58 protein-coding genes (2 of these 58 running past the window's edge) are annotated in these 54489 nt (G+C 71.6%); 28 read left to right on the forward strand and 30 right to left on the reverse strand.

Features of this window, described 5'->3' with window-relative positions; translation table 11 throughout:
- A protein-coding gene (ruvC, locus tag DFI_RS11440; RefSeq protein ID WP_022801184.1) for a crossover junction endodeoxyribonuclease RuvC crosses the window boundary here: on the reverse strand, positions 1 to 209 show its 5' portion. It extends 292 nt beyond the left edge of the window; the window shows 209 of its 501 coding nt (coding positions 1-209); it begins with the start codon at positions 207 to 209; its stop codon lies beyond the left edge, outside the window.
- An 82-nt stretch (positions 210 to 291) separates the two neighbouring features.
- Complete coding sequence (locus DFI_RS11445; RefSeq protein ID WP_027463389.1) at positions 292 to 714, reverse strand: HesB/IscA family protein; 423 nt, start codon at positions 712 to 714, stop codon at positions 292 to 294.
- Positions 715 to 875: 161 nt separating this feature from the next.
- On the opposite strand from DFI_RS11445, the gene DFI_RS11450 reads away from it, so the two are divergent.
- Entirely contained in the window at positions 876 to 1124 is a 249-nt protein-coding gene (locus DFI_RS11450; RefSeq protein ID WP_027463390.1) for a hypothetical protein, read from the forward strand.
- Positions 1125 to 1184: 60 nt separating this feature from the next.
- On the opposite strand, the gene DFI_RS11455 is transcribed toward DFI_RS11450, so the two are convergent.
- From DFI_RS11455 to DFI_RS11485, 7 genes are all read right to left on the reverse strand, one after another.
- Positions 1185 to 1379 carry a hypothetical protein gene (locus DFI_RS11455; protein WP_027463391.1) on the reverse strand — a complete coding sequence of 65 codons (195 nt, stop codon included), beginning with the start codon at positions 1377 to 1379 and terminating at the stop codon, positions 1185 to 1187.
- 73 nt (positions 1380 to 1452) lie between these two features.
- A complete protein-coding gene (locus DFI_RS11460; protein ID WP_022801180.1) occupies positions 1453 to 2769 on the reverse strand; it encodes a cytochrome b in 1317 nt (438 codons plus the stop codon).
- On the reverse strand, positions 2766 to 3437 hold the full coding sequence (locus tag DFI_RS11465) for a Rieske (2Fe-2S) protein (protein WP_022801179.1): 672 nt from the start codon (positions 3435 to 3437) through the stop codon (positions 2766 to 2768). The genes DFI_RS11460 and DFI_RS11465 overlap by 4 nt, the downstream gene beginning before the upstream one ends.
- A gap of 42 nt (positions 3438 to 3479) precedes the next feature.
- The gene (locus DFI_RS11470) at positions 3480 to 4337 is read right to left on the reverse strand and encodes a c-type cytochrome (RefSeq protein WP_022801178.1); all 858 of its coding nucleotides are present in this window, start codon (positions 4335 to 4337) and stop codon (positions 3480 to 3482) included.
- Between the two features lie 236 nt (positions 4338 to 4573).
- On the reverse strand, positions 4574 to 5410 hold the full coding sequence (locus tag DFI_RS11475; RefSeq protein ID WP_051307945.1) for a serine hydrolase: 837 nt from the start codon (positions 5408 to 5410) through the stop codon (positions 4574 to 4576).
- Positions 5411 to 5466: 56 nt separating this feature from the next.
- Positions 5467 to 5730, reverse strand: coding sequence for a hypothetical protein (locus tag DFI_RS11480; protein WP_244940269.1), 264 nt, complete (start codon positions 5728 to 5730; stop codon positions 5467 to 5469).
- Complete coding sequence (locus tag DFI_RS11485; RefSeq protein WP_022801175.1) at positions 5723 to 6367, reverse strand: response regulator transcription factor; 645 nt, start codon at positions 6365 to 6367, stop codon at positions 5723 to 5725. Before DFI_RS11485 ends, DFI_RS11480 begins: the two co-directional genes overlap by 8 nt.
- Before the next feature lie 133 nt (positions 6368 to 6500).
- Here DFI_RS11485 and DFI_RS11490 point away from each other — a divergent pair, with 133 nt between their 5' ends.
- Positions 6501 to 6995: a hypothetical protein gene (locus DFI_RS11490; protein WP_043778563.1), complete on the forward strand. Its 495-nt coding sequence runs from the start codon at positions 6501 to 6503 to the stop codon at positions 6993 to 6995.
- A 10-nt stretch (positions 6996 to 7005) separates the two neighbouring features.
- On the opposite strand, the gene DFI_RS11495 is transcribed toward DFI_RS11490, so the two are convergent.
- A complete protein-coding gene (locus DFI_RS11495) occupies positions 7006 to 7935 on the reverse strand; it encodes a DMT family transporter (protein WP_043778566.1) in 930 nt (309 codons plus the stop codon).
- Between the two features lie 46 nt (positions 7936 to 7981).
- Positions 7982 to 8779, reverse strand: coding sequence for a DeoR/GlpR family DNA-binding transcription regulator (locus DFI_RS11500; RefSeq protein ID WP_027463395.1), 798 nt, complete (start codon positions 8777 to 8779; stop codon positions 7982 to 7984).
- A gap of 310 nt (positions 8780 to 9089) precedes the next feature.
- On the opposite strand from DFI_RS11500, the gene ptsP reads away from it, so the two are divergent.
- The 3 genes from ptsP to DFI_RS11515 are packed head-to-tail and all read left to right on the forward strand — an operon-like array spanning position 9090 to position 14357.
- Positions 9090 to 11576, forward strand: coding sequence for a phosphoenolpyruvate--protein phosphotransferase (gene ptsP, locus DFI_RS11505; RefSeq protein WP_027463396.1), 2487 nt, complete (start codon positions 9090 to 9092; stop codon positions 11574 to 11576).
- Positions 11573 to 12553: a 1-phosphofructokinase gene (pfkB, locus tag DFI_RS11510; protein WP_027463397.1), complete on the forward strand. Its 981-nt coding sequence runs from the start codon at positions 11573 to 11575 to the stop codon at positions 12551 to 12553. Before ptsP ends, pfkB begins: the two co-directional genes overlap by 4 nt.
- Complete coding sequence (locus DFI_RS11515) at positions 12546 to 14357, forward strand: PTS fructose-like transporter subunit IIB (protein WP_027463398.1); 1812 nt, start codon at positions 12546 to 12548, stop codon at positions 14355 to 14357. The genes pfkB and DFI_RS11515 overlap by 8 nt, the downstream gene beginning before the upstream one ends.
- A 43-nt stretch (positions 14358 to 14400) precedes the next feature.
- On the opposite strand, the gene DFI_RS11520 is transcribed toward DFI_RS11515, so the two are convergent.
- The gene (locus DFI_RS11520; RefSeq protein ID WP_027463399.1) at positions 14401 to 16893 is read right to left on the reverse strand and encodes a G8 domain-containing protein; all 2493 of its coding nucleotides are present in this window, start codon (positions 16891 to 16893) and stop codon (positions 14401 to 14403) included.
- Positions 16894 to 17005: 112 nt separating this feature from the next.
- Here DFI_RS11520 and DFI_RS11525 point away from each other — a divergent pair, with 112 nt between their 5' ends.
- The 5 genes from DFI_RS11525 to DFI_RS11545 are packed head-to-tail and all read left to right on the forward strand — an operon-like array spanning position 17006 to position 21195.
- Complete coding sequence (locus DFI_RS11525; protein ID WP_027463400.1) at positions 17006 to 17563, forward strand: cyclin-dependent kinase inhibitor 3 family protein; 558 nt, start codon at positions 17006 to 17008, stop codon at positions 17561 to 17563.
- Between the two features lie 13 nt (positions 17564 to 17576).
- Positions 17577 to 18965: a nicotinate phosphoribosyltransferase gene (locus DFI_RS11530; protein WP_027463401.1), complete on the forward strand. Its 1389-nt coding sequence runs from the start codon at positions 17577 to 17579 to the stop codon at positions 18963 to 18965.
- 1 nt (position 18966) lies between these two features.
- Positions 18967 to 19620, forward strand: coding sequence for a hypothetical protein (locus tag DFI_RS11535; RefSeq protein WP_027463402.1), 654 nt, complete (start codon positions 18967 to 18969; stop codon positions 19618 to 19620).
- Positions 19620 to 20210: a nicotinamide mononucleotide transporter family protein gene (locus DFI_RS11540; RefSeq protein WP_043778571.1), complete on the forward strand. Its 591-nt coding sequence runs from the start codon at positions 19620 to 19622 to the stop codon at positions 20208 to 20210. Before DFI_RS11535 ends, DFI_RS11540 begins: the two co-directional genes overlap by 1 nt.
- Positions 20203 to 21195, forward strand: coding sequence for an AAA family ATPase (locus tag DFI_RS11545; RefSeq protein ID WP_027463404.1), 993 nt, complete (start codon positions 20203 to 20205; stop codon positions 21193 to 21195). The genes DFI_RS11540 and DFI_RS11545 overlap by 8 nt, the downstream gene beginning before the upstream one ends.
- Before the next feature lie 12 nt (positions 21196 to 21207).
- Here the strand turns inward: DFI_RS11545 and DFI_RS11550 are convergent, their stop codons facing one another.
- A complete protein-coding gene (locus tag DFI_RS11550; protein WP_043778574.1) occupies positions 21208 to 22551 on the reverse strand; it encodes a lasso peptide biosynthesis B2 protein in 1344 nt (447 codons plus the stop codon).
- Positions 22552 to 22818: 267 nt separating this feature from the next.
- On the opposite strand from DFI_RS11550, the gene DFI_RS11555 reads away from it, so the two are divergent.
- Entirely contained in the window at positions 22819 to 23379 is a 561-nt protein-coding gene (locus DFI_RS11555; protein ID WP_027463405.1) for a hypothetical protein, read from the forward strand.
- 54 nt (positions 23380 to 23433) lie between these two features.
- On the opposite strand, the gene paaZ is transcribed toward DFI_RS11555, so the two are convergent.
- The 6 genes from paaZ to paaA are packed head-to-tail and all read right to left on the reverse strand — an operon-like array spanning position 23434 to position 29053.
- Positions 23434 to 25545: a phenylacetic acid degradation bifunctional protein PaaZ gene (paaZ, locus tag DFI_RS11560; protein WP_027463406.1), complete on the reverse strand. Its 2112-nt coding sequence runs from the start codon at positions 25543 to 25545 to the stop codon at positions 23434 to 23436.
- A gap of 57 nt (positions 25546 to 25602) precedes the next feature.
- Positions 25603 to 26112 carry a gluconokinase gene (locus tag DFI_RS11565; RefSeq protein WP_244940270.1) on the reverse strand — a complete coding sequence of 170 codons (510 nt, stop codon included), beginning with the start codon at positions 26110 to 26112 and terminating at the stop codon, positions 25603 to 25605.
- A 5-nt stretch (positions 26113 to 26117) separates the two neighbouring features.
- Positions 26118 to 26624, reverse strand: a complete 507-nt coding sequence (gene paaD / locus DFI_RS11570; protein ID WP_027463408.1) for a 1,2-phenylacetyl-CoA epoxidase subunit PaaD — start codon at positions 26622 to 26624, stop codon at positions 26118 to 26120.
- Between the two features lie 22 nt (positions 26625 to 26646).
- Positions 26647 to 27450, reverse strand: a complete 804-nt coding sequence (gene paaC, locus DFI_RS11575; RefSeq protein ID WP_051307949.1) for a 1,2-phenylacetyl-CoA epoxidase subunit PaaC — start codon at positions 27448 to 27450, stop codon at positions 26647 to 26649.
- Positions 27447 to 28094: a phenylacetic acid degradation protein gene (locus DFI_RS11580; protein WP_081425889.1), complete on the reverse strand. Its 648-nt coding sequence runs from the start codon at positions 28092 to 28094 to the stop codon at positions 27447 to 27449. The genes paaC and DFI_RS11580 overlap by 4 nt, the downstream gene beginning before the upstream one ends.
- Positions 28094 to 29053 carry a 1,2-phenylacetyl-CoA epoxidase subunit PaaA gene (gene paaA / locus DFI_RS11585; protein ID WP_051307951.1) on the reverse strand — a complete coding sequence of 320 codons (960 nt, stop codon included), beginning with the start codon at positions 29051 to 29053 and terminating at the stop codon, positions 28094 to 28096. The genes DFI_RS11580 and paaA overlap by 1 nt, the downstream gene beginning before the upstream one ends.
- Positions 29054 to 29238: 185 nt before the next feature.
- Here paaA and DFI_RS11590 point away from each other — a divergent pair, with 185 nt between their 5' ends.
- From DFI_RS11590 to DFI_RS11610, 5 genes are read left to right on the forward strand one after another with little or no spacing between them, the layout of a single operon-like run.
- Positions 29239 to 29649, forward strand: a complete 411-nt coding sequence (locus DFI_RS11590; RefSeq protein WP_022801154.1) for a ketosteroid isomerase-related protein — start codon at positions 29239 to 29241, stop codon at positions 29647 to 29649.
- Positions 29650 to 29653: 4 nt separating this feature from the next.
- Entirely contained in the window at positions 29654 to 30247 is a 594-nt protein-coding gene (locus DFI_RS11595) for a GNAT family N-acetyltransferase (RefSeq protein ID WP_027463411.1), read from the forward strand.
- Positions 30244 to 31110, forward strand: a complete 867-nt coding sequence (locus DFI_RS11600) for a hypothetical protein (protein WP_027463412.1) — start codon at positions 30244 to 30246, stop codon at positions 31108 to 31110. Before DFI_RS11595 ends, DFI_RS11600 begins: the two co-directional genes overlap by 4 nt.
- A gap of 23 nt (positions 31111 to 31133) precedes the next feature.
- Positions 31134 to 31514: a RidA family protein gene (locus DFI_RS11605; protein ID WP_027463413.1), complete on the forward strand. Its 381-nt coding sequence runs from the start codon at positions 31134 to 31136 to the stop codon at positions 31512 to 31514.
- A gap of 46 nt (positions 31515 to 31560) precedes the next feature.
- Positions 31561 to 32475 carry an EamA family transporter gene (locus DFI_RS11610; protein ID WP_027463414.1) on the forward strand — a complete coding sequence of 305 codons (915 nt, stop codon included), beginning with the start codon at positions 31561 to 31563 and terminating at the stop codon, positions 32473 to 32475.
- On the opposite strand, the gene DFI_RS11615 is transcribed toward DFI_RS11610, so the two are convergent.
- A complete protein-coding gene (locus tag DFI_RS11615; RefSeq protein ID WP_027463415.1) occupies positions 32472 to 34376 on the reverse strand; it encodes an acetate--CoA ligase in 1905 nt (634 codons plus the stop codon). The two genes, DFI_RS11610 and DFI_RS11615, sit on opposite strands and share 4 nt — an antisense overlap.
- Before the next feature lie 204 nt (positions 34377 to 34580).
- Here DFI_RS11615 and DFI_RS20230 point away from each other — a divergent pair, with 204 nt between their 5' ends.
- The 3 genes from DFI_RS20230 to DFI_RS11625 all read left to right on the forward strand — a co-directional run bounded on the left by DFI_RS20230 (position 34581) and on the right by DFI_RS11625 (position 36313).
- Complete coding sequence (locus tag DFI_RS20230) at positions 34581 to 34787, forward strand: hypothetical protein (protein WP_043778582.1); 207 nt, start codon at positions 34581 to 34583, stop codon at positions 34785 to 34787.
- 104 nt (positions 34788 to 34891) lie between these two features.
- Positions 34892 to 35563, forward strand: coding sequence for a monofunctional DNA glycosylase (locus DFI_RS11620; protein WP_081425897.1), 672 nt, complete (start codon positions 34892 to 34894; stop codon positions 35561 to 35563).
- Positions 35564 to 35569: 6 nt separating this feature from the next.
- Positions 35570 to 36313, forward strand: a complete 744-nt coding sequence (locus tag DFI_RS11625; protein ID WP_027463417.1) for a metallophosphoesterase family protein — start codon at positions 35570 to 35572, stop codon at positions 36311 to 36313.
- On the opposite strand, the gene DFI_RS11630 is transcribed toward DFI_RS11625, so the two are convergent.
- From DFI_RS11630 to def, 3 genes are read right to left on the reverse strand one after another with little or no spacing between them, the layout of a single operon-like run.
- Complete coding sequence (locus DFI_RS11630; protein ID WP_043778586.1) at positions 36310 to 36939, reverse strand: hypothetical protein; 630 nt, start codon at positions 36937 to 36939, stop codon at positions 36310 to 36312. The two genes, DFI_RS11625 and DFI_RS11630, sit on opposite strands and share 4 nt — an antisense overlap.
- 16 nt (positions 36940 to 36955) lie before the next feature.
- Positions 36956 to 37909 (reverse strand): methionyl-tRNA formyltransferase, encoded by a 954-nt coding sequence (gene fmt / locus DFI_RS11635; RefSeq protein WP_027463419.1) that lies wholly within the window; start codon positions 37907 to 37909, stop codon positions 36956 to 36958.
- Positions 37910 to 37911: 2 nt separating this feature from the next.
- Complete coding sequence (def, locus tag DFI_RS11640; RefSeq protein WP_051307955.1) at positions 37912 to 38601, reverse strand: peptide deformylase; 690 nt, start codon at positions 38599 to 38601, stop codon at positions 37912 to 37914.
- A gap of 192 nt (positions 38602 to 38793) precedes the next feature.
- Here def and DFI_RS11645 point away from each other — a divergent pair, with 192 nt between their 5' ends.
- Complete coding sequence (locus DFI_RS11645) at positions 38794 to 39948, forward strand: tetratricopeptide repeat protein (RefSeq protein WP_027463421.1); 1155 nt, start codon at positions 38794 to 38796, stop codon at positions 39946 to 39948.
- 299 nt (positions 39949 to 40247) lie between these two features.
- Here DFI_RS11645 and der read toward each other — a convergent pair whose 3' ends face one another.
- On the reverse strand, positions 40248 to 41570 hold the full coding sequence (gene der / locus DFI_RS11650; RefSeq protein WP_022801141.1) for a ribosome biogenesis GTPase Der: 1323 nt from the start codon (positions 41568 to 41570) through the stop codon (positions 40248 to 40250).
- A 231-nt stretch (positions 41571 to 41801) separates the two neighbouring features.
- On the opposite strand from der, the gene DFI_RS11655 reads away from it, so the two are divergent.
- A complete protein-coding gene (locus DFI_RS11655; RefSeq protein WP_051307957.1) occupies positions 41802 to 42692 on the forward strand; it encodes a peptidase associated/transthyretin-like domain-containing protein in 891 nt (296 codons plus the stop codon).
- Positions 42693 to 42705: 13 nt separating this feature from the next.
- Here DFI_RS11655 and DFI_RS11660 read toward each other — a convergent pair whose 3' ends face one another.
- Positions 42706 to 43563: a metallophosphoesterase gene (locus DFI_RS11660; RefSeq protein ID WP_043778591.1), complete on the reverse strand. Its 858-nt coding sequence runs from the start codon at positions 43561 to 43563 to the stop codon at positions 42706 to 42708.
- A gap of 93 nt (positions 43564 to 43656) precedes the next feature.
- On the opposite strand from DFI_RS11660, the gene DFI_RS11665 reads away from it, so the two are divergent.
- Together DFI_RS11665 and DFI_RS11670 are read left to right on the forward strand one after the other, a co-directional pair.
- The gene (locus tag DFI_RS11665; RefSeq protein WP_022801138.1) at positions 43657 to 43992 is read left to right on the forward strand and encodes a hypothetical protein; all 336 of its coding nucleotides are present in this window, start codon (positions 43657 to 43659) and stop codon (positions 43990 to 43992) included.
- Positions 43989 to 44813, forward strand: a complete 825-nt coding sequence (locus tag DFI_RS11670) for a metallophosphoesterase (protein ID WP_043778594.1) — start codon at positions 43989 to 43991, stop codon at positions 44811 to 44813. The genes DFI_RS11665 and DFI_RS11670 overlap by 4 nt, the downstream gene beginning before the upstream one ends.
- Here the strand turns inward: DFI_RS11670 and DFI_RS11675 are convergent.
- Positions 44779 to 45456: a nucleotidyltransferase family protein gene (locus DFI_RS11675; protein WP_081425890.1), complete on the reverse strand. Its 678-nt coding sequence runs from the start codon at positions 45454 to 45456 to the stop codon at positions 44779 to 44781. The two genes, DFI_RS11670 and DFI_RS11675, sit on opposite strands and share 35 nt — an antisense overlap.
- Before the next feature lie 116 nt (positions 45457 to 45572).
- On the opposite strand from DFI_RS11675, the gene DFI_RS11680 reads away from it, so the two are divergent.
- A complete protein-coding gene (locus DFI_RS11680) occupies positions 45573 to 46046 on the forward strand; it encodes an SRPBCC family protein (RefSeq protein ID WP_027463425.1) in 474 nt (157 codons plus the stop codon).
- A gap of 6 nt (positions 46047 to 46052) precedes the next feature.
- Here the strand turns inward: DFI_RS11680 and DFI_RS11685 are convergent, their stop codons facing one another.
- Positions 46053 to 46712 (reverse strand): hypothetical protein, encoded by a 660-nt coding sequence (locus DFI_RS11685; protein WP_043778596.1) that lies wholly within the window; start codon positions 46710 to 46712, stop codon positions 46053 to 46055.
- Positions 46713 to 46838: 126 nt separating this feature from the next.
- On the opposite strand from DFI_RS11685, the gene DFI_RS11690 reads away from it, so the two are divergent.
- Both DFI_RS11690 and DFI_RS20950 read left to right on the forward strand, forming a co-directional pair.
- A complete protein-coding gene (locus DFI_RS11690; protein ID WP_051307959.1) occupies positions 46839 to 47732 on the forward strand; it encodes an AAA family ATPase in 894 nt (297 codons plus the stop codon).
- Position 47733: 1 nt separating this feature from the next.
- On the forward strand, positions 47734 to 48960 hold the full coding sequence (locus DFI_RS20950) for a vWA domain-containing protein (RefSeq protein WP_027463428.1): 1227 nt from the start codon (positions 47734 to 47736) through the stop codon (positions 48958 to 48960).
- Here DFI_RS20950 and DFI_RS11700 read toward each other — a convergent pair.
- On the reverse strand, positions 48941 to 49813 hold the full coding sequence (locus tag DFI_RS11700) for an ABC transporter permease (RefSeq protein WP_027463429.1): 873 nt from the start codon (positions 49811 to 49813) through the stop codon (positions 48941 to 48943). The two genes, DFI_RS20950 and DFI_RS11700, sit on opposite strands and share 20 nt — an antisense overlap.
- On the reverse strand, positions 49806 to 50765 hold the full coding sequence (locus DFI_RS11705; protein ID WP_027463430.1) for an ABC transporter ATP-binding protein: 960 nt from the start codon (positions 50763 to 50765) through the stop codon (positions 49806 to 49808). The genes DFI_RS11700 and DFI_RS11705 overlap by 8 nt, the downstream gene beginning before the upstream one ends.
- 86 nt (positions 50766 to 50851) lie before the next feature.
- Here DFI_RS11705 and pabB point away from each other — a divergent pair, with 86 nt between their 5' ends.
- The gene (gene pabB / locus DFI_RS20770) at positions 50852 to 52633 is read left to right on the forward strand and encodes an aminodeoxychorismate synthase component I (protein WP_051307961.1); all 1782 of its coding nucleotides are present in this window, start codon (positions 50852 to 50854) and stop codon (positions 52631 to 52633) included.
- A 14-nt stretch (positions 52634 to 52647) separates the two neighbouring features.
- Here pabB and DFI_RS11715 read toward each other — a convergent pair whose 3' ends face one another.
- On the reverse strand, positions 52648 to 53595 hold the full coding sequence (locus tag DFI_RS11715) for an aldo/keto reductase family protein (protein WP_027463431.1): 948 nt from the start codon (positions 53593 to 53595) through the stop codon (positions 52648 to 52650).
- A gap of 120 nt (positions 53596 to 53715) precedes the next feature.
- Here DFI_RS11715 and DFI_RS11720 point away from each other — a divergent pair, with 120 nt between their 5' ends.
- On the forward strand, positions 53716 to 54489 hold the 5' portion of the coding sequence (locus DFI_RS11720) for a M48 family metalloprotease (RefSeq protein ID WP_081425891.1). 387 nt of this gene lie beyond the right edge of the window; only the first 774 of its 1161 coding nucleotides appear in the window; it begins with the start codon at positions 53716 to 53718; the stop codon falls past the right edge of the window.

Genomic DNA, 54489 nt, shown 5'->3' on the forward strand with positions numbered 1-54489 from the left:
ATCTGGTCCTCGATGGCCACGGCGTCCGGCTGGTACTCGGCGATCAGGCGGCTGACTTCCTCGTGGATGTACTGCAGGCGGCGGGGCATCAGCCAGGCGCTCTCGGTGGTCAGGCAGACGTGGTGCAGGTGACGGGCCTTGCGGACGTCGCCTTCGACGAGTCCGATGCCCAGGTTTGCCAGGCCAGGGTCGATGCCCAGAACGATCATGCCGCCCAGCATACGCCACCCAAAGGGCCGGGCCGGCGTGTTCGCGCCGGCCCAGTCGGGGTTCTTCGGGTGGGTTGGGGGGTCAGGCGCTGCCGCAGCCGCCGCTGCCTTCCCCGTCGGGGGACTGGGCGCCGTCGGTGCGGAAGGAGTGGCCGCAGCCGCAGTTGGAGGTGGCGTTGGGGTTGTGCACGGTAAAGCCGCCACCCATCATGTTCTCCACGAAGTCCACTTCGCTGCCGCGCAGCAGGGGCAGGCTCATGGGGTCCACGAGGAGTTTCACGCCGCGGTGGTGGACGATCAGGTCGCCGTCGAGTTCGCGGTCGTCGATGGCCATGCCGTACTGGTAGCCGCTGCAGCCGCCGCTCTTGATGAACACGCGCACGCCGGCGTTGTCCTTGCCGCTCTGTTCCAGGATGCCCAGGGCCTTCTGGGCGCCGAATTCGCTGATGGTGATCTCAGGGGTGGGGGTCACGCCCTGGGGTTCGGGAGTGGTGATCGCGGTCATGCGTGAAGCGTAACACCATTCGGGTAACAGAAAAGTGTCTACGGTTGTCTCTGCACGGGTTCTTCACCGCGGTTGTGCCGGGCGGCCAGGGCATGATTTCCGGACTCCCAGGGCGCAGCGGGTATTACATTCCTTGAGTGCCGTGCTGTTAAGATTGAGGCATGACGAACGCGTACGCCGAATGGTTCGAGCAGCTCCGGGCGGAGTACGGCGAGCAGCTCAAGGCCATGCCGCTGCCCGACGGTCTGCCCGAGCACCTGCAGAAGCTGATGGACCAGGGCGACCGCGAGGCCATCCTGTTCATGCTGAAAATCGCCTGGCAGCTCGGCGCGCAGGTCGGCTACGCCGCCGGCAGCCGCCAGGGCAGCCCCGAGGTGTCCTTCCTGCGCCCCACCACCGTCCAGGCCTGAGCCACTTCACACGGATCGCCGCCCCGCCCGGGTGCGGCGGTCCTTTTCTGCTGATGAATCTCAATGCGCGCCGGATCGTGGCGCGGCATGGCAGCCGACCTCTTCCTCGCCGGGCAGCAGGCCCCGAGCGGCCAGTTCGGTCAGGACCACGTGGGCCAGCCTGTGCAGAGCGTCCGGGTCGGCGGTGTCCAGGTCCAGCGCCGTGAGGTTCAGGCGCCGGGCCTCCCGGGCCAGGGCGAGTGCCAGGTCATCCATCCGCCCAGCGTACCCGGAGCACAAAGAGCGGTGCCCCAAGCCAGAAGGCCGGGGCACCGTAAGAAAGGAAAGCTCAGTCGTGCGAGTGCGTCACCTGGGGGGCGCCGACGGTGCGCTCCCGGGTGTTCATGCGGGCAATGCCGCGCACGATGGCCTTGGTCACGAAGAACGCGACGGCAGGCAGCACGAACACCAGGATCCACAGCACCGCGTTGGCGTTCCCGCTGGTGAGCATGCCGGAAGCGATCAGTTCGGGCTTGTAGCCGGCAAGCGACAGGACCAGCATGAACACCAGGAAGGCGACGCCCCAGGCGAGCCGGCGGGGGTGATCGGTGGGGTTTTCCGCGTAGTACATGTACTCGCGGGTGCGGTCCAGCAGCGGCACCAGGAACAGCAGGCCGATCGGGATGGCCGGGAAGACCATGGCGCCCACGAACTCGGCGGTGATGTGCCCGCCCAGCAGCTCGAACTCGAAGCCGGGAATGATCGCCAGGGCGCCGAAGATCCACAGCAGGTACCAGTCGGGCTTGATGTTGGCGATCGGGGTGGGGTCAGGCGGCCCGAAGAACTCCACCGGGTGTACGGGCACGAAGGCGCTGAAGAACAGCACGATGCCGGCGAACAGCAGAGCCAGCAGGATCATGATCGGGGTCTGCTGGGTGCTGAGCGGCACGCCCACGATCTTCTTGTACGCGAGGCGCTTGGCGTAGCCGGGCTGGGTGTGCTTCTGCTTGACCATGATCAGCATGTGCGCGCCGGTGGTGGCGAGCAGGATCATGGGGAGCAGCATGATGTGGTAACCGTAGATGCGGGGGATGACCTGCTCACCGGGGTAGTTCCCGGCGAAGGCGGCCTGCGCCAGCCAGTCGCCGACCCAGGGGACGGACTTGGTGATGGCGTACACGACGCCCAGGGTCTGGTAGGCGTAGTTGTCGTAGGGGAGGATGTAGCCGGTCACGGCGGTCAGGGCGCTGAAGATCAGCAGCAGCAGCCCGATCCACCAGTTGATCTCGCGGGGTTTCTTGAACGCGCCCGTGAAGTACACGCGCATCATGTGAATGATCGCGGACGCGACCATGATGTTCGCGCACCAGTGGTGCACGCGGCGCAGCATGTCCCCGAAGGGCATCGCGTTGATTTTCAGCGCGCTGTGGTAGGCGGCCGGGATCAGGTTGGGTTTGTCCGCGGTGCCCGGATCGAAGGAGTTCAGCACCAGGCTGTTGCTGGGCTCGTAGGAGAGCGCCAGCAGGATGCCGGTCAGGATCAGGATGATCAGGCTGAACAGGGTGATCTCACCCAGGAAGAAGCTGTGGTGAACAGGAAAGGCCTTGCGCAGGAACTTGTCGTTCAGGCGGCTGATGTGCAGGCGTTCGTCGAGCCACTGGTTCATGACAACAGCTCCTTCACCTTCTCGGTGTAATGCTGCCATTCCTCGTCACTGGGGTACCCGAACGGGCGGGTGAGGAAGAACCCGGTGGCGACCAGCTGGCCGCCCTCGATCTTCACGGGCAGCTGGGGCAGGGGGGCGGGGGGCGGTCCGCCGATGACCTTGCAGCCTTCGCGGGGCTCGTACTGCCCGGAGTGGCACGGGCAGTTCATGATGCTCTTGCCGCTGGGGGCCGTGCCGTTGTCCACGTTACAGCCGGCGTGCGTGCAGCGGTCGCCGTACGCCACGATCTGGCCGTTCACGGTGGCGTCCAGGTTGGTAGGGGCCTTCAGTTCACCTTCCGGGAACTTGAAGATTGCCAGGATGCTGGTGGGGTCGCCGTCCCGGATGACGGGCGCGCCGGTGGCGTCCTTGCCCATCGGCCAGGCGCGGGTGACCTGATCGCTCAGGTCGGCTTCGGTGACGGGCTGCCCGGCCTTCTCGCCGGCAGCGTGCACCAGGACGTCCCCGGGCATCGGGGGGGCTTTCTTGGGCGTGAGGCGGAACACGGGGTTCGCGCCGCCCAGGGTGCTCAGCAGGCTGACGGTGCCGACGGCGGCACTGGCGCCCAGCGCCACGTTGATGAACTTGCGGCGCGTCAGTTCCGGATCTTCGCGTTTGTAACGGGTCACTTCACTCTCTCCCTAAATTCTGTGCGGTGGGGCGGGGGCCGCTTACCAGGGGAACTCGCCGCTGGCGTCCTCGACGAGCACTTCGCCGTCCATGAAGAACTTCTTGTACAGCGCCAGCGACCCGGCGATGCCGAAGATGATCATGGCGGCGTAGAAGCCCTCGCGGGCAACGTCGGGCATGACCTGTTCCTTGGCGGCCCAGCCCTGGAAGTCGATGTTCATCTGGCGGACGAACAGGAAGCTGTAGATCAGGGTCACGGCAGTCGTGACGGCCATGCCGAGCATCGCGAGCGGGGTGGCGCGGACCTTGTGCACGCCGGGGTGCAGTTCCTTGCCTTCGGCCCAGACGCTGTACAGGCCGATGATGCCGTAGGTGAGCAGGACCATCAGGAAGCTGCCCAGCCAGATTTCCGGGAGTTTGAGGTCCTCGGGCACGAAGCGGCTGCGGTTTTTCAGGGCTTCGGGGTCGGCCTTGCCCTGGCCTTCGGCGACCTGGGCGGGCGTCAGGGGTTCTTCGATGTCGTTGCCCCAGGAGTGCAGCACGTAGTTCGCCACGGCGTACACCTCGTTGTCCTTGAGGTTGGGGAAGGCCGGCATGCCGCCCTTGCCGTTGGTAACGATGGTGTGCACGTACACCGGGTCCTTGACGATCTTCTCGTTGCCGGCGAGTTTGGGGCCCGCGCCGCCCTGGCCTTCGGCGCCGTGGCACCCGGCGCAGTTCGCGGTGAACACGGCCTTCCCGACCGTGGGGTACTCCTTGCTGATGTTGGCGACCACGGCCGGGTCAATCACCACGGGTTCCGGCGCCGTTTCCTTGTTGAACAGGAACAGCATGATCGTCCCCATGATGGCGGCCACCAGTAGGGCGACCAGAGGCATGACTGCGTCGTTTCTTTCCACGTTACCTATTCTCCCTCACGCGTGAAGTGGCCTTCCTTCGCCCGGTTGCGCATCGGACCAACCCGGGAAATTCTTCTTGAGAGCGGCCGAATCAGGGCCAGCATAGCACGGCCAGGACCGCGCCCAGAGGCCAATTCCTCCCGGAATGGTCACACTCTGGCAGTCTCTATCCTGCACCCTGACCGAGCGGTTAAATGTCCCTGGACCCCGGACTGCGTCCAGCAGAGGCCGGGGGTCTAGCGGGTGCGGCCGCCCCGGCCCGGCCGGCGCGGCGGTTCCCCCAGCGCCTTCAGGACCGGCCACAGGGCGTCGGCCAGGCGCAGCACGTCCCGGTTCTCCGGGTGTTCGCGCGGGTCCGTGCCGCCCCGCGACAGGCACGCCACCACCAGCGGCCGCGGCGTGTGCAGAATCCCGACGTCATGGTGCACGCCGCGCAGTTCCCCGCTCTTGCTGCCCAGGCGGTACAGCGGCTCCCCCGCCTCGTCCGCGGGCACGCGCCGGCCGATCAGGTCCCGCAGCTGCTGGCGTTCCAGGATGTCCAGCGCCAGCCGCGTGTGTGCCGGGTCCAGCAGTTCGCCGCGCACCAGGGCGCCCAGCAGGGCCGCCTGATCGCGGGCGGTGGTGCGGTTGCGCGCCCCGCGCCGCTGCGCCTCGTTCTGCTGCTCCGGCGGCAGCTGCAGCTTCCCGACCAGCCGGGTGCCGCTCAGGCCCTGAGCGGCCAGCCAGGCGTTCACGGCGTCCACGCCCAGCCTCCCGATCACGAGGTTCGTGGCGGTGTTGTCGCTCACCACGATCATCAAGGTCAGGACGTCCTGCCACGCCAGGTTCAGGCCCGGCAGCAGGTCGTGCAGCACCCCGGAGCCCGGCACGCGGTCTGCGGCGCCCAGGGTCACGCGGCCGGTCAGGTCCAACCGGCCCGCCTGCGCCTCCTGCAACGCCTGTACCAGCAGCGGCACCTTGATGGTGCTGGCCGCCGGGAACGCCTCGTCCGGCTGGTGCGAGCACAGCACCCGGCCCCCCAGGTCCGTGACGTGCAGCGCCACCTCGCCCGCGAAGCCGCTGGCGTGCAGCATCGCCAGGAATGCCGAGAGCTCCGCGGTGCCCGGGGGGCCCACCGGCTGCTCTACCGTCACTCGGGCAGGTCCAGGCCCGCCAGGGCCGCGAAGGGGTGCGCGGTGCCCACCGGCCGCAGCGTGCAGAAGGGCGGGCCGCCTTCCGGTTCCACGCGGTGCAGGCAGGTGGGGCACTCCGGGAAGGCCTGCTCGGTGTACGCCAGGTCCGGTTCCTGGCTGGGGATGCTCCACTCTCGGGCGCACCCGGCCCGGAAGGTGACCGGGCCGGCGGCCGGCGGGGCCACCCGCACGTTGGCGGCACCCTTGCGGGGTTTATTCAAGGTTGGCGATGCCCTCGCGGATGGCGTACAGCGCCGCCTGCGTGCGGTTGTTCAGCTGCAGTTTCGTGAAGATCTCCGACAGGCGGTTGCGTACGGTCTTCTCGCTGATGTCCAGGCGCAGGGCGATGTCCTGGTTGGAGAAGCCCTGCGCAAGCAGTTTCAGGATCATGGTCTCGCGCTCGTTCAGGTCGGCGTGTTTCTCGCTGGGCAGTTCCTCGCGCTTGTCGCGGAAGTCGTCCAGGACGTTCTGGGCCATGTCGGCGTCCAGCAGCGCCTCGCCGGACGCGACGCGGTTGATGGCGTCCAGCAGCGTGGCGGCGTCGGCGTCCTTGAGGATGTACCCGCGGGCGCCGGCCTTGACGGCCTCGAACACGTACCGGTCCTGGCGGTACATGGTGATCATGATGACCTTGGCCTTCGGGTCGATCTCCAGGATGCTCTGCGTGGCCTTCACGCCGTCGAGTTCTGGCATCTGGATGTCCATCAGGATCACGTCCGGGTGCGTGTCGGCGGCGTAGCGGATCGCCTCGCGGCCGTTGGACGCCTCCCCGATCACGCGCATGCCCTCGGACTCCAGCAGGCTCCGGATGCCCTGACGGAACAGGGCGTGGTCATCCACAAGCAGCACACGAATCATGCCCCGCAGTGTAAAGCAGACCGCGGCCCGGCTCCGGTCACGGGAGCGCGGCGCTTCGCGGCAAAGGCCACACCCCGCACCCGAACGGGGGCGGCGCCCCCGCACCCCACAGGCGGACGGTACACTGCGGGGCGTGATCACCTGGTTCGACGCGCTGCTCGTGACCCTCTGGGCCGCCCTGACCGCCCTGGGCGTCCGGCGGGGCCTGTCCGGCCTGATCTGGGGCCTGGGCGGGCTGGCGATCTGCCTGCTGCTGAACTCGGTGAGCGGGCACCCCTGGCTGAACCTGATCCTGGCCGGCGCGCTGGGCCTGGGCGTGGCCCTGGCCGCGCAGCGCTTCGTGGCCTCCCCGCTGGAAACGCCGCTGCACCTCGCGGCCGGCGCGCTCGGCGGCTTCCTGCTGGGCGGCGCGGTCGTCGCGGCCATCACGCTGGGCTTCCCGATGGACTACCGCGTCACCCCGCAGGGCCGCACGGCCTCCTACCCGTCGGCGAGCCTGCCGCCCGCGCTGTACGACGCGGTGCGCGACTCGGCCCTGAACGCGCAGTTCCAGGCGCTGTGGAACGCCGACTCCTTCCTGAAAACGCTGCTGGTGCCCGACCAGGCGAACACCTCCCGCCGCAACTGACCCCGCCGGGTCAGCCGGTCAGGTCCTCGGTGCCGGGCTGCGGGGCCGGCAGTTCCGGGTGGGGCGCCGCGTCGGCCCGCTGGCTGAGCACGGTGGCGACCACGACCAGCGCCCCGCCCAGCGCGCCGCGCAGCCCCACCCGCTCACCGATCAGCAGGAAGCTGAACAGCGTGGCCGTGACCGGCTCCAGCGCGTAGATCAGGCTGGCCTCGGCGGCGGTGACGGTCTTCTGGCCCACCGTCTGCATCAGGGTGGTGGCGGCCGTGGCGATCACGCCCAGGTACAGCAGCGGACCCCAGGCGGCGGCCGGGGGGACCGTCACGCCGCCCTGCACGAGCGCCCACGCCCAGGCGAGAACCGCCACCACGATCAGCTGCGCGAACGTGAACGGCAGCGCCGCGTGCCGGGGCGCCACCTGCTCCAGCGCGATGATGAAGGCCGCGTACGTGACCGCGCAGGCCAGCGCCCAGGCGTCCCCGGCCACGAACGCCCCGCCTTCCCAGGACAGCAGGCCCAGGCCCAGCACCGCCAGCGGCAGCGCCACCCACAGCGCGGCGGGCATGCGACGGCGCTGCGCGAACACCAGCCACACCGGGACCAGCACCACGCTGAGCGCCGTGAAGAACGCCGCGCGGTTGGCGCTGGTGGTCTGCAGCGCGATGGTCTGCGTGCCGTACCCGGCGACCAGCCACGCGCCGATCAGCAGGCCGTCCCGCCACAGGTCGCGGCGGGGCGGCCGCGGCGACACCGGAGCCCGGCGGCGACTCAGGGCCAGCACCGGCAGCAGCGCCACGGCCGCCACCGTGAAGCGCCACGCGATCAGTTCGGCCGGGTCCAGCAGCGCCCCGAGTTCCTTGACGACCGCGAAGGTGCTGCCCCACACGGCCGTGACCAGAATCAGCAGGAGAAGGCCGCGCGTGTGGGGGGTCAGGGACGTCATGAGGAGCAATTCTACGGGCGGCGCACCGGCGCGGCGTCCAGCCCAGTCAGGCAGGCGTGACGACCCGCACGCCGGCCGCCGTGAAGGCCGCGCGGGCCTCGTCCGGGGCGGCGTCCGTCACCCAGTGGCTGAGGTCCCCGGCGTGCGCGAAGGTGGCGAACCCCGGATGGCCCCACTTGCTGTGGTCCGCGATCAGGGCGGCGTGCCGGGCGCGGTCCAGGATGGCCGTTTTCAGTTGCGCTTCCACGAGGTTGCTGTTGGTCAGGGCAGGCGGGCCGGGGGGTGCCGCGTCGATGCTGGTGCAGCCCACCAGGAACAGGTCGTACCGGTAGCGGCGCACGGTGTCCAGCGCGTCCGGGCCGGTGAGGCTGTAAGTGCTGCCGTACACCTCGCCACCCACCACGTACAGGGGACACTCGCCGTTCAGCTCGTACGCGACGTCCAGGCCGTGCGTGACCACCCGCAGCGTGCGGGTGAGCTGCGGGGTGCGCCGGAGGGCCTGCGCGACGGCGCGGGCGGTGGTGCCGGCGTCCAGGTACAGGGTCATGCCGGGCGTGAGGAGGCCCAGCGCGGCCCGCGCGAGCCGGGTCTTGGCGTCCGGCTGCTGCTGTTGGCGGTCGCGGTACTGCTGGTCCTGGTGCTCGGCGGGGGTGGGGGTGGCGAGGGCGGCGCCGCCGTGGACCTTGCGGATCAGGCCGCGACCGGCGAGGGTGTCGAGGTCGCGGCGGGTGGTGGCGCCGCTCACGCCCAGCGCCTCGGTGAGGGCGGTGGTGCGCTGCGGGCCGCGTTCAGCCAGCAGGTGCAGGATGCGTTCCAGGCGTTCCTCGGCGAGGGGGGCGGTCATTGCTGCTCATGATAGTGCAGCTTCACGCGTATTTGCTCAGTTCTGCTCACAGGCGGAATGACGGCAGGTGGAGTGGACCCGATCCAAGCAGTGTCAACAGAAGCAGTCTGGCACGACGTATTACTTCCATCTGTCGCCGCGAACGTGCCTGAAACACTCCGGGTTGAATGAAGGAGGGCCTCTTGCAGTGGCCCACTCGTGAGCATATGATCTTTATCAATCAAAATTGCTCAGGATTCGTCAGGATCTGCTCAGTCCGGCGCGTCCGGGCCCAACGCGCCTGACCCCGCTCCGTCGGGAGAGGAGAGGAATGCAAGAGCTTCCAGCCCAACTGATCCGCCTGAACGCCACCGCCCACAGCAAGAACGACGCCATCACCCAGGTCGCCGGCCTGCTCGCCACCCACGGCTACACCGACCCCGCCTACCTGCAGGGCATGCTGGACCGAGAAACCCAGGCGAACACCTACCTGGGCAGCGGCATCGCCATTCCCCACGGCACCCCCGACACCCGCCACCTGATCCGCCAGACCGGCATCGCCGTGCTGCAACTTCCCCAGGGGGTCGCCTGGGGCGAGGGTGGCGAGACCGTGCGGCTGGTCGTGGGCATCGCCGCGGCCAGCGACGAGCACCTGGACCTCCTGCGGCGCCTGACCCGCGTGCTGGCCGACGACGCCCTGGTCGAGCGGCTCTCCACCACCAGCGACCCCGCCGAGCTCCAGCGGGCCCTGACCGGGCAGGCCAGCACCCCCACGCCGGCCGCACCCGCCACCCCGGCCCTCGCCCACACCGCGCAGGTCACGCTGCCCAACCCGCTGGGCATGCACGCCCGGCCCGCGACCGCCCTGGCGAACCTGGTGAAGGGCCGCGGCGCGCAGGTGCGCCTGAGCCGTGAGAACGGCGAGAGCGCCAACGCCACCCGCATGATGGAGGTCCTCGCCCTGGGACTCACGCGCGGCACGACCTTCACCGTCAGCAGTGACGACGAGGCCACCCTGCGCGCCGTCACCGACGCCATCCGCGCAGGCCTGGGCGACGACCTGAGCGCCGGAGCCGCCACGCCCGCCGCCCACCGCGACCCGGACTGGGTGCCCGCGCAGATCGGCGCCATGGTGGAAGGTGTGCCTGCCGCCGACGGGCTGGTCGTGGGCCTGACCCGCCAGCACGCCCCGAAAGCCATCGAGGTGAGGGATGAGCCGGGCGACCCGGTGGAGAACGCCGCGAAACTGGACGCCGCGCTGAAGGCCGCCGCGGCCGAACTGGAGGACGTGATCGCGGACGTGGGCGCCAGGTTCGGGGCGGACAAGGCCGCGATCTTCCGCGCGCACGCCGAACTGCTGGCCGACGAGGGCACCGTGCAGGACGCCGTGGCGCACGTGCTGGACGGGCACGGCGCCGCCTGGGCATACCGGCAGGCCACCGAGGGCCGCATCGCGCAGCTGCAGAAGCTGGACGACCCCACGCTGGCCGGCCGGGCCGTGGACCTCAGCGACGTGCAGCGCCGCGTGCTGCGCCACCTGCTGGGCATCCACGAGGACAGTGCGCCCCAGGCGGCCGGGCCGGTGATCCTGCTCGCGCCGGACCTGACGCCCAGCGACACCGCCCGCCTGGGCCCGGACTCGCTGCTGGGCTTCGTGACCGCGCAGGGCGGCCCGACCAGCCACACCGCGATCATCGCCCGCGGCCTGGGCCTGCCGGCCGTGGTCGCCGCGGGTAGCGGGCTGCTGGACGTGCCGGACGGCACGCCCGCCATCCTGGACGGGCAGGCCGGGCGCCTGTACCTGAACCCCACCGACGCCGACGTGCAGAGCGCCCGCGAGCGGCAGGCGGTGCTGCACGAGCAGCGCGAGGCCGCCCGCGCCGCCCGCCACCAGCCGGGCGCCACCGCGGACGGCGTGCGGGTGGAGGTGGCCGCGAACATCAACCGCGCCGCCGACGCCGCGCAGGCCCTGGACGCCGGCGCCGAGGGCGTGGGCCTGATGCGCACCGAGTTCCTGTTCCTGGAACGCGACAGCGTGCCGGGCGAGGCCGAGCAGGAAGCCGAGTACCGCGCCATGGCCGCCGCGCTCGGGGACCGTCCGCTGATCATCCGCACGCTGGACATCGGCGGGGACAAGGAGGTGCCGTACCTGGGCCTGGCCCGCGAGGACAACTCCTTCCTGGGCCTGCGCGGGATCCGGCTGTGCTTCGAGCGGCCGGACCTGTTCCTGCCGCAGCTGCGCGCCGTGGCCCGCGTGGCGAAGGACCACCCGAACGTGCACCTGATGTTCCCCATGATCAGCACCCTGGAGGACTTCCGCCGCGCCCGCGCCATCCTGGACAGCGTGCGTGAGGACGTGGGCGCCCCCCGCATTCCGCTGGGCGTGATGATCGAGGTGCCGTCGGCCGCCCTGATCGCCGGTGAACTGGCGAAGGATGTGGACTTCTTCAGCGTGGGCACCAACGACCTGACGCAGTACACCCTGGCGATGGACCGCCTGCACCCGCAGCTGGCCCGCCAGACCGACGCCATGCACCCCGCCGTGCTGAAACTCATCGCCCTCACCGTGGACGCCGCCGAAGCGCACGGCAGGTGGGTGGGCGTGTGCGGCGGCGCCGCCGGGGACGAGGTGGGCGCGCTGGTCCTGACCGGGCTGGGCGTGAAGGAACTGTCGGTCAGCACGCCGCAGGTGCCGGGCGTGAAGGCCGCGCTGCGCGCCCACCGCATGGCGGACCTGCGCGAGCTGGCCGCGCGGGCCCTGGCGCAGCCGGACGCGCAGGCCGTGCGGGACCTCGTGCGGGCCGGGGGCCGGGCATGACCGGCGTGGTGACCGTCACCCTGAACCCCGCCCTGGACCTCACCGTGCACGCCGCCGGCTGGCAGCGCGGGCAGGTGAACGCCGGGCAGGGCATGCACCTGGCCGCCGGGGGGAAGGGCGTGAACGTCGCCAGCATCCTCGCGGACCTCCGGGCCGGCCAGGGCGAGGGCGTGACCGCCACCGGTCTCCTCGGTGACGAGAACCCGGAACGGTTCGAGACGCTGCTGCGCGACAAGGGCATCCGCGACGCGTTCCTGCGCGTGCCCGGCCCCACCCGGGTGGGCGTGAAGCTGGTGGACCCGGCCGCGCAGGAGACCACCGACATCAACCTGCCCGGCCTGACCGCCACACCGCAGGACCTGGCTGCCCTGGACGCCCGCCTGGACGAGCTGAGCGCCGATCACGGCGCGTTCGTGCTGGCGGGGAGTCTCCCGCCCGGCGTGGACGCCGACGTGTACGTCCGCTGGGTGGAGCGGCTGCGGGCGGCGGGGCGCTTCGTGGCGGTGGACACCAGCGGCGCAGCCCTGAGTGCCGTGCTGGCCGCCCCGGTCCTGCCGAACCTGATCAAACCGAACGAGCATGAACTCGCCGCCGCGCTTGGCCGCGACCTGCCCACCGAGGACGCCCTGCTGGCCGCCGCGCACGACCTGCTGGGCCGGGGCGCGGACGTGGTCGCCGTCTCCCGTGGGGAGCAGGGGGCGCTGCTGGTCAGCCGCGCCGCCACCGTGCGCGCCCGCCCGCCGCGCGTGCCGGTCGTGTCCACCGTCGGCGCGGGGGACGCGATGGTCGCCGGGCTGGTCAGCGCGCACCTGGACGGCCTGAGCCTGCCGGACGCCGCGCGCCGCGCCACGGGCTTCAGCGTGGGCACCATCACCCGCCTGGGCGCGCACCTGCCGCCCCGCGCCGAACTGGACACCCTGACCGCGCAGGTCGAAGTCACCCTTCTCTCCGAGAACAAGGAGTTTCAGCATGGCTAATCTGGTCGCCGTTACCGCCTGCCCCACCGGCATCGCCCACACCTTCATGGCCGCCGAGGCGCTGCGCCGCGCCGCGCAGGCCGCCGGGCACGTCCTGCGCGTGGAGACGCAGGGCAGCGTGGGTGCCCAGGACGCCCTGAGCGCCGCGGAGATCGCCGCGGCCGACGCCGTGATTCTCGCCGCGGACGTCGCCGTGGACGAGGCGCGCTTCGCCGGGAAACCCATCGTCCGCGCCGGCACGAACGACGCGATCCGGAATGCCCCGGCCCTGATCGCGCAGGCGACCGGCGGCGCGCCCGTCACCCCGGCGGCGCCGGCCACGCCAGCCCAGGCCACCCCGGCCCGGGGCGCCGCCGGGGACCGTCCGCTGAGCGTGGTGGGCGTCACCTCCTGCCCCACCGGCATCGCGCACACCTTCATGGCCGCCGAGGGCCTGGAGGGCGGCGCGAAGAGCCTCGGGTACCGGGTGAAGGTGGAGACGCAGGGCAGCGTGGGCGCCGGAAACCCGCTGAGCGCGCAGGACATCGCGGAGGCGGACGTGGTGATCATCGCCGCCGACACGAACGTGGATCTCGCCCGCTTCGCTGGGAAGCGCGTGTACCAGACCGGCACGAAACCCGCCATCAAGGACGGCGCGGCGGTGGTGCGCACGGCCCTGAGCGAGGCCGGCGTGTACGGCGCCGCGGGCGCGGGGACGGCGGCCGGCAGCGGGGATTACGTGGCGGACGCCGCGGCCGCGAAGGCCGCGAAGAACGCCGGGGTGCCCAGCTTCTACAAGCACCTGATGACCGGCGTGTCGCACATGCTGCCGCTGGTTGTCGCGGGCGGCCTGCTGATCGCGCTGGCGTTCGCGTTCGGCGGCATCAACGCCGAGGGGCCGTTCGCGCAGGCGCTGATGAAGATCGGTGGGGGCAGCGGCGCGTTCGGGCTGTTCGTGCCGGTCCTGGCCGGGTTCATCGCGTTCTCCATCGCGGACCGGCCCGGGCTGGCGCCGGGCCTGGTGGGCGGCATGATGGCCATCGCCACCGGCAGCGGTTTCCTGGGGGGGATCCTCGCGGGGTTCATCGCCGGGTACTTCACCCGCTGGCTCAACCGCAGCCTGAAACTGCCCCGCACCCTGGAAGGTCTGAAGCCCACGCTGCTGCTGCCGCTGCTGGGCACGCTGGTCACGGGCCTGCTGATGATCTTCGTGATCGGCCAGCCGGTCTCGGCCGCCCTGACCGCCGCCACGAACTGGCTGAACAGCCTGGGCAACACCAGCGCGGGCCTGCTGGGCGCCGTGCTGGGCGGCATGATGGCCTTCGACATGGGCGGGCCCATCAACAAGGCCGCGTACACCTTCAGCACCGGCCTGATCGACTCGAAGGTGTACGGCCCGATCGCCGCAGCCATGGCGGCCGGCATGACGCCCCCCATCGCGCTGTTCCTGGCGACGCTGCTGTTCAAGAACCGCTTCACCGCCGACGAACGCGAGGCCGGCAAGGCCGCCGGGGTGCTGGGCATCAGCTTCATCACGGAAGGCGCCATTCCGTTCGCGGCCCGTGATCCGCTGCGCGTGATTCCGTCCCTGATGGCCGGGTCGGCGGTCGCCGGGGCAATCAGCATGGCGGCCGGGTGCCTGCTGCGCGCGCCGCACGGCGGGATCTTCGTGCTCGCCATTCCGGGCGCGGTGACGAACCTGCCCATGTACGTCGTGGCGATCCTGGCCGGCACGCTGGTCAGCACGGTGCTGCTGGGCGTCCTGAAACGCCCCGTGGAACAGGAGGTCGCGCCGGTGGTGCAGGACGCCGTGGCCGCCGACTGAACGAGGAAAGAAGGCAAGCGGCGGGGGCCGAAGTCCCCGCCGCCTACTTACACAGCGCGGTCGTGCAGACGTCCACGGTGGCCGAGGTGGCGCCGGCCTTCACCACGAGTTTCAGGGTGAGCTGGCCGTTCTCCCAGGCGTAGCTGTCGCCGGTGGTGGCGCCCAGACTGCCCAGGGCCACTTTTTTCAGACGGTTGCGTTCGTCCACCCACCAGTCGCGGTACAGGGCGGGTTCGGTGGCGGCCGGCAGCGTCAGGGTGAGGGTGTCGCCGGGGCGGCGGTCGGTGAAGCCCAGGCGCAGGTGCGTGCTGGCCCCCGTGGGCGTGGCCGCGTACGCCTCGCCGAGCCGGACGGTGGTGGAAAAGCTCTTGAAGGCGTCCGGGGTGCCGGTCAGGGAGACCGCGTCGCCGCGGGCGTTCGTGGTGAGCACCGGGCCGATCTTTCCGCCCTGCACGTCCTCCAGCCACAGCCGGGCATACTCGCCGGCGCACACGCCGGCATTCCAGGCGGCGTCAAAGGTGCAGTCCGGCGCACCCCTGAGCAGGGCGCTGCCGGTCACGGTCAGGCCGGCCGTGCCGGTGACGGTGCCGTCTGCATCGCGGAAGGTGGCGGCCTTGTCGCCGTCCTTGTCGGGTTTCGGGGCGGGCAGGTACACGCGGGCGCTGCCGTCCAGCCACGTGAGGCCGCTCGCAGCGTTCTGGGGGTTGAGGGCGAAGGCGTTCGCGGTCAGGTAGCCCAGGCCGCTGGCGGGCCGGACGGCGTTGGGCGTGAAGGCGCCCAGGGCGGTGCCCCGCACGGTGACCAGCCCGTCGTAGAACTGGAAGCCGCGGATGGGGAAGCTGGCGTCCCAGGGGCGCGGCAGGCTGCGGCCGCCCTCGCCTGTGGCCTCCCAGCTCTCCGGCTGGCCCAGGTTGGCGGTCTCGCCGAGCAGCAGGCCGCCGTCCAGGCCGCTGCGGTGGGCGGCGAAGGTGACGCCCACGCCGTTGTCGGCGAGCACGCTGCCGCTCAGGGTGAGGTCCTGGCCGCGCAGCCACGCGCCGTGGTCACGGTTCTTGTACGCGGTCAGGCGCGTGAAGTGGGCCGGCACCGGCGCGGATTTCGGGTCGGCGGGCGTGGTTACGGGCGCGTACCAGGTGGCTTGTGTGGTGCCGTCCGGGCGGGGGCCGTTGTCCACGTCCAGGCCGCGGTCGGTGCCGTGCGCGACGTTGCGATCGAAGGTGCCGAGCGGGGTGCGGCGGGGCCAGATGTCGGCGCCGTGCGCGGCGCCCAGGCCGGTGGGGTGTTCGGGCAGGGCGTACCAGAAGCCCACGCCCTGCACGCCGGCGGCGACGTTCCCGCTGACGGTGTTGGCGGGGTTGGTGATCCAGTACGCGGCGGCGCGCGCGTCGCTGGGCAGCAGGGCCGTCTCGCCTTTCTTGCTGTCGGGGCGGCGGACCAGGGTGACGAGGTTGCCGGTGATGGTGGTGCCGGTCTCGTCGCCGTCTTCCAGGAAGATGCAGTGGCCCAGGGTGTTGTAGGTGACGTTGTCCTGCACGCGCAGGTCGCGGGTGCCGTGCACGGTGACGCAGCGGTTGAAGCTGGCGTGCACGCTGTTGCTCCGGAAGTACGAGTTCGGCTGGCTGCCCAGCTGGTGGAAGTGCATGGGGTAGCGGCGCAGGACGCCGCGCTGGCCCACGCGGGTGAATTCCACGCCCTGCACGCGCGCCTCGCTTCGGCCCATGACCATGGTGTTGGCGCCCAGGCCGGTGGCGCTGGCGTCCTCGCTGGCGGCGATCACGATGTTGCGGGTCAGCAGGCCCACCTCGGCGCGTTCGGACAGGGTGAGGCCGGCGTGGGTGGTGTCCTGCGCCCAGTGCGTGTACTTCAGTGGTGTGGCGAGGGTGACGGTGTTTCCGCTGACGCGCTGCACGACGACCTGTTCGGTCTGCGCGGCGTTGAAGTCGGTGGTGGCGAGGGTCAGGGTGTCACCGCCCACCCAGTCGGGCGCGGCCTCCAGCGTCAGGGTGCTGCTGCCGGCCGGCGCGGTCTGGGACAGGCGGGTCCAGGGGAGGCGGGGCGCGCCGTGCAGTTCCAGGGTGCCGTCCATCACGGCGATCACGCGGTCACCCATGCCCATCACGTCCTCGCCGGGGCGGGCGTCGGTCAGGGTGATGCGGGCGTGCTGCGTGAAGGGACGGGCTTCCGTGCCGATGCGCAGTTCGCCGTGCACCATGAGCCACTCGGCGCTGAGGGTGAGGTCCTGGCGGCCGAATTCCAGGGCGCTGCCGGCGGGGATGGTCAGGCCTCCCAGGGCGGGCGGACTGACGTCCAGCACCACGCGTTTGCCGGCGGGCAGGGTCACGTCCGCGCCGGCGGCGGGGAGCGTGCCGCCCCAGGTGGCGGGGTCGCTCCAGTTTGCGGACTGGGTGGCCGGGGTGGTGGGGGCGGGCGTGCCGGGCGCCGTGGGGGCGGAGGGGGGGGCACTACCGTCCGTGCAGCCGCTGAGAAGCAGCGCGGTCAGGAGGGGCAGGGCGCAGCGAAGATGGGCCTGACGCATGAAGACACGGTAAAGGAGTGGCGGCAGCCTGTCCGTCGTAAATGCCACGGTCCAGGCTTCATTAACTCATTGATCTCATTATGTGTGGAATACTTTATGAGAAGGAGTTCGCATGAACAGTCACGACAACCCCCTGCACGTCGCCTGGATCGAAGACCCTCTCCCCCGCTGGCCCGGCCGGCTCGGCCTCACCATCGCTCCCGGCAAGAAGGGACGCGGCACCGACCTGCACCATGACCGGGACCTCGCCACCGACTTCCACACCCTCCGCGCCGCCGGCGTGACACGCCTTGTGAACCTGATGGAACCCGGCGAGATGCGCCGCTGGCAGATGCACGACTACCACCCGCAAGCCGCCCGCGCCGGACTGAGCGTCACGCCCTTCCCCATCCCCGACGTGAACGTCCCCAGCGACCCCGCCGCGTTTCACGCTCTGGTTCTTGACCTGCACGCCCGCCTGAACGCCGGGGAGACGGTGGTCGTCCACTGCCTGGGCGGGCTGGGCCGCAGCGGCATGCTCGCCGCCTGCCTCCAGGTCCACGACGGAATGACTGCCGAAGAGGCCATCGCCCTCGTGCGCCGCTGCCGCAGCCCGAAAGCCGTGGAGGCCCGCCAGCCGCAGTTCGTGCAGCACTACGCCGAAACCGTCACCCGGGCCGCCCCCCGGTAAAGGAGAATCAGCCATGCCCGCCCCCCTCTCCGACCACAACCTGATCCTCGACACCGACAGCTACAAGAGCAGCCACTACCTCCAGTACCCGGGAGGCACCACGCGGCTGTTCAGCTACCTCGAATCCCGCGGCGGCAAATACCCCACCACCCGCTTTTTCGGGCTGCAGTACATCCTCGACCAGTACCTCACGCGCCGCGTCACTGCCGAGATGGTCGAGGAAGCCCGCACGCTGATCGAAGCGCACGGCGAACCCTTCCCCTACGACGGCTGGATGCGCGTCGTGAACGTCCACGGCGGGAAGCTCCCCCTGGAAATCCGCGCCGTGCCCGAAGGCACGAACGTCCCCATCCACAACATCCTGATGAGCTGCACGAACACCGACCCGGAACTCCCCTGGCTGGTCGGCTGGTTCGAGACCATGCTGATGCGCGTGTGGTACCCCACCACCGTCTGCACCCAGAGCCACGCCATCCGCGAAATCATCAAAGAAGCCCTGGACAAGACCAGCGACCGCGCCGCCGAGGAACTTCCCTTCAAACTCCACGACTTCGGCAGCCGCGGCGTCAGCAGCCGCGAAAGCGCCGGCCTGGGCGGCCTGGCGCACCTCGTGAACTTCCAGGGCAGCGACACCCTCGAAGCCCTGCGCGTCGCCCGCAACCACTACGGCGCCGACATTGCCGGGTACAGCATCCCCGCTGCCGAACACAGCACCATCACGTCCTGGGGCAAGGAACACGAGGTCGAGGCGTACCGCAACATGGTCCGTACCTTCGGCAAACCCGGCGGCATCTACGCCGTCGTGTCCGACAGCTACGACCTCAAACATGCCATCAACGTCCACTGGGGCGAAACCCTGAAAAAAGAAGTCATCGAGAGCGGCGCCACCCTCGTCGTCCGCCCCGACAGTGGGGATCCCCCCGCCATGGTCCGCCTCGCCGTCAAGGCCCTCGCCGCCAAGTACGGCACCACCGTGAACAAGAAGGGCTACCAGGTCCTCAACCACGTCCGCGTCATCCAGGGTGACGGCATCAACGAGGACACCATCCGCCAGATCCTCCAGAACCTCCTCATCGACGGCTTCTCCGCCGAGAACGTCGCATTCGGCATGGGCGGCGCCCTGCTCCAGAAAGTGGACCGCGACACCCAGCGCTTCGCGTACAAGGCCAGCGCCGGCCTCATCGACGGCGCGTACCGCGGCATCTACAAGGATCCCGTCACCGACCCCGGCAAACGCAGCAAGGACGGCGTGCTGGACCTCGTGCTGGAAGACGGCCGCATGACCACCCGCGCCTACTACACCTTCGACACCGACTTCCCCGGCAGCCTCATGCGCACCGTGTACAAAGACGGCGAACTGACTGTCCGGGACACCCTGGACGACATCCGGGCGCGGGCCTGACATGAACGCCCTGGAACCCCTCCTGCCCGTGTTGCAGACGCTGGAGCCGCTGGGGTTGCCGACGGCGGCGTTGCAGGGCTGGTACGCGTACGCGAATCAGAAGCAGGCGGCCCGGCTGGCACAGCATCTGGGGGACGAGTTGCAGCTTGTGAACCAGCGCCTTGCTCACCGTGTGGACCACGCGTACCTGCGTTCGGACGCCTTTCAGGCGAACGTGGTGCAGGCCGTGAGGGCGGCGGAGGTCGCGGAGTCCGACGACAAGCTGCGGTTCATCGCGCGGGCGCTGGCGGGCTGCACGCTGAGCTTTCCCACGCCGCAGGTGGACAAGGCGCAGACCCTGCGGATCATCGAGGGCCTCTCGGACCGGGAGTTGAGGGTGTTCGTCGAGTATTTCAGCATCCTCGATCCCATCGATCCGTACACCTCTCTGGTTCCTATAGATACCCAGGTCACAGTCCAGGGCCTGTCTCGTCAGGAGTTCGTGACGTCCCTGCTCGGTCTGCAACAACTGGGGCTGCTGTCGAAGGAACCCCTCACGGACCGGGACGGCGAGTGGCGGGACACCCCAGCCCGTTCCGGCCCCGGCTTCGCGTGGAAACTCACGGGCCTGGCGCGGCAGGTGGCGGCGCTGGGTCAACTGGAAGGAGAGTTCTGATGAATCTGTTCGGCGTGAATCTTCCGCCGCTGGTCCTGGACCTTGCGGGCGGATTCTGTGTCCTGGTCAGCCTGTACTACCTGTGGTCGAAGTCCAGCACGTACTGGCACTGGTCGAACCTGTCGCTTCTGCCTTACTTCCTGCTGTTCCTCAGCGGCGGGCAATGGATGCTGGCCGGGTTGCAGGTGACGTACCTGCTGTTCGGCGTTCACGGGCTGTACCTGTGGCACCTGGAGCGCCGCCGCGCGCGGGGCGAGATCCGGTTCAACGAGCCGCTGTGGTACGGCGTGACCTGGGCTGCCAGCCTGGGCATCTTCGCGTACACGGTGGCGGTCACGGATTTCACGGTCGGGTGGAACTGGGTGCAGTTCACGGCGGTGACGCTGGCGCTGGTGGCGAATTTCGGCACGACCCGGCAGTGGGCGTGGTCGTGGCCGGTGTGGATCGTGGTGAACGCCGTGCAGGCGGTGCTGTTCTGGCAGACGGGGTACTGGGTGCTGTTCGCCCTGCAGTTCGTGCTGGCGGGCATGAGCGTGGTCGGCTGGCGGGCGTGGCGGCGGGACGACGCGCGGGCGGTGGCGCTTGCCTGAGTTCCGGCACGGGCTGGTGATCGGGAAGTTCGCGCCCTTCCACCGCGGGCATCAGCTGGTGCTGGACCGGGCCCTGGCGGCGTGCGACCGGGTGAGCGTGTGGGTGTACTCCCGCCCGGACTTCCCGGACATGCCGTCCCCGGTGCGGCGCGGCTGGGTGCGGGAGGTGTACCCGGCGCGGCTGTACCCGCAGCTTCAGCTGCTGCCGGACGCCCCCAACCCTCCCCTGAACGGCAAACCGGACGGTGTTCACCGGGCGTACGTGCGCACGGTGCTGGACAGCTGGGGCGTGCAGCCCGACGCAGTATTTACCTCCGAGGCATACGGGGACGCCCTGGCCGAAGATCTCGGGGCAGCGCACGTGATGGTGGACGCGGCCCGGGCCGCCGTGCCGGTCAGCGGAACGCAGCTGCGCGCGGACGTGCACGCGCACCGGGGCTTCCTGGACCCGGCCGTGTACGCGCACTTCGTGAAGCGGGTTGTGCTCCTGGGCGCCGAGAGCACCGGGAAAAGCACCCTGACCCGGGCGCTCGGCGAGGCCTTCGGGACCACCTGGGTGCGGGAGTACGGCCGGGACGTGTACGAACGCGAGAACGGCCTGCTCACGCCGGAGCACTTTCTGGAAATCGCGCTCGGCCACCGCGCTCTGGAGGACGAGGCCGCCCGGACGCCGGGCGTGCACCGCTGGGTGTTCAGTGATACGAACGCCGCGACCACCCTGATGTGGTCTTACCTGCTGACCGGCACCGCCCTGCCGGACCTGCACGCCCTGGCCGACGCCTGCCGGGACCGGTACGCCCACGCCTTCCTGTGCGGCACCGACCTTCCGCACGAGCAGGACGGCTGGCGGGCCAGCACCGAGGTCCGCGCCGTGCAGCAGGCGTTCATCCGTCAGGACCTGGGCACGCGCGGCGTGCCGTACCAGCCGGTGTCCGGCAGTGTGGAGGCCAGGATCACCCAGGTGCGCGCAGCTCTGACGCCCTGACCGCCCTCAAGTTCAGGTCCGGGCAGGGTGCCGGAAGGTTTCCCGGAAGCGCTGCCCGGCATCGGGTTCGCCGTAGCTTTCCAGCGGACCATGCGGCGTTTCCACCCAGGCATGCCCGGTGATTCCGCCCGGGGTGCGGGCCACGCCACTGACGAACACGGCCGGAAATCCATAGCGCCGCAGGGCGCGGCTGGTCGCGTAGGCGCGCGGCACGCATACGCCCACCCGGGACTGCCGGGGGTACAGCAGCCGCGTCCACCAGCGGACGGCGCCAACAATGTGTTCAACGGTGATTGGGGACGGCTCGGCGTACCGGGCAGTGGGCCCCGCCTCCAGGAAGGCGCGCGGGTCCTGACGGGTCCTCCAGGCCCGGTGGGCGCTCAGGACATCCGGCAAGGTGCGCGGCAGCCAGGGCAGAAGGGCAGGCAGGGTAAGAAAGCGGTCGCGCCACACACGGGCGCGGGTGGGCCGGGCAGTATTCGCTCCGTCGGCGTCGATGCCGCGCATCAGGGTGTCGCGCGTGTCCGGCGGGCCGTACCCGTAGGCCTCCCGGCCGGGGTGGCAGACCCTCCGGAAGGCGGCCCAGGTGCCGCTCGCGCCGAGCTGCGCGGCGCGGTGGGCCAGCTGGTCGTCGGTGAGGCCGTGGCGGGTCATCAGGGTGTGCAGATCGGTGAAGTCCGCGGGTTTCAGGCCGCCCTGGTCGCCACCCCAGCTGCGGTTCAGGATCAGGGCGATCAGGGCGCGGTCCACCGGGGCGGGCAGGTGCAGCGGCAGGCCCTGCCAGTCGTGGACCCGGGCGTCCGCCCACAGGGCCTGGGTGAGGGCCTGCACCTGGGCGCGGGAGCCGATCAGCCAGGCGACTGGGTAGCGGTGCAGGTCCAGGCGGACGTGCCCGCTGGGGCTGTAGAGGTGCGCGGTCTCGTGCGTCCACAGGCGCGGACGGGTGTGATGGTCGTCGGTGGTCCACCCGAGTTGCTGGCCCAGCCTGACAGCGCGGGCGGTGAGGGCAGCGTCGTCGGGGATCAGAAGGTCCACGTCGCCGTAGTAGCGTTCGCCGGGCGTGGCGTACTCGAATTCGGCCAGCGCGAAGCCCTTGAGGGGCATGACGGGAATGCCCGTGCCGGTCCAGGCGGCCAGGAGCGCCCGCAGTTCGCGGCGGATCACGCCGTGCCGCAGGGCCTGGTTCATGTGGTCGGCACGCAGGTCGCCCCGGAGAGGGTGCGTGAGTGGGAGGCGGGCGAAGGCGTACCCGCCGAGGTTCAGGGCGCGAATTAGGGGCAGGTCGGCGGGGCCCAGCTGGGCGGGGTCGCCGGTGATCAGGGTGCGCAGCAGATCGGGCGGGGTGATGGGGGTCACGGAGGGTCCTGGGGGCCGGGGCCGGTCATCGTGCCTTCACTGTAGCGGCCGGGCCGGCGGGGCCGGTGCCCGGCACACTGGTCAGGTGGACCAATCCGACATGGGCGCAGGTGGTATGACTGGAGGCGTCCCCGCGCGTGCCGGGACCCTGCTGGACGCCCCTTCCCGGACCTGACGACAGACTCAAGAGGGGATGGCGTTCTCCTCACCGACGCGTCAGCCCGCACCGGCACAATCAACACGCAGCCCGCCTGCCCTGGAGCCCTGATGACCCGCACCCCTGCCCGCCCCCTTCTAACCCTGACGGCCCTGCTGCCCCTGTGGGGCGCCGCGGTGGCGGGTCCGGCCGTGCCGTCCGGGAAGGGAACGGCGGCCTTGAAGGTGGTGGCGTCGGTGAGCGAGTCGCGGACGGTGACCTCGCCGGACGGCCGGGGGAGTGGCAAGGTGACGTTCACGCTCCAGATCGTTCGGGACGGCGCGAATGCCTACGCGACCACGCGCGTGGCCTATGACGTGCCGCGCGTGGCGTTCGGAACGGGGTTCAGCCATCTGCTGCCCGCCCTGAAGAGCGACCGGCCGCTGTCCATGAGCAACCCCCGGCAGACGCTGGCCTTCCCCCTGGATGCGGCGCGCCCGGTACTGAAGACGGCGTGGCGCAGCCCGGACCTGATGGCGGGTACGGCCGTTCCGGCGCAGCTGTGCGCGGCGGCGCAGCTGAACCTGCAGTTCAACGGGCCGTTCCCCTTCGCGCCCACCGCGACCGACGACGGGCCGGCGATGAAACCGGCGGTCATCGAGTTGCAGGTCTGCGAGACCCGCAAGGGATGACGGCAGAAGGCGGCGGGCGGCCCCGAGGGGGCCGCCCGCCGTCCTTGTCCGGGGTCAGGCCTCGGCCTCGGCGGTCTGCTCGGCGGCCTGAGGTTCAGGCTGCGGGTCGAAATCGTCGCGGGCGCGTTCCACCAGGGTGAGGATGTCGTAGGTGGCGACCAGCGTGTCGTCCTGGTTGCGGATCTCGGCGTGCCACTCGACGACGCCGGTGGGGCGATTCTCGCCGGGGCGCAGGTCCTTGCGGATCTTGCGTTTGCAGGTCAGGCGGGTGCGGATGGTGTCGCCGATCCCGACCGGCTCGACGAAGCGCAGGTTTTCCAGGCCGTAGTTCGCCAGGACCGGGCCGGGCGCGGCGCTCACGAACTGTCCGGCGGCGGCGCTGATCAGGAAGTACCCGTGCGCCACGCGTTTGCCGAAGATGCCTTCCTTGGCGCCGATCTCGTCCACGTGGGCGTAGAAGTGGTCGCCGGTCAGGCCGGCGAAGTTCACGATGTCCGCCTCGGTGACGGTGCGGCGGTGCGTGAGCAGGCTGTCGCCGACCTGGATCTCGTCGAAGTTTTTGCGGAAGGGGTGGACGACGTCCTCGCGGACCTGGGCGCCGGGGATGTGTTCGCGGGTGATGGCGGCGAGGGTGGTGGGGTCGGCCTGCACGGCGACCTTGTTCATGTGGTGCTTCACGCCGGCGATGCCGGCCATCTCGGCGCCGCCGCCGGCGCGGCCGGGGCCGCCGTGCAGCAGCTGTGGCAGGGGGCTACCGTGCCCGGTGCTTTCCTTGGCGTCGTCGCGGTTCAGGACCAGGATGCGGCCGTGGGCGCTCGCCATGCCCAGGACCAGTTCGGTGGCCTCGGCGCGGTCGTGCGTGGCGACGGTGGCGGCCAGGGACCCGCGGCCCATCTTGGTGAGGCGGATGGCGTCCTCGAGGGTGTCGTAGGGCATCAGGGTCGCCACCGGCCCGAAGGCTTCGAGTTCATGTGCGGCGGTGGCGTTCAGCGGGTCGCGGCACAGCAGCAGGGTGGGGTCCAGGAAGGCGCCCTTTTCGCGGTCGCCGCCCAGCAGCTCGGCTTCCTGGCCGCCGATCACGACTTCGGATTCGGCGCGGAACTGTTCCAGGGTCTCGCGCACGCGCTGGCGCTGGTCCACGCTGACCAGGGCGCCCATGCGCACGTCGTCGCGGGCGGGGTCGCCCAGGGTGATCTTGCCGAGTTCCCTGCGCAGCGCCTCGATGACGGCGTCCACGTGCGCGCGGGGCACGATGGGGCGGCGGATGGCGGTGCACTTCTGGCCGGCCTTGCCGGTCATCTCGCGGGCGACTTCCTTGACGAACAGCGTGAACTCGGGGTCCTCGGGTTTCACGCTGAGGCCCAGCACGGCGGCGTTCAGGCTGTCGGCCTCGGCGTTGAAGGGAATGCTGCGCGCCACGATGTTGGGGTGCACCTTCAACTTGTGGGCCGTCGCCGCAGAACCCGTGAAGGCCACCATGTCCTGTTCGAGCAGGTGGTCCAGCAGGTCGCCGGGCTCGCCGGTCACGAGTTGCAGGGCGCCTTCGGGGATCAGGCCGGACGCCACGATGTCGCGCACCACGCGTTCGGTGAGGTACGCGGTCTGCGGGGCGGGCTTGACCAGGGTGGGCATGCCGGCGATGAAGGCCGGGGCGAATTTTTCCAGCATGCCCCACACCGGGAAGTTGTAGGCGTTGATCTGTACGGCCACGCCTTCACGCGGCACGAGCAGGTGGCGGGCCATGAAGGTGCCGCCCTTGCTGAGCATTTCCACCTTGCCTTCCGGGAGGAAGCGTTCGTCCGGCAGTTCGCGGCGGGCCATGCTGCTGTAGCTGAACATGGTGCCGATGCCGCCCTCGATGTCCACCCAGCCGTCGCGGCGGGTGGCGCCGGTCAGGAGGCTCAGGGCGTAGTACGCCTCCTTGCGCTCCATCAGGTAGTTGCCGAGGGCCTTGAGGGCGCGGGCGCGGGCGTGGAAGGTCATGCGGCGCAGGTCGGCGCCCTTCTCGCGCCCGTAGGCGAGGGCCTGGGCGAAGTCCACGCCCTCGCTGGAGATCACGGCGACGGGCCGGCCGTACACGGCGTCGTACAGGGTCTGGCCCTCGGGGTTGCTGTGCCACTGGCCGTACACGTAGGACGCGGGGCGAAGAAGTTCAGGTTGGGTCATCAGGAAGTACCTCGGAAGTCGGGGGTGGGGTGGGGTCAGCTTAACGAACGCGGCCGGTCACGGGCCGCGCAGGGCCGCGGCGATGCCGGGCACGAGTTCCGCCACGGGCCGGCGGATGTCCGCGAAGATCGCCTGGGCGGGCGGTTCCAGGGCAGCGAACTGGCTGTCCAGCAGGGAGGGCGGCATGAAGTGGTCGCGGCCCTGCATGCGCGCGGCGATCACGTCCCGGGGGCCGTGCGCGAACACCAGCGCCACGCCGTCCAGGTCACCGGTCAGGGTGCGCCGGTAGCGGTCCTTCAGGGCGGAGCAGGCCAGCACCAGCGGGTCACCGGCCTGCACGTGTGCGGCCAGCCGGGCGTGCAGGGTCTCCAGCCAGGGCTGGCGGTCCTCGTCGGTGAGGGGCTCGCCGCGCGCCATCTTCTCGCGGTTGCGGGGCGGGTGAAGGTCGTCGGCGTCCAGGAAGGCCCAGCCCAGGTGCGCGGCCAGCGCTCGGCCCAGGGTGGTCTTGCCGCTGCCGGACACGCCCATCACGATCACGGCCCGCGCCGGCTGAGGGGGGGAGGGCACGCCGTTCAGACGCTCTTGAAGCCCTCGAAGGGTTCCTTGCAGGCGTCGCACACGTACAGCCGCTTGCACAGCGTCGGGCCGAAACTCGCGGTCACGCGGACGTTCAGGCTGTGGCAGCGCGGGCAGCGGGTGGGCTCCGGATCCAGCGTGATCAGCTGATCGCCGACCGGGGCGGGCGGGGCGATGCCGTACTGCCGCAGGCGCTCGCGGGCGTCCTCCTGGATCCAGTCGGTCGTCCAGGGCGGCGTGAGGGTGCTGTGCACGGTCACGTCCTGCACGCCCAGGTCCCGCACGGCGTCCACGATGCTCTGGCGGATGACGTGCAGGGCCGGGCAGCCGCTGAAGGTGGGCGTGAAGGTCACGCTGACCTGCCCCTCCTGCACCTGGACCTCGCGGACCATGCCCATGTCCGTGATGCTGACCACCGGGATCTCCGGGTCCGGCACCAGGGACAGGGCGTCCCAGACGTGCTGCGGGGTGATGCGGCTGGGGTTGGCGTGGGGGGCGGTCATGGGGACCTCCTGCGGTCTGGGGTTACCAGACCTGCGCGTCGGCGTGTTCGCGGGCGGTGCTCTGCATCTCGGTCAGGAGGTACAGCAGGGCCTCGCTGTGCTGCGCGCGGGTGAAGGGGTGGCCGTCGCCGGCGGGGACCTGCAGGCCGCTGCGGTCCAGGTGGGCGCGAACCAGGCCGTCCCAGCGGGCGTGCACGGCGGCCGGATCGGGCGTGATGCCGGCCGCGATGAGTTCGGCCTCGCCGTCGGTCGGCTGGAACAGCTGCGCGGTGTAGGCCCACTGGGTGTTCAGGGCGTCCTGCAGGCGGCGCCGGGATTCCTCGGTGCCCAGGCCCAGGCGCTCGACCCACAGGGCGGTGTGCTGCAGGTGGAATTTCTCCTCGCGCACGGCCTTGTTCGCCACCTCGGCCAGCGGGGCGTAGGTGCTGGCGCGCAGGGCGTCCAGGTACAGGGCCTCGAAGGCGTCGTACAGGTACTGGCGCAGCATGGTGAAGGCCCAGTCGCCCTTGGGGAGTTCCACGAGCTGCACGTTGGTGTACTCGCGCGGGCCGCGGAAGAAGGTGAGCTGGTCGGCCTGCTGGCCGTCGAGCTGCTCGCGCAGGGTCAGGTACATCAGGGCGTGCCCGATCTCGTCCTGGGCGATGTTCGCCAGGGCGATGTCCTCTTCGAGGATGGGGGCGTGCCCGGTCCATTCGCTGTCGCGGTGCGCGAGGATGATCTCGTCGTCCGCGAGGGCCTGCAGGCGGGTGATCAGGGCGCGTTTCTGCGTGTCGGTGAGGGTGTCGGCGGTCAGGGCGGGGCGGGACGGGGCGCTGGGGCTGGTCATTGGGGCACCTTCTGGGCGGACGGGGCAGGTCGGGCGTCCGGCGTGGCGGCGGGCCGGGGGGCGGCCTGGGCGTCGGGGGTGCGGCTGGGCATCAGGCCCGCGCGTTTGAGTTCCCCGACGTGCCGGCCGATGGTGCCGTAGTACTGCTGCTGCTTGTAGGTTTTCTCGGCGGCGGGCGCGAACCAGCTTTCCACGGTGTCCGGGCCGTCCTCGGTGCGGGCAAAGGCCTCGTCCGGGATCACCCACCAGGCCAGGGCGTCCGGGTGCTGCGCGCGGGCCTGACGCATGGCGTCCTCGCCGTCTGTGGCGTTCACGGTGCCGGTGAGGTCCACGAAGGTCATGCTGCGCTTGTGGGTGGCCTTGATGCCGACGTGGTACGTGCCGGCCGGGCCGCGGAAGGTGACGCCGCGGGCGATCTCCTCGGGCGTGGCCGAGAGGATGTCCTGTTCGCGCACCACCCACAGGCTCACGGCGGCGGGGCGGCGCACGAAGACGTTGCGGGCGGTGACCAGGGCGTGCTGCGGGTCACCGGCGTGCACGCTGCCCACCGCCTGGTAGGGGCGGCGGTCGTTGTCCTTCTTGAAGACTTCCCAGCGGGGCCACTGGTCGCCCTGGGGGCTGGTGCGGGTCGCGGGGGCGGTCATCAGTCGGCCGCCTGGCTGTGCTGGCGGGTCTCGTAGGCGTTCAGGGCGTCGCGGACCCAGGCGCCGTCGTCGTGGGCGCGGTTGCGGGCTTCCAGGCGGGCGCGGTTCATCTGGCCGTGGCCCTTGACGACCTGCCAGAACTCGTCCCAGTTGATGGGCCCGTGAATCCAGTTGCCCTGCTCGTCCTGGTGCAGCAGGGGGTCGGGGATGGTCAGGCCCGCCTCGATGAGTTCGGGGGCGTGCTCGTTGATGAATTCCTGGCGGACCTCGTCGTTGGTCTTGAGTTTCACGCCCCAGCGCATCAGCTGCGGGGTGTTGGGGCTGTCCTTGTCGCTGGGGCCGAGCATCATCAGGGCCGGCCACCACCAGCGGTCCAGGGCGTCCTGCGCCATCTCGCGCTGCGCGGGGGTGCCCTGCGCGTACGCGACGACCATTTCCTTGCCCTGCTTGTGGTGGAAGGTCTCTTCGGAGCAGATGCGGACCATGGCGCGGCTGTAGGGGCCGTAGCTGGCGCCGGCGAGCATGGTCTGGTTCTTGATGGCGGCGCCGTCCACCAGCCAGCCGATCATGCCGATGTCCGCCCAGGTGAGGGTGGGGTAGTTGAAGATGCTGCTGTACTTGGCCTTGCCGGTCAGCAGGGCGTCGAGCATCTGTTCGCGGGTGGCGCCGAGGGTTTCGGCGGCGTGGTACAGGTACTGTCCGTGGCCGGCCTCGTCCTGCACCTTGGCGATCAGGATCATCTTGCGGTGCAGGCTGGGGGCGCGGGTGATCCAGGCGCCTTCCGGGAGCATGCCCACGACCTCGCTGTGCGCGTGCTGGCTGATCATGCGGATCAGCTGCTGGCGGTACGCGGCGGGCATCCAGTCGCCGGGTTCGATCTTCTCGCCGTTCTGGATGCGGGCCTCGAACGCCGCGAGCTGTTCGGGCGTCTCGGTGGGCAGGGGGGTGGGCTGGGTCACGGTGGGGCCTCCTTGGGGCGGGTGTCCTGCGCGGGCGGGGCTGCGGTCAGCCGGGCACGGGCGGTTACCTAACGAGCGTTAGGCAATTCTAGGCCCCCCCGCCCGGAAACGGAACGCCCCGGGTCACAAAAGCCCTATACCAGTGCAGGAACACCCCCACCCGGCCGCTGCCGTATCCTCGCGGCATGCACACCGCCCCGGCCCGCGATCTGCTCACCCGGTACTACGCCGCCTTCAACGACGGCCGCATGCAGGGGATGCTCGAACTCCTCACCGACGACGTCAAGCACGACATCAACGAGGGTGGCACCGAGATCGGCCGCGACGCCTTCCGGGCGTTCCTGGTCCGCATGAACGCCCACTACCAGGAGCAGGTCCGCAACCTGGTGATCATGGTCAGCGAGGACGGCACGCGCGCCAGCGCGGAGTTCGTCATTCACGGACAGTACGTGAAGACCGACGAGGGCCTGCCCGAGGCGCGCGGCCAGCGCTACGTGCTGCCGGTCGGCGCCTTCTTCACCCTCCGCGACGGCCAGATCGCCCGGGTCACGAACTACTACAACCTGCGCGAATGGTGCCGTCAGGTCGAGGAGTAAGCGCTTGCCGCTGACGGTCACGCCCGTGTCCGGCGCGGCCCTGGCAGACGTGATCCCGGACCTCGCGCGGCTGCGCATCCGGGTGTTCCGCGACTTCCCGTACCTGTACCAGGGCACCCAGGCGTACGAGGAGACGTACCTGCGCACCCTGGCGCAGGCGCCGGACGCCCTGGTCGTCGTGGCCCGGGGCGGCGGGCAGGTGGTGGGTGCCAGCACCGCCCTGCCGCTGATCCACGAGACGCCGGAGGTCCGCGCGCCCTTCCAGGCCCCGGAGTTCGACCCGGCGCGCGTGCTGTACCTGGGCGAGAGCGTGCTGCTGCCCGAGTACCGCGGCCAGGGCGTGGGGCACGCCTTCTTCGACGCCCGGGAGGCCCACGCCGCCCGCCTGGGGCTGGACGTCACGGCCTTCTGCGCGGTGCAGCGCCCCCCGGACCATCCCCGGCGGCCCGCCGGGTACCGCCCGCTGGACGCCTTCTGGCACTCGCGCGGGTACACCGAGCGCCCTGACCTCACCACCGTGATGCACTGGCCGGACCTGGACGAGACGCATGACACGCCCAAGCCCATGCGCTTCTGGGTGCGGACCGCAGCCCCGTGAAGCTCTACCGGCACTGGGCGCGCGCCGACGTGACCTGGACGGACGCCGAGGGCCGGCCGGCCGGGACCGCCGCGTACGCCGGCAGCGACCGCGGCCCCGAGGACGCCCAGGCCCGCGCGGACGCGCTGGCGCAGGCACGGGCCCGCTGGGTGCAGGACCGCAGTGGCCCCGCCGACCCTTTCGGCGGGTACGGCCTGACGAACCGGCCCCTGCGCGAGGCGGTGCTGTGGCGGCAGGACGACCCGGCCGGCCAGCCGCAGGCGGCCCTGACCCGCAGCCGTAACGGGTATGTGGTCCTGAACGCCACGCAGCTGATGATCGTGGACGTGGACCACCTGCCCGGCCCGGGCGCCGGGCAGCACGTCCGCGCGCTGTGGGCCCGGCTGCGGGGCGAACCGCCGCCCGCGCCCCCCACGCCGCTGGACAGCCTGCTGCGGCCCTTCCTGCGCCGGCACCCGGAGTGGTCGGTGCGGGCTTACCGCACGCGGGCCGGGTACCGCCTGCTGGTCACGCACGCCCCGCTGGACGCCCGCGATCCCGCACACCTGCGGCTGATGGGGGAACTGCGCGCCGACCCGCTGTACGTCCGGCTGTGCCGGCTGCAGGGCTGCTACCGCGCCCGCCTGAGCCCCAAACCGCACCGCGCCGGCATGGTCAAGCCCGCCCAGGCGTACCCGTACCGCGACGACCGGGAGCGCGCCGCGCAGCAGGCCTGGGAGGCGCGGTACGCGCAGCGCGCCGCCGGGTACGCCGCCGCGGAACTGGTGGGCGTGTACGGCACAGGCGCGGTGCACCCGGCCCTGGCGCCGCTGGTGCGCCTGCACGACGAGCAGGCCGTGCAGGCAGGCCGGCCCCTGGCCTGAGCGCCGCTTCCTACACTGACGGCATGAGACGGCTGATCGGCAGCGGCGCCCCCTGGGAGGCGCAGGTGGGCTACTCGCGCGCGGTGCGGGTGGGGAACGTGGTGCAGGTGGCGGGCACCACCGCCACCGTGAACGGCGCGGTGGTCGGCGTGAACGACGCCTACGAGCAGACCCGCGTGGCGCTGGAGATTATCCGCGCCGCCCTGGAGGACGCCGGGGCACGCCTGGAGGACGTGGTCCGCACGCGGATGTTCGTCACGGACATCGCCCGCTGGGAGGAGGTCGGGCGGGCGCACGGCGAGGTGTTCGGCGACATCCGCCCGGCGGCGACGATGGTGCAGGTCGCGGGCCTGATCGACCCGGCGCATCTGGTCGAGATCGAGGCGGAGGCGATCGTCTCCTGAACGCGTTGCATCCCGCCCGGAAAAGGCCTAGCGTGGGCCGCACCGCATGACGCACCCCACCCGGCCGATGACCGCGCGCAGCCTGCTGCTGGCCCTCCTGATCACGTTCATCTGGGGCGTGAACTTCGTGGTGATCAAGTGGTCGGTGGCCGACACCTCTCCCCTGCTGGTCGCGGCGCTGCGCTTTCTGGTGGCGGCCCTGCCGGCCGTGTTCTTCATTCCCCGGCCGGCGGTGCCGGCGCGGATCCTGTGGGGGTACGGGCTGGCGGTGGGCGTGGTGCAGTTCGGGCTGCTGTACCTCGCCATTCAGCTGGGCATGAGCGCCGGCATGGGCAGCCTACTGATGCAGACGCAGGCGTTCTTCACGGCGCTGCTGGCCGCGCGGGTGTTCGGGGAGCGCATTCAGCCCTGGCAGGCGGCCGGCATGACCCTGGCCTTCGTGGGCATGGGCGTGATCGGCGCGGCCGCCGGGCACGACGTGCCGCTGGTCCCGCTGCTGATCACCCTGGTCGCCGCGCTGGGCTGGGCGGGCAGCAACCTGATCGTGCGCGCCGCCGGGAACGTGAACGTCTTCTCGCTGGTGATCTGGAGCGCCCTGATCCCCCCCATTCCGCTGACGCTGCTGGCCGGCTTCACCGCCGGCTGGAACGAGATCGCCCGCTCGGTCACGCACGCCAGCTGGCCGTTCTGGGCGGCGATCGTGTTCATGGCCGTGTTCAACACCGTGCTCGGCTTCGGGGTGTGGTCGAAACTCATCCAGATGCACGGCGCCGCCCGGGTCGCGCCACTGTCGCTGCTGGTGCCGGTGTTCGGCATGCTCGCCAGCGCCGTGGCCTTCCAGGAGGGCTTCCCGCCCGGCAAGGTGATCGGGGCGCTGCTGGTGGCCACGGGCCTGCTGCTGCACGTGTTCGGGCAGCGCGCCTGGAAACGGCGCGCCGTCCCGGTCCCCCGCGGCTCCTAGCCTTCCAGGGTGGTGAGGTCGCCGGGGTCCTGGCCCAGCGCCTGGGCGCGCAGGACGCGGCGCATGATCTTGCCGCTGCGGGTCTTGGGCAGGCTGTCCACCACGCGAATCTCGGCGGGCGCGGCGATCGGGCCGAGCTGGTGGCGGACGTGTTCGGTGATGCTGGCCCGCAGGCCGCGCCCCACCTGCGTCTCGTACCCGAGGCCCTGGCGCAGGATCACGTGCGCGATGATCGCCTCGCCCTTTAGGGCGTCCGGAATGCCGATCACGGCCGCCTCCGCCACGGCCGGATGGCTGACCAGGGCGTCTTCCACGTCGGCGCTGCCGATGCGGTGCCCGGCGACCGAGAGCACATCGTCGCTGCGGCCCAGGATGCTGATATAGCCGTCCTCGTCCTTCATGGCGAGGTCGCCGCTGGTGTACCCGGCGGGGTTCTCGTTCCAGACGGCCGCGTACTTCTCGTCGTTGCCGTGCACGCCGCGCATCATGCTGGGGAACGGGCGCCGGATCACCAGGTACCCCTGCTCGCCAACGGCGACCGGGGCGCCCTGCTCGTCCACCACGTCGGCGTCCACGCCGGCCAGCGCCTTCCCGGCGTACCCGGGCCGGACCGGCCAGCGGGCGTGCGTGCCGATGGTGGGGGCGCCCAGTTCGGTCTGCCACCAGTTGTCGATCACCACGGCGTGCGCTCCCTCGCCGGTTCCGCCGGCCACGTGTTCCTGCGCCCAGCGCCACGCCTCGGGGTTCAGGGCCTCGCCGGCGCAGGCGACCACGCGCAGCGTGGACAGGTCGTAGGGTTTCAGGACCGCCTCGCCCAGTTTCATGAACAGGCGCAGGGCGGTCGGCGCGGTGAACAGCACGTTCACGCCGAACTTCTCGATCAGGCGCCACAGCACGCCGGTGTCCGGGAAGTCCGGCGCGCCCTCGCGGAACATCACGGTGCTGCCGGACACCAGCGGCCCGTACACGATGTAGCTGTGTCCCACGATCCAGCCGATGTCGCTGGTGCAGAAGAAGACGTCGCCGGGGTGCACGTCCAGCAGGGCCTTCATGTGGTAACTGGTGCCCACCATGTACCCGCCGTGCGTGTGCACCACGCCCTTGGGTTTCCCGGTGCTGCCGGACGTGTACAGGATGAACAGCGGGTGCTCGGCCTCCACGGATTCCGCCGGGGCGCGCCCGCGGGTCATCAGGTCCTCCCAGGCGACGGTGCGCATGTCGTGCTCACGGTGCAGGGTCTTGATGCGTTCCAGCAGCACCAGGTAATCCACGCTGATGAGGTCCCCGATCGCCTCGGCGGCCGTGGCGTACAGGTCCACCAGTTTGCCGCGGCGGTACCCGACGTCGGCGGTGATCACGACCTTCGCCCCGGCGTCCTGAATGCGGTCCCGCAGGGCCGACACGCCCAGCCCGGCGTACACCACGCTGTGCACCGCGCCGATGCGGGCGCAGGCCAGCATGGCGATCACACCTTCCGGGGTGAGCGGCATGTAGATCACCACCCGGTCGCCGCGTTCCACCCCGATGGACTTCAAACCGGCCGCGAAGCGCTCCACCCGGTCCAGCAGCGTGCCGTAGGTGTAGATGTGCGCCTGCTCGTCCTCGGACACCCAGATCAGCGCGGCGCGGGTGCGGGCCTCGCCGCGCGCGTGGCGGTCCAGGGCGTTCAGGGTGATGTTCGTCTCGCCGTCCGCGAACCACTGGTGGTGCGGCCGGTCCCAGCGCAGCGCCTGCGTGGGCGGTCTGGTCCACTCGTGCTCCTGGGCCTGCGCCAGCCAGAAGCCGTCCGGGTCGGCGCGGGCGTGCTCGATGTCGGCCGCGGGGTCGTAGCGCAGGCGGGCCAGCACGCTCTGCGGCGTGGGCATGCGGTCAGCGGGGCGTTCGGGCGTTCGTTCGGTCATGCGGCCACCTCCGGGACTAGGGCGGGCGGAAGGGAACGAGATTGTGGGTGCCCCGAGTGTAGGCCCTGCCTCGCGCGGCCGCCCAGGACAGCTGTCCAGGCCACCCCTGTTCCCCCGCGGGGAACGCGGCCCCAGGCCCGGGGGTGTGAACGGCCCTTCACGTCCCTCTCGCCCCACGCGCCGCGGCCCGCCGCACCCTGGGGCATGACCGACAAGAACAGCGACGCGCAGAAAGCCTACGACCCCGCCGACCAGGCGCCTGCCGAGGGCCAGAGCCACCCCATCCCCGCCGAGGACCGCGGCCAGAACCCGGGCGTGGATCCCGCCGCGAAGGACGACCCCGCCGAGGGTGGCCGCGACGAGGTGGAACGCCAGGCGGAACGGGACGCGCAGGACCCGCGCGGCGTGTGACGCCCGCCTCCAGCCGCGCCCCCGCCGCGCCGGCCGGCCCGCCCGCGCCGGAGGGCCTGAACGCCGCCCGCCCTCCGGAGGACCGGGCGGAGCTGCTGCGCTGGATGAAAGAGCAGCTGCATGCCGAGTACGGCGCGCGGCCGCTGGACACCGCGCACCCGCGCCGCGCGCCCATGCACGAGCTGATCAGCACTATCCTGTCGCAGCGCACCACCCACGAGGACGAGGAAGCCGCGTACCACGAGCTCCGAATGCTGGGCGACTGGGACGCGATCATCGACGCGCCGGTGGAGCAGGTCGCCCACGCCATCCGGCGCAGCAACTACCCGGAAAGCAAGGCGCCGCGCATCCAGGCGTCCCTGCGCCAGATCCGCGAGCACGCCCCGGACTACCAGCTGGACTTCCTGGCCGACCTGCCTGTGAAAGAGGCCCTGAAGTGGCTCACGGCCCTGCCGGGTGTGGGGGTGAAGACGGCCAGTCTGGTGCTGCTGTTCAACTACGCCCGCCCGGTCTTCCCGGTGGACACGCACGTGCACCGCATCAACACCCGCGTGGGCACCATTCCCCGCATGGGCGAGCAGGCCGCGCACCGTGCGCTGCTGGCCCTGCTGCCGCCCGACCCGCCGTTCCTGTACGAGCTGCACAAGAACCTGCTCAGGCACGGGCAGCAGGTGTGTCAGTGGACCCGGCCGAAGTGCCGGGTGTGCGTGTTGCGCGAGCGTTGCGACGCCTACGCGATCTACGGCGACCGGGTGCCCAGCTTCAGCGTGAAGTGACCGGCCGTGAGGATCGCCGCACTGTATGACATCCACGGCAACTTGCCGGCGCTGGAGGCCGTGCTGGCCGAGCTTGAGCCGGAGAGCGCGGACCAGATCGTGATCGGGGGTGACGTGGCAGCCGGCCCCATGCCCCGCCTGACCCTGGAGAGGCTGCACCGCCTGCCGGTGCCGGTGCACTTCATTCAGGGCAACGCGGACACGGAACTGGTGCAGGCCCGGGAGCCGGCCGGTGAACCTGCCCTGCGGGACACACACCCCACCTCCTGGGCCGCACGGCAGCTCGGGCCGGACCTGCTGCGCGAGGTGGCGCGCTGGCCGCTCACCGTCACGCTGGACGTGCCGGGGGTGGGCCGGGTGCTGTTCTGTCACGCCACGCCGCGCAGCAACACGCGCGTGTTCACCGCGCAGACCCCGGAGGCACGCGTCCAGCCCGAGTTCGAGGGGGTGGACGCCGATCTGGTCGTGTGCGGGCACACGCACATGCCCTTTGACCGGCCGGTGGGGCGCTGCCGGGTGGTGAACGCCGGCAGTGTGGGCATGCCGTACGGGCGGCCCGGTGCGGCGTGGCTGCAGCTCGGTCCGGACGTGCAGTTCCGGCACACCGCCTACGACCGGGGGGCCGCAGCCCGGCGGATTCTGGACACGGACTTCCCGCAGGCGGACGCGTTCGCGCGCGAGAACGTGTTGCAGGTCCCTTCGGCAGCGGAGGCGCTGGCCTACTTCGCTGCGCTGGAAGGCGCCGGTTAACCGCGTTCGCGTTCGCGCAGGATCAGCTGCACGAGGCCCAGCAGCACCAGTTCGTCGTCCGCGCCGCCGCGGGGGTGGAGTTCCTCGATGCGGAAGCGGCGGGACAGGAAACTGCGTTTCTTGTGCACGCGGTACGCGGGCTGCCCGGCCGCGTCGGTGACGGTGTAGGTGGGGTTCACGAGGTAGTCGAAGGCCATGCCGGCCACGTCGCCCACGAAGGGCACGGCGTCGATCACGCCCTCGATCACGCCCAGCCAGGGCTGGTCGTCGCGGATGGTGAAGGCGGTCCGGCCACTGGCGTCCTGCAGGTCGTACGACGCGGCCCACAGGGTGCGCATGCCGTGCGCCTGAAGCGCGCCGACCGGCTGCCCGCCGGCGCGGACGATGTGGCGGGTGGCCTTCCAGTCCAGCGCCCCGGCGAGCAGACCCTTGGCGCGGATGCCGTGCGTCTGGGTGCGGCGGGACTCGTCGGCGTAGACCTTCACCTCGTCCCGGATGCTGAACTTCTTCTCCTTCACGACGGCCAGAAGCTGCCCGCCGGCGTCCGTGACGCGCATCTCGGTGAAGAGGCTGAATTTGAAGTCGATGCTGACGGGGAACTGGATGTGGCCGGACTGGAGGCTCATGCTCCCGGGTACGGGGTCAGGGCTGCGCGGGTTCCGGGGTGGGGGGCGTCCATGCGTCGAAGGTGGTGCCGGGTTGCACGCCGGCCGCCTGCGCCCAGGTGTGGGCGGGCTGGGCTTTCTTCGTCTCGGGCTGCACGGTGCGGATGTGCACGGCGCCCTCGGCGGCCGCGACGGTCAGGCCGTCCTCGTCCACGCGCAGGACCTGGCCGGGGCGGCCATGCCCCTCAGTCACGTGCAGGCCGGCGAGTTTCAGGCGGGCACCGTTCAGGAACGCGGTCGTCTGCGGCCAGGCGGCCACGCCGCGGGAGCGGTCCACGATCTGGCGGGCGGTGTCGTGCCAGCGGACGAAGCCGTCCTCCTTGCTCAGCATGGGGGCGTGCGTGGCCTGCGCGTGGTCCTGCGGCTGCGGGGGCAGGTCACCGGCGCGGCGCAGGGCGTCCACGATCAGGCGGGCCGCCTGGGCGCTCAGGGCGTCGGCGAGCTCCAGCGCGGTCCAGTCCGGGTGAATGGGCAGGGCCTCCTGCAGGAGGATGGGGCCGGTGTCCATGCCCTCGTCGGTCTGCATGATGGTCGTGCCGGTCACCGTCTCCCCGTGAATGAGGGCCTGCTGGATGGGCGCGGCGCCGCGGTATTTCGGCAGCAGGCTGGTATGCGTGTTCAGGAACCCGTAGCGGGGCACGGCGAGCAGGCTGCCGGGCAGGAGTTTCCCGTATGCGCAGGTGACCGCCACCTCCGCGCCGCTGCCCCGCAGCTGCTCCGCGAACGCGGCGTTGTTGCGCAGCCGCTTCGGTTGCGCGAGTGGCAGGCCCAGTTCGGCGGCGCGGGCGGCGACGGGGGGCGGCGTGAGCTTCAGGCCGCGGCCCACCGGTTTGTCCGGCTGCGCGACCACCAGCACCACCTCGAACGCCTCCCGGATGGCCTCCAGCACCGGCAGCGCAAAGGCCGGCGACCCGAAGAACGCGACCTTCAGGCTCAAAGGTTTTCCTTCCGGTGCTTCTCCGCTTCCTTCTCGGCGGCCGCAAGGTCCTCCAGGTAGCGTTTGGCGTGCCGCTGCATCTTCAGCAGCTCGCCGCGGTGGTCCTCGGTGACTTCCGGGGGCAGGCGGTCCAGGAAGAACACGCCGTCCAGGTGGTCGGCCTCGTGCTGGAACACGCGGGCCAGGTAATCGTCGGCCTCCACGGTGCGCGCCGTGCCGTCCAGGTCCGTGTACGACACCTGCACCGCCCGGGCGCGCGGCACGCCCTCCTCGTAGATGCCCGGGATGCTCAGGCAACCTTCCTGGTAGCTGCGGTCCTTTTTCTTGTCGATGACCTTCAGGACGGGGTTGAGCATCACGTACTCGCGCAGCACGCGGGAGCGCAGGGGCGTGTCCTGCCCCTCGTTCTCCTCCTCGTCATCCTCGTACTCCACGGCCACGAACAGCCGGGCGTTCAGGCCCACCTGCGGCGCCGCGAGGCCCACGCCGCGGGCCTCGAACATGGTTTCCAGCATGGTGTTCGCCACCTGCCGCACGGTCTGCGGCCCGAAGCCGGGCACGGTCAGGGTGTCGGTCGCCTGGAGGGGCTTGGCCTTGCGGCGCAGGACGGGGTCGCCGTACAGCCGGATCGGGTAGATGCGCGGCGCGGCGCCTTCGGCTCGGGGGTCGGGGGTCGGGCGGGTCACAATGCTCCCGTTTTACCACCCCCGGCCGCGCGCAGTCCGTGACGGCCGCCGCCGGCCACGCGAACCTGACGCTCAGGCCGCAACTGGCCCGGGAGGCCGCTGGGCGTTTTCTCACGGGGTCCCCACCCCCGGTCCCTACGGTGAGTTCAGGCACGTTCCGACCCCACCCTGTCCTTTCTGGAGGTTTCACCCATGAGCATTCGCCTTGACACCTCAGTGGTCCTGCTGACGGCCGCCCTGCTGGGCGCGCCCGCCCTGGCCCAGACCACTGCCCCCGCCCCGACCACCCAGGCCGCCCCTGCCCTGAGTGCCGCCCAGGCCGCCCAGCAGGCCCGGGATCTGGCCGCCCGCGCCCGCACCGCATACCCGGCCGGCAGCGCGAACATCGACCAGGACCTCTGGAAGCAGGCGGCGGCCGCCGCCGAGGCCGCCGTGGCCGCCGAACCCGGCAACGCCGAGTACCTGAAACTGCGCGCCGAGATCTACACCGAGGTCGGCTTCTGGCAGCGTGCCCAGGCCGGCTGGGACGCCTACCTGCAACTCCGCCCGGACGACGCCGCAGCCATCAAGCAGGCCGCCACCGTGCAGTACAACCTGGGGTACGCCGCGTACACCCGCGGGCAGCTGGAGCAGGCGGGCGCGTTCTTCGCCCGCTGCCTCACGCTGAACAGCGCCGACGCCGCCTGCGCCACCTGGGCGGCCCGCACCGCCCTGGAACGCGGGCAGTACCCGGAGGCGCAGGCCCTGTACGCCCGGGCCCTGGCCCTGAAACCGGGCGACAAGACCCTCACGTACTTCGCGGCCCTGACCGCCAACGCCGGGAAGTACGGTGTGCCCGCCACCCGCGCCTTCTCCCGCGCGTACGCCGACCTGGAAGCCGGGCGCGCGGCGCAGGCCCTGGCCGGGTTCCAGGAGGCGGCCCGCACGGCGCCCGCATTCATCGAGGCGCACCGCGAGGCGGGCCGGCTGGCCCTGAACGCCGGGGACGCCCAGGCCGCCCTGAGCGCCTACACGGCCGCCGCCGCGCTGCCGGGCGCGACCGCCTCGGACCGCTACAACCTGAGTGTGGCGCAGGAGGGCGCGCGTTACGGCCTGAAGGCTGCGCAGGCCTTCCGTGCCGCGTACGCCCGGTACACCGCCGGCGACAAGGGCGGTGCGGAGCAGGGGTTCCTGCAGGCCACGCAGCTCAGCGCCGGGTACGCCAAGGCGTGGGCGTGGCTGGGCCGCGTGCGCTACGAGGCGAAGAACTACGCGGGCGCCGCCGAGGCGTACGGGAAGGCCGTGCAGCTGGACCCCGCAGACAAGAGCAGTGCGTACTACCTGCGGCTGAGTCAGCAGGGCAAGTAAGACTCTGATCCGGGAGTTATCCACACTGTTCTGTGGATAACTCCCGGATTTCTGGCCTTTTCCCGTTGCGGCGGCACTTTTGAACCCGGCCCAAAACTGTGGATAAGTCTGCCATCCTGTGGAAAACCCTGGGGTTTGGCCGGAGAAGCCCTTCCAGATCGATCTTTTGTTTCCTGGCGACCCTGTGGATAACTCCGCGGTGACCGACAGGTGCTGTCCGCTTCACTTCACCCGGGGGCAAAACCACCCACAACAACGGCGGCCCCGGTATGCACACCGGAGCCGCTGCGGACGGGGCCTTACTCTTCCTCGCCGTCCTTCTTGCCTTTCTTGTACGGGCCTTTTTCCTTCCACTTGAGCCGCACGGGAATCCCGGCGAGTTGCAGGTCCTCGCGGATGCGGTTTTGCAGGAAGCCCTCGTACGCCCGCGTCACGAAGTCGGCGCGGTTGCAGAAGATCGCGAAGGTGGGGGGCGCGGTCTCCACCTGGGTCATGAAGTACATCTTGAGTTTCTTCCCGCCGAAGTTCGGCACGGCCTGCTTCATCTGCCACACTTCCAGCCAGCGGTTCAGTTCGCTGGTGGGGATGCGGCTCTGCCACTTCTCGTACATCTTCATGGCTTCGGCCAGCATCTCGTGAATGCCGTAGTCGTTGATGGCGCTGGTGTACACGCGCGGGGCGTAGCTGATGTGGTGCAGTTTCTGATTCAGGTCCTTCTCGGTGCGCTTGAGGTCCGCGTCCGGCACGAGGTCCCACTTGTTCACCACCACGATCACGGGCTTGCCGCTCTCGTACGCGAGGTTCGCGAGCTTGAGTTCATGGTCGCCGAGTTCGGTGGCGTTTACGACCAGCCAGATCAGGTCGCTGCGGCCTATGGCGGCCTGGGAGCGCTGGATGGCGAAGTCCTCGATGGCGGTGTCGGGTTTCTTGCGGATGCCGGCGGTGTCCACCAGCACGAAGCGCTGCCCGCCGTAGTCCCACTCGACGTCCAGGCTGTCGCGGGTGGTGCCGGGTTGATCCGCCACGATGGCGCGGTCGCTCTGGGTGATGGCGTTCAGCAGGCTGCTCTTGCCCACGTTCGGCCGGCCGATCAGGGAGATGCGGATGGGCGCGATTTCCGGGACGTCCTCGTCGTCCTCGGGGAGGTGTTTCATCACGCGGTCCATCAGGTCGTCCAGGCCGCGGGCGTGCTCGGCGCTGATGGCGACCGGGTCCCCGAAGCCCAGGCCCCACAGTTCGGCCATGTACACCTCGTGCTTGGGGCTGTCGATCTTGTTCGCCACGACGATCACGGGTTTCCCGAGGCGGCGCAGCCACTCGGCGACCTCGTAGTCGGCGGCGGACAGGCCCTCGCGGGGGTCCAGGACGAAGATCACGGCCTGCGCGCCTTCCATGGCCCACTCGGCCTTCTCGCGGATGGCCTGCTCCCACTCGTCGCCGCTCCACAGGCCACCGGTGTCGATGAGGGTGATGCGGTGGTTGTGGTACAGCATCAGCCCTTCCTTGGCGTCGCGGGTGACGCCGGGGAAGTCGGCGACGACGGCCTCGCGCCGGCCAATGAGGCGGTTGAACAGGCTGGACTTGCCGACGTTGGGTCGGCCGACAATGGCGACTTTATGCATTTGTTGACGCTCCTTTACGGTGTCGCTTCGGCCCCGCGTCTGGGGTCTGGCGCCGATCCTCTCCGTCACGGTGACGGCGCGAGGCACAGACTGAGCAGTGTAGCGGACCAGGCTGATCCCGGGATGAGGCAGCACGGCCGGTTTAGCTCCGGTTTAACCCGGGGCGCGCACACTGCGGTCAGGTGAGGGCAGCGGGTCCTCTGCCCCGCGACCTGTCCTGGAGGACCTGACATGACCGACCAAGAGCGCCTGATCCTGCCCTACCCGACCGACGAACACGACGACCACGACCCGGACGACCTGAACAACCTGGGATTGCAGGCGGACGCGGCCATGCTGGGCCGCAGCGTGATGGACCGCCGCCGCGTGCTGGGCCTGGGCGTGGCGGGCGTGGGCGCGCTGCTGGGCACCGGCCTGCTGGGGGACCTGGGCGCCTTCGGGGCGCGGGCGCAGTCGGGCGCGGCGGGCGGCGCGGCCTGCACGGTGATCCCGCCGGAAACGGCCGGGCCGTACCCGGCGGACGGGTCGGTGGCGTCCGGACAGGCGCTGAACGTGCTGACCCGCAGCGGCATCGTGCGCAGCGACCTGCGGCGCAGCCTGGGGACCGGGGCGGTGGCGGCGGGCGTGCCGCTCACCCTGCGGCTGAAGCTGGTGAACGTGAACAGCCGCTGCGCGCCGCTGGCCGGGTACGCCGTGTACGTGTGGCACTGCACGGCGGACGGGCAGTACAGCCTGTACAGCCCGGGCGTGGTCGGCGAGGACTACCTGCGGGGCGTGCAGGCTGCCGGGCCGGACGGCGTGGTGACCTTCCGCACGGTGTTCCCCGGGTGTTACGCGGGCCGCTGGCCGCACGTGCACTTCGAGGTGTACCCCACGCTGGGCAGCGCCACGGCCGCGCGCAACCGGGTGCAGACCTCGCAGCTGGCGCTGCCGGAAGCGGCGTGCCGGGCGGCGTACGCCACCGCCGGGTACGGGCCGAGCGCACGGAACCTGAGCGGCACCAGCCTGACGCGGGACATGGTGTTCCGGGACGGGTACGCCTCGCAGCTCGCGGCGCTGACCGGCAGCGCGGGTCAGGGGTTCACGGCGGCCCTGACGGTGGGGCTGGCCCTGGCCCGCTAGCCCCGGCGGGGGGTCAGGGCGTCAGGGTGAGCAGCAGCAGTTCCGGGTCGCAGAGGTTGCGCGCCGGCAGGCCGGTCACGCCCAGGCCGCGGCTGACGTAGCCGGGCGTGCCGTTCAGGCTCTGCACCCAGCCCATCGTGAACTTGCGGTTGGCGGGCACGGTCAGCGCCCCGATCAGGGGCAGGCGGACCTGCCCGCCGTGCGTGTGACCACACAGGCCCAGGCCGACCGGCCGGCGGATGGTGTCCAGGAAGTCCGGGTTGTGGGTCAGGAGCAGCGTGACGCGGTCCCCGGTGCCGCGCATGGCGGCGTCCAGGTTCGGCTCGCCGCGCCAGTGGTCGTCGGTGCCGATCAGGTGCAGGTCGTCCCGGACGGCGCGGTTCTCGTCGCGCAGCACAGTTACGCCCGCCTGCGCAAACGCGGCGCGCATCTCCTCCCGGCGGGCCCGCCAGTTCGCGCGGGCCGGCCCGTGGGACGTGGCGTACTGCCCGAAACTGGCGTAGTCGTGGTTGCCCCACACGCCGTACACGCCCAGCGGGGCGCTCAGGGCGGCAAGTTCGTCCAGCAGCGCGGTGGGGGGACCGTCGTCGAAGTAATCCATGAAGTCCCCGCCGAGCAGGATCAGGTCCGGGCGCGCGGCGTTCGCGGCCTGCACCCAGGCGCGCACGCTGCCGGCCCCGATGAACGGGCCGTAGTGCAGGTCGGTCAGGAAGGCCACGGTCAGGGGGGCGCGCAGGCCCGGCAGGGCGCGGGTCTCGCGGGTCACCCCAAAGCGGTACGCCTGCGCCACACCCGCGCCGCCCAGCACCAGGCCGCCCGCGCCGAGGCCCAGGGCGGCGCGCAGGAAGCGGCGGCGGGTGAGGAGGGTCATGCCGGGCAGCGTACGGGATGGGCGGGGCCCGGGGCGTCCGCCGGAAGTTGCAGCGGCGCCGGGCGGGCGGGGGCGGGCAGTAGACTGCCGGGCATGAAGTCGGACGCTGAGCTGCTTGTGATCGACGTGCTGGATGAGGACGCCGGCCTGGCGGACGTGGAGGACACCCGCGGCCGCACCTACCAGCTTCCGGCGGAGTGGCTGCCGGGCGCGGCGGACGGCGCCGCGTACCGCGTGGAGCTCGCCCAGGGCAGCGTGAGCTTCCACCCGGTGCCGGGCGGGGCGTCGCTGCTGCGGGAGCGCAGCAAGCAGACCCTGCTGGAATTCCATGACATGCACGAGGACGCGGTGCACGAGCCGGGCAGCGCGCCGAAGCCGGGCGCGGCCGGCCGGGACGGGCAGGTGCCCGCGGAGTGGGAGGGCGAGTGACGCGTCCCGTCGTGGTCCTCCCGGACCTGCACGGCCGGGCGGACCTGCTGGAAGCGGCCATCCTGCACCGCCCGGACGCGCACTTCCTGTGCCTGGGGGACGCCATCGACCGGGGGCCGCGCAGCCTGGACGCGGTGCGGATCCTGATGGACCTGCACGCGCAGGGCCGCGCGACGCTGCTGATGGGCAACCACGAGCGGATGATGCAGGAGGGCGTGAAGCACTACCGGACGTACCTCGCCTCGCACGACATGGGCGACTACCGCCGCGCGATGGAGGGCTTCCAGTGGTGGATGCGGGCCGGCGGCGAGACGGTGCGGCGCGAGATGCCCGCCCTGACGCTGGAGCAGTTCCCGCCCGTGCTGGAGGACTACCTGCCGCTGCTGCGGCGGGTGGTGTACGTGACCGCCGACGGCGGCATTCACGACGAGCTGCCGGCCGGGCCGAGCGTCATGGTGGCGCACGCCTCGCCGCCGGTGCCGCACCGGCAGTACCCGAACCCCCTGTCGGCGGCGCTGTGGCTGCGGCCCTTCGAGGGGCCGTTCCCGCTGCCGGACGGGGTGCTGTACAGCGTGCACGGGCACACGCCGGTCCCCATGCCGCAGAAGCTGGGCCGGCACCTGTACGTGGACCTGGGCGCCTACGAGACCGGGCACCTGGCCCTGGTGGACCTCAACCCGCACGGCAGCCTGGAAGCCGGGCCGAAGATCCTGGTGCTGGAGGGCCGCGGCCGGCCGGAGATGCGCGGCAAGTACTCGCGGTTCGGGGAGCCGGTGCCGGCGCAGCTCACCCGCCTGGAGCGTCTGGGCCAGCGGTCCTGACCGGCCCGGCCTCCCGCAGGCGGGCTTCGGCCTCGGCCAGGGCGGCGGGCGTGTCCACGTCCAGCAGCCACGCGGCGGGAAAGGGGCAGGTGACCGCCTGCGCCGCGTGGGCGCGCAGCAGGTGCCGGGGGCCGTGGTCGGCGTCCGGCGCGGCCAGGATGGCGGGCAGCAGGTCGGCGCGGAACAGGTGCGGCGGGGCGGACACGGCCGCGTCCGGCGGGCCGTAGGCGGCCAGCGTGACCGGCGCGCGCCTGTCCGCGAAGGCGTGCAGCAGCGCCCTGTGCGCCTCGGCGGGGACCAGCGGCATGTCGGCCAGGGCGAAGTTCACGCCGTCCAGCCCGGCGGGCAGGGTCTGCACGGCCGCGCGAAAGGACCCCATCATTCCGCGGCCGGGTTCGGGGTTCACCGCGAACGTGACCGGCAGGTCCCGCAGCGCGTCACGGATGGCGTCCCCGGCCGCGCCGGGCGGCAGCACGACCAGCCGACAGGCGTAGCCGGGCACGGCGCTCAGGGCGGCGGCGGCGTGCCGCACGAGCGGCTGCCCGGCCAGGGACACCAGGGGCTTGGGGCGGCCCATGCGGCGACTCAGGCCGGCGGCGAGCAGCACGCCCGCCACCCGCACGTCCCCGGCGGCAGTGTTCATGGGCGCATCCTAAATCCCCGGCGGCCCTTCCCGTCACCGGGCGGCCGGGGCCGCTTCCGTACAATCGGGAGGTCCAGATTTTTCCCCTTGGTCTTTTCAGTGCAGCGAGGTGCCGTATGAAACTCAGTTACTCCGGTCAGGAACAGGTGCAGGCGCCCCCTCAGGCGGTGTGGGACTTCGTGCGGGACCCGCAGCGGGTCGCGGGCTGCCTGCCGGACGTGCAGGACGTGCAGGTCACCGGCGAGAACCAGATGGTCGCCACCGTGAACGTCGGGGTGGGCATGGTGCGCGGCAAGTTCAAGTTCAACATCGACGTGCAACCGGCGCCGGAGCTGGGGCGCGTGAACGTGGTCGTGCGGGGCGGCGGGCTGGGCAGCGTGATCGACATGACCGCCGGCGCGAACGTGGTGGACAACGGGGACGGCACCACCACCCTGGACTGGCAGGGGGACGCGGACATGCGCGGCCCGGTCGCGAACATCGGCGGGCGCATGCTGGACGTGCAGGCGCAGAAACTGATCGCGCGGACCTTCCAGAACATGGGCCGGCAGGTCGCCAGCGCCAGCGCGGGCGGCAGCGCCCCCGCCTGAGGGCCTTTACCCGGGGGTGATCTGCCGGCCCAGGTCCATCTCGATCACCGGGCAGGCGGTGATCTCCCCGTGGCGGGACACGGCCAGCACCCGGCGTTCGGCCAGGGTCCACAGCGCGCGGTGCACGGCCATCTCCTCGGCCGCGCCGCCGCCGGGCACCAGGGCGTCCAGCAGCGCGGTGTAGCGCAGCGCGTCCGGCAGGGTGCCGCCCAGATCGGGCGTGTGGTCGGCCACGCGGGTCAGGACGCGGCGCTGCTCGGGGGTGTGCGCCTGGGCCAGCAGGGCCGCGCGGGCCTGGGCGGCGCGGGCGCGGGCGTCACGTTCCTCGCGGCGGCGGGCCAGGGACTCGGCCACCTCGGCGCTGGGCGCGGTGCCGCGCCGGGCGTGGGACTCGGCCAGCAGGCGTTCCAGGTGCGCGTCGGCGCGGTCCTGCGCGGCCGTGCGCAGGTCCCGCACGCGGCCGCGGACGGTGTCGGCGGCGTCCTGCACGCGCGGGTCGCGGCGCACCGTATCGGCGACCGTGCCGGCGGCGCGGCGGGCGCTGCCGCCCAGGCCGCCGGCGGCGGCACCTTCCGGGGGGCGGCCCGGGGCCGGGCGGGGGTCGCGGGTGGCGTCGGCCACCGCGCGGGTCACGCGGATCAGGGTGCGCAGATCGGGGCGGGCCATAGGGTTCTTATACAGGGCGTGGCGCGGGGCGTCGTCATTCTTTCGGTGAGGGGACCTTCAGACGGCCGCGGGGCGGGCGGGTAGACTGCCTCCACGGCATTTACAGCGCACCGGCAGGAGGGCAGCATGGACGGCACACCCGCAGGCATTCCCGCAACGCTTCCCCCGCTGGGGGACCTCCAGGCGGCCTTCCGGGGGCAGGGGTACGTGACCGGCGAGGCGCTGGGCACCGCGCTGCGGCTGGTGGTGGCGCTGGGCCGGCCGCTGCTGCTCGAAGGCCCGGCCGGCGTCGGGAAGACCGAGGCGGCCAAGGCGCTCGCGGGCGTGCTGGGCGCCCGGCTGATCCGGTTGCAGTGCTACGAGGGCCTGGACGCGTCCGCGGCGCTGTACGAGTGGAATTACGCCCGGCAGCTGCTGCACCTGCGCGCCGCCGAGGTGCGCGGCGAGCGCGTGAGTGACGAGGACCTGTACGCCGAGCGCTTCCTGCTGCCCCGGCCGCTCCTGCAGGCGATCCGGGAGGACGCCGCGCCGGTGCTGCTGATCGACGAGGTGGACCGCGCCGACGAGGCCTTCGAGGCCTTCTTGCTGGAACTGCTCTCGGAGTGGCAGGTCACGGTGCCGGAACTGGGCACACTGACGGCCCGGTCGCGCCCGCACGTGCTGCTGACCAGCAACCGCAGCCGCGAACTCAGTGACGCGCTGCGGCGCCGCTGCCTGTACCACTGGGTGGATTACCCCACCCGCGCGCAGGAGCTGGAGATCGTCCGCACCCGCCTGCCGGGCATCGACGGGGCGCTGGCGCAGCAGGTCACCGACGCCGTGCACACCCTGCGGGCCCTGCCGCTCGGCAAGCCGCCGGGCGTGGCGGAGACGCTGGACTGGGCGGCGGCGCTGGTGGCGCTGCACCGCGGGGCGCTGGACGCCGCGGCGGTCGCGGACACCCTGGGCGCGGTCCTGAAGCTGAGGGAGGATCAGCTGCTGGCCGCCCCGACCCTCAAGGGCCTTTCCACGCCCGGCTGAGATGGAGGCTGCCGAGGTCCTCTCCGGGCGCCTGCCGGAATTCGTGCGGCAGCTGCGGGAACAGCACGGCTTCCTGGTGGGGCCGGGCGAGACGGAAAGCGCCCTGCGGGCCCTGCAGGCGGTGGACCTCCGCCGTGAGGCCGAGGTCCGGGAAGCGCTGCGGGCGGTGCTGACCGGCCGGCGCGAGCAGGGCCCGGTGTTCGACGCGGCGTTCCGGGCGTTCTTCCACCCGGCGGCCACGGCCGGGACCCCTCCCCTCCCCCGCCTGAACGCGCCCCCGGCCCCGGCGGCCCGCCCGGCCGGCAACACGGCGCGCGAGGGGCCGCCCACCCGCCCGGGCGAGGACCCGGACGCGGCACCTACCGACGCCGAGGCGGCCGGCCCGGTGCGCCCGGCGGGGCGGCCCCGGCCGGGCGACTCGCTGGGCGACGCCATCCAGGCGCAGACCCGCCGGACCCTGCTCAGCCCGAACGCGGCGGAGGGCGGCGAGGCGCTCGTGCAGGGCGCGGACCTGCACGAGCTGCTGGGCGTGGCGGGGCGGCTGGTGCGGGCGGTGCCGCTGGGCCCGTCGCGGCGGTTGCGGGCGCAGGCGCGCGGCACGCGGCTGGAGGTCCGGGGCACGCTGCGCGCCGCGGCCCGCATGGGGGGCGAGGCGACGCGGCTGTACTGGCGGGGCCGGCCGCGCCGGGACCCGCGGTTCCTGGTGGTGCTGGACGGCAGCCGCAGCATGGGCGAGGCGGCCGGGCGGCTGCTGCGCTTCGCTCAGGCGCTGGCGCTGCGCGGGCGGGTGGAGGTGTTCGTGTTCAGCACCGGCCTGCACCGCCTGACCCCGCAGCTGCGCCGGACGCCGCCGGGCGCGCCGCTGCGCCTGCCGGCGCTGGGGGACGCCTGGGGCGGGGGAACGCGCATCGGGGAGAACCTGCTGCGCCTGACGCGGGACGAGCAGGCGCGCGTCACGCCGGACACGCTGGTGCTGGTCCTGAGTGACGGGCTGGACACCGGCGACCCGGCGCTGCTGGTGCGGGCCCTGCGGGACCTGAAGCGCCGCAGTGCGGGCGTGGTGTGGCTCTCGCCGCTGGCAGGTACGGCCGGCTACCGGCCGGTGCAGGTGGCGGTGCAGGCGGCGTGGCCGCACCTGCGGGCGTTTCTGCCGGCGGGCCGCGTGGCGGACCTGCATGCGCTGCCCGGGCGGCTGCGGGAGGCGGCCCTCAGAGGTCGCGGCGGCTGAGGCGCCACGCGGCCCCGCCCACCGCGACCAGCGTCAGGACGGCCGCCCAGGCGAGCAGGCCGGGGTTCATGGGGTCACTGCCGAAAAAGGGGTTGGCGCCCTGGGAGCGGCGGGCGATTTCCAGCAGCAGGTCGGGTTGCAGGTGGTAGCTGGCCCCCAGCCACAGGGCGTTGGTGGGCATGGCGATGTTCGCGGCGCGGCCCAGGGTGGTGAGGGTGGGGTTGGCGCTGATCTGCCCGATGGCGCTGAGGATCCCGCCGGCCGAGCCGAGGCCGTACAGAACGAACACGCCGATCCCGCCGGCCAGGGTGGTGAACAGGGTGCTGCCCAGCACGGTCAGGGCGGTGAGCAGCGCGACCGCCAGGGCGATCAGGAGCACCGCGGCGCCCGGGGCCGGCGGCAGGTAGCCGGTGATGGCGTACACGCCGCCCAGCAGCGTGGCGCTGAGCAGCGCGACGTACGTGACGTTCACGGTGAGGAAGCCCAGCCAGCGGCCCAGGACCAGTTCGCTGCGGCGGATGGGCCGGGCGATGACGCTCTGCATCACGCCGTTCTCGATGTCGCCGCTGATCGCGCCGACGGTGGAGAGCACGCTCATCAGGGACGCCAGGAAGTACACGAGGTACATGCCGAGCATCGCGGCGTACATGACGGGCAGGTTGCCGCTGCCGTTGGCGCTGCGGCCGTTCAGGCCGGCCTCGGCGGCGCGGGCGTCCAGGGACGCGTCCATGCGGAAGATGCCGTACAGGTAAAACCCGATGAACAGCGCGCTCAGGACCAGCAGCACCGCCACCAGGCGTTTGCGCACGGCCTCGCGCAGGGACAGTTCCGTGACCAGCAGGACGTTACGCACGGGCGACCTCCGGGCGGGGCGCGCGGGCGGCTTCCGGAGTGTCCTCGATCAGGTCCAGGAACATGGTTTCCAGGTCCGGGCGGCGGGGCGTGAGGGCGTGCAGCTCCGCGCCGGCCGTGAACACCGCGCGGGCCAGCGCGGGAATGGCGGACGCCTGCGCCACCCACACCTCCAGGTCCACGTGCGTGGCGGGGTTGGTGTCCACGCGCCGCACCTCGCCCAGGCCGCGCAGGGTGTCCAGCAGGCCGTCGGGGAGGCGGTTCACGCGCAGGTCCACGGGCAGCACGCCGCCCATCAGGTCGCGCATGCTGCCCTGTTCCAGCACCCGGCCCTGTTTCACGAACGCCACCCGGTCACACACCTGCTCCACTTCGGACAGCAGGTGAGAGTTCAGGAACACGGCCACGCCCTCCGCGCGCAGCCGCTCGATGATCTCGCGCACCTCGACCCGGCCGATGGGGTCCAGGGCGCTGGTGGGTTCGTCCAGGAACACCAGGCGCGGGTGGGCCAGGATCGCCCCGGCCAGCCCGGCGCGCTGCAGCATGCCCTTGCTGTACCCGCCCAGCGTCTCCCGGCCGCGCCCGCCCAGGCCCACGGTCTCCAGCACCTGCGGGATGCGGGCGCGCAGTTCGGCGGCCTTCAGGCCGGCGAGCCGGCCGTGGAATGTCAGGAATTCCTCGGCGGTCATCCAGGTCTGGAACCGGAACTGCTCGGGCAGGAAGCCCAGGCGCGCGCGGACCTGCGGGTCGGCGGGCCGGCCGCCCAGGACCTGCACCTCGCCGGCCGTGGGCAGCACGAGCCCCAGGAGCATCTTCACGGTGGTGCTTTTCCCGGCGCCGTTGGGTCCCAGGAACCCGAAGACCTCGCCTTCCGGGACGGTCAGGGTCAGGCCGTCCACCACGGCCCGAGAGCCGTACACCTTGCGCAGTTCCCGCGTCTCGATGGCATTCACCCGGCCAGCATAGGGGGCCGGGACGGGACGGAAATCCTGCGAAAGATGCAGTCGGTGGCGCGGCCCTGGGTATCATTGCCGCGCCCATGCCTGCGCCTGCTGCCCCCACGGCCGTGATCCGCCTGTCTGCCCGGCCGGGCGGGGGGGCGTCCTGGCGCACCTTCCGTGACCCGGTGCGGGTGGTGCAGGCCCTCACCCTGGCCGAGGTGCAGCCCGCCCTGCGGGAGGTGGAGGCGGCCGCGCAGGCCGGCCTGCACGCGGTGGGGCTGGTGGCGTACGAGGCCGCCCCGGCGTTCGAGCCGGCCCTCCCGGTGCGGGAGACCGGGGGGTTCCCGCTGGTGTGGTTCGCGCTGTTCGACGGGTTCACCGAGGAAGGCCCGGACGCCCCGGGGCCCTTCACGGTGGGCGACTGGACGGAGGACGTGACCCGGGAGGCGTACGCGGCGGCCATCGCGGAGATCCGCGGGCAGATCCAGGCCGGGAACACCTATCAGGTGAACCACACCGCGCGCCTGCACGCGGCGTTCGCGGGCGACGACCGGGCGTGGTTCGCGGCGCTCAGCGCGGCGCAGCCCACGCCGTACGGCGCGTACCTGAACCTGGGCCGCTGGCGCGTGCTGAGCGTGTCCCCGGAACTGTTCTTCCGCCTGGAGGGCGGCGTGCTCACCACCCGGCCCATGAAGGGCACCACGCCGCGCGGCCGCACCGAGGACGAGGACCGGGAGAGGGCGGCGTGGCTGCCGCAGTCGGTGAAGAACCGGGCGGAGAACGTGATGATCGTGGACCTGCTGCGCAACGACCTGGGCCGCGTGGCGGCGTTCGGGTCGGTGCGGGTCACGGAGCTGTGCCGGGTGGAGCGGCTGCCGACCCTGCTCACCATGACGTCCACGGTGCAGGCGCGGGTGCGGGCCGGGCTGGGCCTGACCGACGTGTTCGCGGCGCTGTTCCCGTGCGGGTCGGTGACGGGCGCGCCGAAGATCAACACCATGCGCCTGATTCACGCGCTGGAACCGCAGGCGCGGCGGGTGTACTGCGGCGCGGTGGGCGTGGTGGAACCGGGCGGCGACGCGGTGTTCAACGTGCCGATCCGCACCGTGCTGCTGGACACCGAGACCGGCGTGGCCGAGTACGGCGCGGGCGGTGGCATCACCTGGGACTCGGAGGCCGGAGACGAGTTCGCGGAACTGCAGGTCAAGGCCCGGGTGCTCACCGCACGGCCCCCGGCGTTCGAGCTGCTCGAAACTCTGCGCCTGGAGGCAGGGACGTTCCGGCACCTGCCCGGACACCTGGCGCGCCTGGCGGCCAGCGCGCGGTACTTCGCCTTCCCCTGGAATGAGGCCGGGATGCAGGCCGAGCTGGGCCGGGCGGCCGCCACGCACCCGGCCGGCGTGCACCGCGTCCGGCTCCGGCTGGCCCGGGACGGCGGCGTGACCGTGCAGGTCCTGCCGCTGGGCGAGAACCCGCCGGTGGTGCCGGCCGCGCTGGCCCGCACGCCAGTGGACAGCAGCGACGTGTTCCTGTTTCACAAGACCACCCACCGCGCGGCGTACGAGGTCCGCGCCGCAGAGGTGCCACCCGGCCATGAGGCGCTGCTCACGAACGAGCGTGGAGAACTGACCGAGTTCACCACCGGCAACGTGGTCCTGCGGCTGGATGGCCGGCTGGTCACGCCGCCGGTCACCTGCGGCCTGCTGGCCGGGGTGGAACGCGCCGACGCGCTCGCCCGCGGGCAGGTGACGGAGCAGGTCCTGACGGCCGCCGACCTGGGCCGGGCGGCCGAGGTGTGGCACGTGAATAGCATGCGCGGCTGGCGGCGGGCAGAACTGACGCTCTCCCCCGCCGTGGCGGGGGAGAGCGCAGGAAACTAGCTCAGACCACCTGTTCAGGCGGGCTGCAGGATCTCCTCGATGCGGCGCTGCACGTCCTCGTCCAGTTTCACGCCGGCGGCCTTCACGGTGTCCTGAATCTGGCTGACCTTCGTGGCACCCGTGATCACGCTGCTCACGCCCTTCTGGCGCAGCAGCCACGCCAGGGCCAGCTGCGCGCGGGTAATGCCCAGGTCGTCGGCGATGGGTTTGAGGTCCCGGACCTTCTGAATGTTTTCCTCGGTCAGGAAGTTCTTCGCCCACTGCTCCTTCTCGGTCAGGCGCGCGCCTTCCGGGCGGCCCTGATCGTACTTGCCGGTCAGCAGGCCCATCGCCAGCGGGCTCCAGACGACCAGCCCCACGCCGGCCCCCTCGGTGAAGGGCAGGATTTCTTTCTCCACACGGTCGCGGTGAATCATGGAGTACTCGGGCTGCTCGGTGATGGGGGCGTGCAGGCCGTGCGCGCGGGCAAAGCCGATCGCCTCGGCAATGCGGGCGGCGGGCCACATGCTGGTGCCCCAGTACAGGGCCTTGCCGTCGCGGATGACCTGATCGAAGGCCATCACGATCTCCTCCATGGGCACGTTCGGGTCGTAGCGGTGCGCGAAGTAGATGTCCAGGTAGTCGGTGCCCAGGCGCCGCAGCGTGCCGTCGATGCTTTCCAGCACGTGCTTGCGGCTCAGGCCGCGGTCGTTGACGTGGTCGCTCATGGGCCAGAAGACCTTGCTGGCGATGACCAGGGTGTGCCGCGGGAAGTCGCGCAGCACGGCGCCCATCAGTTCCTCGCTGCGACCGCGGGCGTACACGTCGGCCTGGTCGAAGTAGTTCACGCCGGCGTCGTACGCGGCGTGCACGATGTCCTTGACCATCTTCGAGGCGTCGTCGCTGATGCCGTAGGTCTCCCAGCCGCCCAGGGCGATCTCGCTGACTTTCAGGCCACTCTTCCCGACATTCCGGAATTCCATACCCTGCAGGGTAGCGCCGCCCGGCCAGGAGCGTGCGTGCGTGAAGAGACAGCCAGCAGAGCGGCCGGCCGGGTGGGTGGGGGATTCCCCGGTCCCGGGCCACCCTCCTATGCTGCCGGAATGCAGGAGCAACGGCAGACGGCCCTGGAACGGGCCTGGCAGCGGGTGGTGGACCGCGAGGCGCAGCGCATCCGGGAGGCGTTCATTCAGGGGCAGGGCCGGCTGGCCCCGGCGCGCCCGGCGTTCGCGTACTCGCTGGCGGCCCTGGTGCTGCTCGGGTACGTCCTGGTGGCCGCGCTGGGCGCGTGGCTGGTCGTGTGGGGCTTCGGGTGGTGGGGAACCGGGCCCACAAACGGGCCGCGCCTGACCTTCGCACTGATCCTGGCTGCGCCGCTGCTGGGGTACGTGGCCCTGGCCTTCCCGCGCCCGCAGGTGCCGCCCGGCCGGGTGGTCACGGCGGAGCAGGCGCCGGAATTTCACCGCCTGATCGGCGAGGTGGCCGCGCAGCTCGGCGTGAAGGCGCCGGAGCGCGTGCAGCTGGACGGGGACGTGAACGCCTTCATGGGCCGCGCCGGTCTGCCGCCCCGGCCGGTGCTGGGCCTGGGGCTGCCGCTGTGGTACGGCCTGCCTGCACAGGAGCGCGTGGCGATCCTGGCCCATGAGCTGGCGCACCAGCGCAACGGCGACCCGGCGCGCGGCAGCCTGATCTGGGCGGCCCTGACCATGCTGGCGCAGGCCGTTCAGGTGCTCACTCCGGACGGCCTGGGCAGCGGCGTTCCGCTGGTGCCGTACCTGCTGCTGGCCCTGCGGCTGCTTCCGCTGGGGTTGTACGCGGCGCTGGTCAGCGCCATCGGCGCGGAGCAGCAGACGGCCGAGTACCGCGCGGACCTGATG

It is taken from the genome of Deinococcus ficus (genome assembly GCF_003444775.1).
Lineage (GTDB): Bacteria > Deinococcota > Deinococci > Deinococcales > Deinococcaceae > Deinococcus > Deinococcus ficus.

Bases quoted from the DNA above. Each gene is read 5' to 3' on its own strand.
- DFI_RS11655 (WP_051307957.1), top strand. From the start codon at position 41,802: ATGACCGACCAAGAGCGCCTGATCCTGCCCTACCCGACCGACGAACAC.
- DFI_RS11455 (WP_027463391.1), bottom strand. From the start codon at position 1,379: ATGGATGACCTGGCACTCGCCCTGGCCCGGGAGGCCCGGCGCCTGAAC.
- DFI_RS11630 (WP_043778586.1), bottom strand. From the start codon at position 36,939: ATGAGCCTCCAGTCCGGCCACATCCAGTTCCCCGTCAGCATCGACTTC.
- DFI_RS11525 (WP_027463400.1), top strand. From the start codon at position 17,006: ATGAACAGTCACGACAACCCCCTGCACGTCGCCTGGATCGAAGACCCT.
- DFI_RS11530 (WP_027463401.1), top strand. From the start codon at position 17,577: ATGCCCGCCCCCCTCTCCGACCACAACCTGATCCTCGACACCGACAGC.
- DFI_RS20230 (WP_043778582.1), top strand. From the start codon at position 34,581: ATGACCGACAAGAACAGCGACGCGCAGAAAGCCTACGACCCCGCCGAC.
- DFI_RS11475 (WP_051307945.1), bottom strand. From the start codon at position 5,410: ATGCTGCACGCCAGCGGCTTCGCGGGCGAGGTGGCGCTGCACGTCACG.
- DFI_RS20950 (WP_027463428.1), top strand. From the start codon at position 47,734: ATGGAGGCTGCCGAGGTCCTCTCCGGGCGCCTGCCGGAATTCGTGCGG.
- paaZ (WP_027463406.1), bottom strand. From the start codon at position 25,545: ATGACCCAACCTGAACTTCTTCGCCCCGCGTCCTACGTGTACGGCCAG.
- DFI_RS11680 (WP_027463425.1), top strand. From the start codon at position 45,573: ATGAAACTCAGTTACTCCGGTCAGGAACAGGTGCAGGCGCCCCCTCAG.
- DFI_RS11445 (WP_027463389.1), bottom strand. From the start codon at position 714: ATGACCGCGATCACCACTCCCGAACCCCAGGGCGTGACCCCCACCCCT.
- DFI_RS11615 (WP_027463415.1), bottom strand. From the start codon at position 34,376: ATGACCGAACGAACGCCCGAACGCCCCGCTGACCGCATGCCCACGCCG.
- DFI_RS11685 (WP_043778596.1), bottom strand. From the start codon at position 46,712: ATGGCCCGCCCCGATCTGCGCACCCTGATCCGCGTGACCCGCGCGGTG.
- DFI_RS11540 (WP_043778571.1), top strand. From the start codon at position 19,620: ATGAATCTGTTCGGCGTGAATCTTCCGCCGCTGGTCCTGGACCTTGCG.
- ptsP (WP_027463396.1), top strand. From the start codon at position 9,090: ATGCAAGAGCTTCCAGCCCAACTGATCCGCCTGAACGCCACCGCCCAC.
- DFI_RS11605 (WP_027463413.1), top strand. From the start codon at position 31,134: ATGAGACGGCTGATCGGCAGCGGCGCCCCCTGGGAGGCGCAGGTGGGC.
- DFI_RS11690 (WP_051307959.1), top strand. From the start codon at position 46,839: ATGGACGGCACACCCGCAGGCATTCCCGCAACGCTTCCCCCGCTGGGG.
- DFI_RS11485 (WP_022801175.1), bottom strand. From the start codon at position 6,367: ATGATTCGTGTGCTGCTTGTGGATGACCACGCCCTGTTCCGTCAGGGC.
- DFI_RS11450 (WP_027463390.1), top strand. From the start codon at position 876: ATGACGAACGCGTACGCCGAATGGTTCGAGCAGCTCCGGGCGGAGTAC.
- DFI_RS11610 (WP_027463414.1), top strand. From the start codon at position 31,561: ATGACGCACCCCACCCGGCCGATGACCGCGCGCAGCCTGCTGCTGGCC.
- paaC (WP_051307949.1), bottom strand. From the start codon at position 27,450: ATGACCAGCCCCAGCGCCCCGTCCCGCCCCGCCCTGACCGCCGACACC.
- DFI_RS11715 (WP_027463431.1), bottom strand. From the start codon at position 53,595: ATGGAATTCCGGAATGTCGGGAAGAGTGGCCTGAAAGTCAGCGAGATC.
- DFI_RS11535 (WP_027463402.1), top strand. From the start codon at position 18,967: ATGAACGCCCTGGAACCCCTCCTGCCCGTGTTGCAGACGCTGGAGCCG.
- DFI_RS11520 (WP_027463399.1), bottom strand. From the start codon at position 16,893: ATGCGTCAGGCCCATCTTCGCTGCGCCCTGCCCCTCCTGACCGCGCTG.
- DFI_RS11515 (WP_027463398.1), top strand. From the start codon at position 12,546: ATGGCTAATCTGGTCGCCGTTACCGCCTGCCCCACCGGCATCGCCCAC.
- DFI_RS11590 (WP_022801154.1), top strand. From the start codon at position 29,239: ATGCACACCGCCCCGGCCCGCGATCTGCTCACCCGGTACTACGCCGCC.
- DFI_RS11645 (WP_027463421.1), top strand. From the start codon at position 38,794: ATGAGCATTCGCCTTGACACCTCAGTGGTCCTGCTGACGGCCGCCCTG.
- pfkB (WP_027463397.1), top strand. From the start codon at position 11,573: ATGACCGGCGTGGTGACCGTCACCCTGAACCCCGCCCTGGACCTCACC.
- der (WP_022801141.1), bottom strand. From the start codon at position 41,570: ATGCATAAAGTCGCCATTGTCGGCCGACCCAACGTCGGCAAGTCCAGC.
- DFI_RS11460 (WP_022801180.1), bottom strand. From the start codon at position 2,769: ATGAACCAGTGGCTCGACGAACGCCTGCACATCAGCCGCCTGAACGAC.
- DFI_RS11580 (WP_081425889.1), bottom strand. From the start codon at position 28,094: ATGACCGCCCCCGCGACCCGCACCAGCCCCCAGGGCGACCAGTGGCCC.
- pabB (WP_051307961.1), top strand. From the start codon at position 50,852: ATGCCTGCGCCTGCTGCCCCCACGGCCGTGATCCGCCTGTCTGCCCGG.
- DFI_RS11675 (WP_081425890.1), bottom strand. From the start codon at position 45,456: ATGAACACTGCCGCCGGGGACGTGCGGGTGGCGGGCGTGCTGCTCGCC.
- paaD (WP_027463408.1), bottom strand. From the start codon at position 26,624: ATGACCGCCCCCCACGCCAACCCCAGCCGCATCACCCCGCAGCACGTC.
- DFI_RS11555 (WP_027463405.1), top strand. From the start codon at position 22,819: ATGACCCGCACCCCTGCCCGCCCCCTTCTAACCCTGACGGCCCTGCTG.
- DFI_RS11660 (WP_043778591.1), bottom strand. From the start codon at position 43,563: ATGACCCTCCTCACCCGCCGCCGCTTCCTGCGCGCCGCCCTGGGCCTC.
- DFI_RS11620 (WP_081425897.1), top strand. From the start codon at position 34,892: ATGAAAGAGCAGCTGCATGCCGAGTACGGCGCGCGGCCGCTGGACACC.
- DFI_RS11665 (WP_022801138.1), top strand. From the start codon at position 43,657: ATGAAGTCGGACGCTGAGCTGCTTGTGATCGACGTGCTGGATGAGGAC.
- DFI_RS11500 (WP_027463395.1), bottom strand. From the start codon at position 8,779: ATGACCGCCCCCCTCGCCGAGGAACGCCTGGAACGCATCCTGCACCTG.
- DFI_RS11495 (WP_043778566.1), bottom strand. From the start codon at position 7,935: ATGACGTCCCTGACCCCCCACACGCGCGGCCTTCTCCTGCTGATTCTG.